Below are 57,671 nucleotides of genomic sequence, written 5' to 3' on the forward strand. Positions count from 1 at the left end.
CGAGCAAGGTGCGCGCGCTCGTGCAGTTTCTCGAAGCCCGGCTTCAGATGGCGCTGGAAGGTTGAGCGCCGACGCAGCAATCAACGGTACTTTTCCGGCGTTCCTATACGAAGATTCAGTGCGTTTTCTACAGGCTGCATCACAACCGCATCGGTAGAATGGGCCTCTATTTAACCGGCACGCACGCCGGTTTCTGAATCCTTTATCTCGAACCATCCACATGCATCCACTACCTGAATCGCGCTCCATGGGGCATTCGTTGCGCTGGGCCGCAGTAGTGGTTCTGATCGGAATAGCCGGCGGCGTGGCCGGGCTGGGTCTCGCCGCGCTGTTGCATACGGTTCAGCATGTCGCCTACGGCTACAGCGTCGAAACGATCTTCAGCAAGGAGAGCTTTCAACAGGGCGTGACGGCTGCGAGCCGCTCACGGCGAGTGGAAATGCTCGCGCTCTGCGGGCTGGTCGCGGGTGTCGGCTGGTGGGCGGTCTATCGCTGGTGCAAACCGTTGGTGAGCATCGCGCGAGCGGTGAGGAGCGACGATCCGCGCATGCCCGTTTTTGCGACTGTCTGTCACGCATTGCTGCAGATTGTCACCGTCGCGCTGGGCTCGCCGTTGGGGCGGGAAGTCGCGCCTCGCGAAATCGGCGCGATGCTGGCGGGCAGATTGACGTCGTTCGCCGGACTCACGGTGGCCGAATCCAGAATCATGGTCGCGTGTGGCGCCGGCGCGGGCCTGGCCGCCGTCTACAACGTGCCGGTCGCGGGTGCGGTTTATGTGCTGGAAGGCTTGCTTTTCACTATCGGCTGGCGAGCCGTTGTGCCGGCTGTCGTCACTTCAGCGATCGCGGGGCTCATTGCGCGAGCCGGTCTCGGCGACTTTCCTCAATACGACGTGCCGCATTATGCGTGCACCGCTTCGTTGATCGTGTGGTCGGCGCTGGCGGGACCGCTTATTGGCCTCGCGGCCTGGCAGTTCACGAAGCTCACCGACCATGCTCGCGCCCGCGCGCCGCGCGATAGCAGACTGGTGCTGCTGTGCGCGGTCAACTTTCTCTGCATCGGGTTGCTCGCCATCAAGTTCCCGCTGTTGCTGGGTAACGGCAAGGGACCGGCGCAGGTAGGGTTCGACGGCTCGCTCACGCTGCAGTTCGCCGCTGTTCTGCTCGTGCTTCGCGTGCTGATAACGTGGACGAGTCTGCGCGCCGGCGCGGCAGGCGGACTGCTGACGCCCGGCTTGTGCAACGGCGCATTGTTCGCCATCGTGCTGGGCAGTGTCTGGTCGGCGTGGTGGCCTGGTGCGCCATTGGGCGCGTTCGCTGTGATCGGCGCGGCGGCGTTTCTCGCGACGTCGATGCGCGTTCCGTTGACGGCAATCGCATTGATCTTCGAGTTCACCCGGCCGTCGCCCGAGTTCATGATTCCAGTATTGATCGCAGTTGCCGGATCGGTCGCCATGTCGAGCTACGTTCGCCAGTTCTTTGACCCGGCGCGCCGCCCGGACTTGTCCGCGAAAGCAGAGCGCGCGAACGTGTAGGCCGCTTCCTGTTGAAGTCTGGATTCCGCCTCGCCTTCGATACGTCCGCTTCGATACCTCCGCTTCGATACGTCCGCTTCGATACTTCAGGCGCAGGTTGTCGGCATCACGCCGACTTACTGCAACGCGGCGTATTCTTGCCCGCTAACGGTCTGTACCGGCCGCCCTGACTGCAAGCGTGCAACCTGCACATCCAGTTTCTGTCGCAACGAGGTGGTGAGAAATTCAACGAACGTTTTGACCTTCGCATCGACGTACTGGCGCGACGGATAAATAGCGAACACATTCACGTTTTCCAGTGGGTAATCGGGGAAGAGCTGAACGAGCTTGCCTTCCTTGATGTCGTCCGCGACCGAATAGGTCGGCACAGCGCCTACGCCCGCGCCTTCGAGCAATGCGATCCGAAGCGCCTGCATATTGTTGACGATGAAATGCCCGGCCAGCTCCGTGCCGACTGCATTGCCGGCCGTGTCCGCTGACCACTCCGGCGGCGCGTCGAATGAGGAGCTGACTTGCATGAGCGTGTGATTCGCGAGGTCTTTCTCTGCGGCGATGGGATGCCGCGCGAGATATTCGGGCGCGGCCACGAGAATGCGTTCGCACTGGCCGATCAGCTTGCTGATATTGCGAGAGTCCGGCAACGTCGACGCCGATACGATCGACACGTCGAAATCGTCTTCGATCAGATTGGCCATGCGCGGCAGCAGTTTCAGGTCCACGGAGACAGCCGGGAATGCCTCGCGATATTCGACGATCGTCGACGTCAGCTGTTTCAGCCCGATATCCGGAACGGCGTGAACGCGCAATCTGCCGCGTGGCAGGGTGTGCGCATTGCTCGCTTCCGCCTCGGCCGCGTCGAGATCCGCCAGAATCTTCTTGCAACGGTGGTAGTAGCGTTCGCCGCATTCCGTCAGCGACACGCTGCGTGTCGTTCTTTGCAGGAGCCGCGTGTGCAGATGTTCTTCGAGCGATACCACCGCGCGCGAAATGTTGCCGGCGCTGCAGTCCATGTGTTTTGCCACTGCGCTGAAGTTGCCGGTCTCCGCGACTCGCGAGAACACGCGCATGCTGAAGATTCTGTCCATAACCGCTTCGCCTCCCGATCAGATTGAGCCGGGCATTCAATGTCGCCCGTTGAGAGAACAATACGTTTGGCAGGAGGCGCGCACCATCACCTCAAACGGGTGCCAGGATCATCAATGCATTCAGCCATCTAATCCGGAGGTATAGGTGGGGCCTCGTGCCGCCGGGCGGCAGACACAATTCTGTCCGGGTAATTAAGTAGTTTTTAGATGCGTTTCAGGACATCTGGCCGTAACTCACATAATGTTGGACAGGTCTGAAAGCATTTGCCTCCGCATGCGGGGGCGCATTCGCGTCGGTCCGGACACGCGTTCGAGTTCGGCGCCCAGTCGATCTTCATCTTGCGAGAAAGGAGTCAAACATGGCTAGCAACACGATCGCCTCATATCTTGCGGGCAGTCTCGCCGCGGCAGGCGTCGAGCGGATTTGGGGCGTGACCGGCGACAGTCTGAATGGGCTGGCCTACAGCCTCGACCAGATTGGCTCGATCCGCTGGATGCACACACGTCACGAGGAAGCGGCCGCCTTCGCGGCCGGCGCGGACGCGGCTTCGACCGGGCGTCTCGCCGTATGCGCGGGCAGTTGCGGGCCGGGCAATCTGCACCTGATCAACGGTTTGTTCGATTGCCATCGCAATCATCAGCCGGTGCTCGCCATTGCGGCGCACATTCCGTCGACGGAAATCGGCACAGGCTACTTTCAGGAGACGCATCCGCAGGAATTGTTCAAGGAATGCAGCCATTACGTCGAGCTGGTCTCGTCCGCGTCCCAGTTTCCGCGTGTGCTGGCGCGTGCAATGCGTACCGCTATCGAAGAGCGCGGCGTGGCCATCATCGTCCTGCCCGGCGATGTCGCGCTGAGCGAAGGGCCGGCGGAAACACCTGCGTGGGTCGACAGTGCACCGGCGCGCATCCTCCCGGCCGAGGCGGATCTGGACCGGCTAGCGCAAATGCTCAATGATTCCGACGCGGTGACGATCATGTGCGGAAGCGGCGTGCAAGGTGCGCACGACGAAGTCGTCGCACTCGCCGACACGCTCGGCGCCCCGGTGGTCCACGCGCTGCGCGGCAAGCAGTTCATCGAATACGACAATCCGTACGATGTCGGCATGACGGGGCTGATCGGCTTCAGTTCGGGCTATCACGCGATGATGTCGTGCGACACGCTATTGTTGCTGGGCTGCGACTTTCCCTATCGTCCGTTCTATCCGGCTGACGCGAACGTCATCCAGATCGACTGGAAGGGCTCGCAACTCGGACACCGGGCGCCGCTTGCACTCGGACTCGTTGGTACCGTGAAGGAAACCGTAGCCGCCACGCTACCCAGGCTGCAACGCAAAGCGGACCGTGGCTTCCTGGAAAACGCCCGCAAGCACTATGCGTCGGCACGCAAGGGTCTCGACGATCTGGCGACGCCTTCCGGCGCTGGTCGCCCGATCCATCCACAGTACCTGGCGAAGATGATCGACGAGACCGCGAGCGACGACGCCATCTTCACAGCCGACGTCGGCACGCCCACCGTCTGGTCCGCCCGCTACCTGACCATGAACGGCAAGCGCCAGCTGCACGGCTCGTTCAACCACGGGTCCATGGCGAACGCCATGCCGCAGGCGCTGGGCGCGCAAGGCGCGAACCCTGGGCGGCAGGTGGTCTCGCTCTCGGGCGACGGCGGTTTGTCGATGATGCTGGGCGATCTGCTCACCGCCCGCCAGCTCGATCTGCCGATCAAGGTCGTGGTGTTCAACAATAGCCTGCTTGGATTCGTCTCGATGGAACTCAAGGCGAGCGGTTATCTCGACACGAACGTCGATCTGAGCAAGACCGATTTCGCTGCGATCGCGAAGGGCGCCGGCATTTTCAGCATTCGCGTCGAGGAATCGGAGGACGTAGCGGGCGCGTTGCGGCAGGCGTTTGCGCATCCTGGGCCGGCGTTGGTCGACGTCGTCGTATCTAAACACGAACTCGCCATGCCGCCAACAATCGAGCTCGCGCAGGCAAAGGGCTTCAGTCTGTACATGATGCGCGCGATCCTGAACGGCCGGGGCGACGAGATCGTCGAGCTGGCACGGACCAATCTGCGCTAGCCGTACCCGTGACAGGCGTCACATGAAAGCGGCCGCTACCGGCCGCTTTCTCTTGAACGTCGCATAGACAAAAAGAGTGCATTTGCGCAAATCGCGGCGGTCCGTCTATCGCAAGCTAGACGCGTGAGATGGCCCGCGTACATCTCGACCGGATTTCTGCGGATATCAAGCTTGCGATGGGCATGACCTGCACCGTGACGCTGCAGCCACGAAGCGTGGATTGATCGCGAGAAGGGGCGCCCGCAGGGGCGGTTGAGCGACTATGCAGCCGACGCCGTGCGAATTCGAAAACAGGCCGGCCGAAATGACGCCAAACTCCGGGACAGCGCAATGCATTCGAGCCGTCACGCGGCTGCGAGCGTGCGAATGGGTAGGCAGCGAGCGGGCATTTTCAACCGGTTGGTCTTTTGGAGAAACAATATGAAGCTCAAGTGGGCACTGGTATTCGTGGCGGCATCGACCTTCGGTGCTATGTGTCAATCCGCGAGCGCACAGGTGGCGGGCGCGCAACCCATCGGCATCAGCGTCGAGCAGGCTCAATTGATCATTGAAGGCTGGAGCGCCAAGAAGAGTTTGCTGGGCAAGAGCATCTACAACGACAACGGCGAGAAAGTGGGCGCGCTGCACGACATCATCATCGCGCCTGATAACGCCGCGTCGTTCGCAATCGTCGCGGCACATCAGTTCCTTGGCGTGTCGGTGCACGATGTCGCGATTCCCATGTCGCAACTGGACTACGTGAACGGTAAGCTGGTGTGGGCGGGCGCGACCCGCGACGCCGTCAAGGCGATGCCTGTCTTCCAGTACACAAAGGTCCGTACTGTGCCGATCGCGCGCAAGGACTTCGGCCACCATTGAGGCGTCCTCCCGCCTTGGCATGATGCCCGCAAACCGCCGTGGAATATGGCTTCCACGGCGGTTTGCGGTTCTACGACGGCAACTCGTCGTGCAACGTTTAAGGAAAAATAAGTAGCACCTTTGACGCGGGCTCGCGCATGATGCCATCAGATTTGAAAGGTATTGGTTCCGGTAGATCTGAGTGTCATGTGCCCGGACAGCCGCGCCGGCTGACCGGTGACGGACAGGCTGCCGGTATTCGTTCACGAACGCCCGTTCCAAAAAGTCCTATGTCCATGGTTGTCAGCCTCGTCACGCCTGGTTTTCGCCTGGTAGCGCGTTGATCCGCCGCCATGAAAACTTACCCAAGCGTTCTACTCGCCGCGAACCGCGACACCAGCATCCCCATGGCGCTCGCCGCGCTCATAGCGCTGGTCGTGTTCCTGATCGACGCGCTCACGCCGCTCGATATCGCCATCGCCGTCCTTTACGTGGTGGTGGTGCTGCTCGTCGCGTCGACCAACAATCGCGCGGTCACTGTCGCGACCACCTGGGGCTGCGTGGCGCTCACGCTGCTCGGATTCGTGATGTCGCATGAAGGCGGCTATCTGAACGGTGCGGCCGCGCGCTGCCTCGTGAGCCTGGTCGCGATCGGCACCACGTCGGTCCTCAGTCTGAGGAACCAGGCCGCCGCAACGACGCTGCAGGAGCAGATCCAGCTGCTCAACCTCGCTCATGACGCGATCGTCGTTCACGACATGAACGACCGCATCACGTTCTGGAACCACGGCGCGGAAGCCTTGTATGGCTGGACTGCGCAACAGGCGCTCGGCCAGTCGATTCATCAACTGACACAGACCTCTTTTCCGGTTTCGCCCGAAGACATCAAGGACGAACTGCTGCGTACGAATCGCTGGCATGGCGAGCTTCAGCGCGTTCGACGCGACGGCCGCGTGGTCGCCGTTTCGACCCGCGCGGCGCTCTGGCGCGACGCGACCGGCACACCTCGTGCAGTGCTCGCCACGAACAACGACATAACCCGCCGCAAGGAAATGGAGGCTCGGGTTCAGCGTCAGCAGGAAGAGCTGCGCGCCACCATCGACGCGATTCCCGGCATGGTCTGGAGTTCATCCGGCGACGGCACGCTCACGTTCATCAACCGGCGCTGGACCGACATGGGCGTGACGCTGGAAGAGGGCGGGAGCGGCGCGGACGTCTGGTCGGCGATCGTGCATCCGGCCGATTTGCCGCAGATGCAGCGCGCCTGGCGCTCGGCAATCGCAACCGGAGCGTCGTTCGAGAACGTGTCCCGGATCCGCACCGGCACCGGCGCCTATCGGTGGATGCACCTCGGTGCGGAGCCGCTGCGCGACGAAGCCGGTGCGATCTTGCGCTGGTATGGCGTCAATACCGACATCGAGGACCGCAAGCAGGCCGAGCAGGCACTGGAGCGCAGCGAGGCATTCCTCGCCGACACCCAGCGTTTGAGTCGCACAGGCAGTATTGCCACGCATTTTCCCGACGCGTCGATGTGGTGGTCGGACGAGTCCTACCGGATCTTCGAATACAGCCGGGAGGTCGTCCCGTCCTTCGACGCGATCCTCGCACGGACTCATCCCGCCGACGTCGCGACAGTTCGTGGCGCTTTTGAACAGGCGAAAGTCGGCGCGGCACTAGTCGATGTCAAGTACCGCCTTGCAATGCCCGACGGCTCCGTCAAATATGTGCACTACGTTGCCCATTTGACCAGGCCGCAATCCGGCGGCACGGAATATGTCGGTGCACTGATGGATATCACCGAAACCACGCTCGCTCAGGAAGCACTCGCGCGCTCGAGCGCCGAACTTGCCCACGTGACCCGGATCACCATGCTCGGCGAACTCGCGGCGTCGATTGCACACGAAGTCACGCAGCCGATTGCGGCCGTCGTGGCATGCGGCGGCGCAGCGTTGCGGTGGCTGAACAGACCGACGCCCGAACTGGACGAAGCCACGCGATCCGTCACGCAGATTGTCCGGGACGCAAAACGTGCCGGTGAAATCATCCAGCGAATCCGGGCAATGGCCAAAAAGCGCGACAGTGTTCCTGCACCGGTCGCTCTGAACGCCATCGTCACGGAATCCGCGGAATTGATGCGGCGCGAGTTCGAGTGGCATGCAGTCGAAGTGCAATGGGACCTGGACGAGCCGTCACCGGAAGCGTGTTGCGACCGCGTGGAATTGCAGCAGGTGTTGATCAACCTGCTAATGAACAGCGTGCAGGCAATGGCCGACGTGAGCGGCCCGCGAAAGCTTCGTATCGCCACAGGTATGTTCGACCCCGGCCATGCGCTCGTGAGCGTGCAGGATTCGGGTACAGGCATCAGCGAGGACAATGCGGACCGCATGTTCAGCACGTTCTTTACGACGAAGTCCGAAGGCATGGGCATGGGACTGTCGATTTGCCGCTCGATAGTCGAGGCTCACGGCGGCCGTATCTGGGCGGAGTCGCCGGCGACAGGCGGCGCGCTGCTGCAGTTCATCCTGCCGATCGACGATGGGAGATGTCATGAGCAGTAGCAATACGAGCCGGGATCAGCCCGACGGTGCCGCCGCAACGATGGTCTACGTCGTGGACGACGACGAGTCGATGCGCGGCGCTGTCAGCATGTTGCTGCGTTCGGTGGGGCTAGCTGTGCAAACCTTCGCCAGCGCGCAGGAATTCCTTGCCTTCGAGATGCCCGACGTGCCCAGTTGCCTGATTCTCGATGTTCGCCTCAAAGGCCAAAGCGGACTCGCGGTCCAGGAGCAGATCGCGGCGAGCAAACTGGGCTTGCCGATCGTTTTCATGACGGCGCACGGCGACATTGCAATGACCGTGAAAGCCATGAAGGCTGGCGCAATGGATTTCCTGGCGAAGCCGTTTCGCGACCAGGACATGCTCGATGCGGTCACGCACGCGCTCGCGCGCGATCAGGAGCGGCGCGAAGCCAACCGGGTCGTCGACGATCTGCGCCGTTCTTATGAATCGCTGACCGCGCGAGAGCGCGAAGTGATGGCGTTCGTCGCGGCCGGGCTGATGAACAAGCAAATAGCGGGCGAGATGAACCTGAGCGAGATCACTGTGAAGATCCATCGCGGGCAAGCCATGCGCAAAATGGGTGCACGTTCGCTTGCGGAGTTCGTCTTGAAGGCCGAAGCACTCGGCGTAAAAGCGCCGCAAAGTACCGCTAGTCCGGCGGCGCGCGGCTCGCGTAACTGAACAGGCAGCGCTTTCGACTTTATTCGTCACGGAGCACTGATTCGCCCCGAAGACGATCCGCGTTATACGCGCGTATAGGTCATATATCCGCTTCGCTTTAGAAAAAAGCGCGGCAATGCTTTCTTTCCTGACACGCCAGAACCCCGGTGCACGCGACGCACGGCCCAGGGCCGCGCCCGCACGCCCGTTGCGCAATTAAACCTGCAGATGAGTCGACCGAACCATTGGTCATCTGACTCAACCTTATGTAGGGCTAGTGGGCGTATTTGCGGTGCGTTACCTTGTCGTCACTGCAGCATTCATTCCAATTCGCACTATCACATCACTTATTCTGGATGACCGATCATGACCAGTTCGATGTCTTTGTCCGCCGTGGATGTCATCCATAAAAGAAGGGTGAGTTCGATCGGCAGCGAGCGTCAATGGCGCTGTCCCGGCGATGAATGCGACGACAACGTGCCGCAGAAAAACGCTATTGTCGTATCGCGGTGGATACGTAACGACAGCGAGCGGATCGAGGTAGTCAATCACGGCAATACCGCGCATCATTGTATTGCGATGAATCTGAAATGCACGTCGCTGACTTTCTCTCACGCGGGGCAAATCTTGGTTCGCGGACGCGTCACTGCTGGGGCCATTCAGATTACCGCTCCCGACGTGCCATGCGGCGCGGTGTTCGACTCTGCCGCCGACGTGCTGCATCTATTCGTCTCCCAGCAGGTTCTGAGCGAGTGTTTCGAGGACACGTTCGGCCGTCCGCACAAAGGCGAACTACGCATCGACGATCCGAAGCTGGTGCGCGATCCCGCTCTTGAACGCCTCGCGCAGGCGCTAGCCGTATCGCAGTCGGACGACGCAACGCTCGGCAAGCTTTTTACCGACAGCGTCAGTCTCGCGATTGTTTCCCGTGTCATTGCGCGTCACTTCACTGTGGTGGAACGCAAATCGCGGGAAGCAAGCGCACTGCCGCCGTGGCGGCTGAGTCGCGCGATCGAATACGTCGACGCCCATTTGTCGGAGCCCATTGGACTCGCCGACATTGCCAACAGCACGGGTCTCACCCGCATGCATTTCGCCTCGCAATTCCGCCGTGCGACCGGCATGCGACCTCACGAATATTTGTTGCGCCGGCGGATCGAGCACGCACAGCAGCTTCTTCTCAACTCGCGCCACAACGTTCTCGACGTGGCGCTCAGCTGTGGTTTCCGCTCGCAAGCTCACTTTACGACCGTATTCAAACGGCTGGTTGGAGAGACCCCGTATTGCTGGAGGATGAAAAAGAATGTCGATCGCTAAGCAGATCCATGCGTTTCTGGAAGTCAGTGAAGCCTTCTTGCGGCAGTCAGGCACGCCCATGCATTTCTTCGCGATGCCTCACAACCAACAAGCTCTTGAGGCATTTGACGCTGACGGCAATGAGGTTGCGTGCAGCGGCGGAAATAGGGCGTACGCGCATAACGACATGAAGATTTTAAATGACGTGCTGGCGGGTTCGGGCGCTGCGATATCGAACGACGAACGGTGCCCGATGATCGGCTGATTCACCTGATAGAGGAGTGTCATCATGCTGGACAAAGCGAACTACACGGACCCGTGGCTGCGCACACTCGGCTTGCTGTCCGCGCTGTCGGGCGACACGGATTTGGACGACCACGAGTTCGTGGCGGCTCTTACGCACAACGCACAGTGGGATCGCCGCGCGTCGGTCCGGCGACACCATCGCGAGGTCCAGGTCCGCGTGATCGACCGGCCTTCGCCGTCCACCGCGACGCTGGCGTGGCGCGACTCGACACACTGCTCCTATGGCGACCAGGTCTGGCACATGAGCCATGCACGCGTTGCCGGCGTGTGTGCGATGAGCGGACGGCCGATCAAGCGCGGCGATGCAATTTACAAGCCGCGTCCGTGCCGGCCCGCGCCGCTCAATGCCGGCGCAATGATTCTGTGTACCGTCCTGAACACTGCCCTTGAGGCGTGATCGCATGCAACAAAGCCGGCGCGAAGCCGGCTCAGTTTCCTCGCATCGGCGAGGTATCAGGCGAAGCACGTTGCGCTAGTCGCCCGCATGTGATCCGGTCACGACCTTGCCCCGGAAAATGTAGTACTGGTAGAGGTTATAGCCAATCATCACCGGGAAAAGAAAGCCAATCCCGATCAGCATGAATACGAGCGTCGACGTGTCCGAGGCGCTTTCCACGATGCCGAGCTTTCCCGGCACGAAGTCGGGAAAGAGGCTGATTGCGAGGCCGGCGAATGACAGTACGAACAGCACGACAGCGCCGCGGAACGGTCCGCGCGAACTGCCCAGATACAGCGCGGCCACGATGAACGCGAAGGCAACGGCGGCGGCAAGCCCCAGCATGACGAGTACGTGGAACACGCCTGGTTGACTCCAGCGGACGTGCCCCACGTCGCTGACGAACCACGTAGCAACGGTCAGAATCACGGCGGCTGCCACAGTGACGAACGCGCTGAGCAATGCAAGCCGGCGCGACCATTGTTCGATCGTGCCGACCGTCTTGTTGACCAGATAGGTCGAGCCGAGCAACGAATAGCCGGCCACCACGCCGACTGCCGACACCACGACGAACACGTCGCTCAAACCGCCGGGCGTGAGACCCGTAATGACTTTGCCAAGCACGATGCCCTGCGCGATAGCGGCAACGAGGCTGCCGACTCCGAATACCTTGTCCCAGAGCGGACCGTGGCTCACGCTGTGCCTGAATTCAATTGCCGCGCCGCGCATGATCAGGCCCGCGATCAGCAGCATGATGGGCAAATAGAGATCTTGCAGAAGCAGCGCATAGGCCTCGGGAAAAGCGCCAAAAAGTGCGCCGCCCAGCACGACGAGCCAGGTCTCGTTGGCGTCCCACACAGAGCCGATTGTCTGCACCATCACATCGTGATCTTCGCGCCGCTTACGCAGCAGGCTGAGTATTCCAATGCCGAGGTCGAAGCCGTCGGCGATGACATAGAACACGAGCATGAGACCGATCACGCCGAACCATGTGATCGCGAGCATCGTGTGAGTCGTGCTGTCCATTGGAGGGCCTCGTAATGAAGTGGTTTAGTACTCGGTGACTGCCGTGTCGCGCTCCGCCAGCGTGGCGGACTGCGGATTCACGCTGAGGTCGGGGCCGGTTCGCAGCCAGTTGCGCGCCAGTACGAAGAAAGTCAGCAGCAGAACCACGTAGAAGGCGAAGAACATAACCATGCTCAACGTTACCGACGAAGCCGACACGGTGGAAACGGCATCTTTCGTGCGCAGCAGACCGTAGACGACCCAAGGCTGGCGTCCCACTTCGCGCACGATCCAGCCGGCCTCGACGGCCACGTAAGGCAGCGGGATACAGAGCACCCATGCAAGCAGCAGTTTGCGTCGCGCGAGCAACTGTTCGAGATTGCCGCGCGTCTTGCGCAGAACGTATGCGGTCCAGAATGCCAGCACCATGAAGAGGAAACCGATGCCGGCCATCACACGGAACGCGTAGTAAAGCAGCGGAAGCATCGGCGGCTGGTCGTCGGGCGCGAAGTCCTTGAGCCCCTTCACCTGGCCGTGCAGCGAATGGGTGCCGAGAATGCTCAACATGCCCGGAATTTCAATCGACCAGTCATTGCGCTGCGCCGCCTTGTTCGGCCACGCGAGCAGCGACCACGACGCGCCGGTGCCGGGCGCATTGGTGACCCAATGTCCTTCGATTGCCGCGCCCTTGGCCGGTTGAGTCTTGAACACGCTGCCGCCACTCGAATCGCCTAGCCAGATCTGGATTGGCGCTGCGAATACGAGCACGAGCAATGCGATCTTGAACGATTGCGCGAAGAATTCCGGATGGCGGCGCTTGAACAGATTCCATGCGGAAATGCCCGCGATCACGAACATGCCGGTTTCTATCGCCGCGACCCACATGTGGGTGACGCCCCAAACCATATCCGGATTGAAGATCGCGGCGGCATAGTCGGTGACGATGATCTTGCCGTTCTCGACCGTTACGCCCGCGGGTGTCTGCATCCACGAATTGGCAACCATGATCCAGAACGCCGAGATACTCGAACCGAGCGCGACCATCGAGGTAGCGAACAGATGCACGCCGCGCGGCACGCGTCCCCATCCGAGCACCATCACGCCGATGAAGCCCGCTTCGAGCATGAAGGCCATCGCGCCCTCGAAGCCGAGAATGTTGCCGAAGAACTGTCCGCTATAGCGCGAAAAGCCCGCCCAGTTCGTGCCGAACTGAAACTCCATCGGAATGCCGCTGACCACGCCGACCGCAAAGTTGAGCACCAGCAGCTTGCTCCAGAAGCGCGCCTGGCGGTAATACGAGAATTTGCCGGTGCGCAGCCACAGTGCCTCGATCAGGACCAGAAATGCGGATAGGCTGATGGTGAGAATCGGCCACAGGATGTGAAAGATAGCTGTCATCGCGAACTGCGCACGCGACAGATCGAGCACGTCACTCAGATGCATGATGAACCCTCGCAGTATCGAGAACGGCCGCATGGTGGGAAGAGTCGGCGCCAACGGCCGCGGCGCGCGAGATCTTCACCGGCACGGACTTGTAGGACGGCGTATGGCTTTGCGGGTCGAATGCGTACAGTGGAACGAGAGGGTTCGCCTCCGGATAAGCGAGTCGGGAAGGTGGTGTGCCGGATCTTCGTCGAGCAGCACAGGACCCTTGCCGACGCCGATCGACTGAGGCAACCCGACGCTCGTTGCTTCGTGGCACATGTTCGTCCCAGGCGCTCAGCTCCGAAACGCTATGCGCTGCGAAGAACGCCGGTGTGCAGCGATTGACGGTGGCTTCCCACGCCACTGCTTTCGCGCCGTTTTCACAGAACTCGAACGACGATGTGTGCTTGGGATCGGGCCACGCGCAGCCGGGGCAGTCGAAGCCTTCGGGCTGATTCATTCGCAGCAACGTCTTCGCGCCCGATATCGCGACGCCCTGTAATGCCAAAGCCTCGCCGGTTGCTTTGAGCGCACCCCAGCCGCCGGCGGGTTCGCTGTAGATACGGATCTGCTTCTTCTTTGCCATCACCAGTTCCCGCCATTTTGTAGAGGGCATGGGCGCAGCATGGCACGCCGCCTGACGCGGCAATTGTGCAAACGCCCGTCCGTTTCAGATTCGCACGCCAGTCTCCCGCTTGCCTGCGTCGCACGCGACTGGCAGGCGGCTCGAAGCGGCCAACGATCCCGATGTTGCAAAAGGGGAGTGCGCCTGCATCACCGACGCTCGCTGCGGTGTGTCCGATCCGGCGGCTTCGAGCGCAATGCGTTCGAGCGGCAGCCGGGTGTCGCGGTCCGTCTGTTCGAGCGCTTTGCGCAAGTCCGGTGCGCAGTGGCTAGTCGTGACACACCACGCCGAAATCAGAAGGCCCGCCGCAACGGCTGCAAGGCGATAGCCGGGACGAAATTGCATTGCTCTGCGCGCGGCCATGTCGTTTCTCCCCAAAAGGAAGCCGCAACAGGCCGTGTGGCCAGAGCAGCAAGTCGGATGATGGTGGCCAGTATGTCGACCGTCGCACATGCGGGCTTTCGTTCCTGCACGGCCAATTGTTTATTTGCACGTGGGCGGCCGATGCGTGGCGCCGGCTTTCTGTTTCGCGCGGCCACGACTCGCGTCGAGCATCCGCAAGCATGACGGTCTCATACGAAGGTGTGAGTAAGCGCGCGTAAACCATGACGAGCCACGTGAAAGAGCCCGTGGCGCGCAGTCGGGCAGCGGGAAGGATGCGGCAGCCTGCCGAAGCGGTGACTGCCGTATCCCTATGGATAGTGGTTTCGGCTGACGCCTCCCATTACCATGACTTAACCGGCGCTGGCCTCGTCACGGCCTCGTGGGCAAGGTTGCGAAAGCTATGAAAGCTATGGCTTCGCCGTCCCGCTAATCAACCAGACGTGAATCCCGCATGATCAAAATCGGTCGAATAACAGTGTCGCTGGAAATGCGCGAGGTCTATCTCGGTGCAGACTTGGTACCGCTGGGAGCGCGCGCGTTCGGCATTCTCGAACTGCTGATCCGGGCCCGCGGCGCAACCGTTACGAAAGACGAGATCTTCGAGCACGTGTGGTCGAAGTCGGTGGTTGGAGAAAATAACATCCATGTGCAACTGTCCGCCTTGCGCAAGATTTTCGGCGAAGACAGGCAGGCTATCCGCACGATTCCCGGAAGAGGTTATCGCCTGACCCTCGCGGTCGAGACAGACGAATCTGTGGAAGTACCCGCGTCTGCGCCGACGCCTCGCGTTGAGGCCGGTCGTCTCAACAGTTTGCCGGCGATGCACGGGCCTTTGATTGGCCGCGACAGCGCGACCGCGGAACTCGCGCGGGCGCTCACTACGGGGCCTATCGTCACGCTGGTGGGCCCGGGCGGCATCGGCAAGACCCAACTGGGTATCGCAGTCGCGCGGTCAATCGCGGATGCGGCCGGGATGGAAGTGTGTTTCGTGCCTTTGGCATCGGTCGCAAGGGCGCAGAGCATCGTCAGCAGGGTGGCAGAAGCGTTGGGTATAGAAGCCGGCAATGGCGACGCTCCTGAGCTGAAAGATCTGGCTGCGGCCGTCCAGGGCCGCAAGCTGCTCGTTCTGCTTGATAACTGCGAGCATGTCATTGAGTCAGCAGCGACCGTTTGTGACGTACTGGTGCAGGCAAGCGCCGATGTGCGGCTTCTTGCGACCAGTCGCGAGCCGCTCCGAACGAGGGGCGAAATTACGCACTGGGTCGATCCAATGGAGACGCCCGCAGTGGGCGCGGGGCTGCATGCCATCCTCGCATGCAGTTCGGTGAAGCTCTTCCTTGCGCAATTGAGCGCGTTCAATGCCGCCGCAATCAGCGACCGTTGCAGTCTCGAGATGATCGCTACGATCTGCCGTCGGCTCGACGGCGTACCGCTCGCTATCGAACTGGCGGCGGCGCGCGCAGCAGTGTTCGGCATCGGCAGGCTCATATTCGAACTCGACGACCGGTTCCACTTTCTGACTGGTGGGCGCCGTACCGCGCCGCGCCGTCAGCAGACCCTGGAGGCATCGCTCGATTGGGGTCATGAATTGCTGAGTGACTTCGAGAAACTCGTGTTGCAACGGCTTGGTGTATTTCCAGCGCGTTTTTCTCTGGAAGCGGCATGCGCTGTCGCCGCCTTCGGTCAACTGTCGTGCAACGAGGTCACGGAAGCGATCGTCGGCCTCGCGTCGAAGAGCTTCGTGAGTACCACTGGCGGCAGCAACACGAAGGAATATTTTTTGCTCGAAAGTACCCGGGAATACGCGCTGCGCAAGCTGTACGCATCCCGAGAGGCGAACGAGGCGTTGTCGCGCAAGGCGGCGTTTCTTGCGAAATCGGAAACCGTGCCCGAGCGCGGTTTGGGTGTGGTCGCACGACGCGGTCTGACTGTGGTTGAAGCCGTGGCCTCCTGGTAACGGCATTGGAGTGGTGGCAGCTATGAGTTTTGTGTGCATCGTTGACGATGACGCCTCCATACGGAGCGGCGTCGGCAATCTTCTTAAAGCCGTGGGTTACAGCACGTTGGCTTTCTCTTCCGGCGAGGAGTTTCTCGCGTCGCCGCTGATTGACGATGCACTTTGCGTATTGCTGGACGTCAGGATGCGCGGCATGCCGGGACTGGAAGTCCAACGTCGATTGAATGCGGACCACCGCTCAATACCCGTGGTATTCATGTCGGCGCATGGCGACGGGCAGACGGTCGAACGGGCCATGCGCGACGGTGCGGTGGGATTTCTTCGAAAGCCTTTCGCTGAGGAAGTGCTGCTCGATTCGATCGAGCTTGCCATTGCGCGGAAGAATGACGAGGCTTGATTCCATCATCGATCGCTGCGAGCTTTTCGTAAAGGCTCGCAGCGATCGCATATCAACCGGTTTGCCGACTGCTAGTTTACCGTGACGTTACGTCACAACCCGCGATTAGGCGTCGGACTGGCTCTGCTTGCCGACTCGATAGCCGCCGCGACTCCCTGACCGTATGCCGGATCGGCTTTCGTGCAGTGCTCGATGTGCAGCTTTTGAATCGGGTCTGACACGCCCGCCATTGCGCGTGCAGTGTTGTCGAAGAGCGCCTGCTTCTGCTCCGGCGACATCAGACGGAAAAGCGCACCTGGCTGCGAGAAGTAGTCTTCGTCGACCCGATGGTTCCAGTGATCCGCAGCTCCTTCGAGCGAAAGCGGCGGCTCGCTGAAATCGGGCTGATCGAGCCATTCGCCACGCGTATTCGGGTTGTACGGCGTCGTGCCACCCATGTTGTTGTCCACGCGCATCGATCCATCGCGATGGTAGCTGTGTGTCGGACACCTCGGCGCATTGACAGGAATCAGGCTGTGATTCACGCCGAGCCGATAGCGCTGCGCGTCGCCGTACGAGAACAGGCGGCCTTGCAGCATCTTGTCGGGAGAAAAGCTGATGCCCGGAACGACGTTCGCGGGGTTGAACGCGGACTGTTCGACTTCGGCGAAATGATTGTCCGCATTGCGGTTCAATTCCATCACGCCCACTTCGATCAGCGGATACTCTTTTTTCGACCAGACCTTGGTGAGATCGAACGGGTTGAATGACGTCTTTGCGGCGTCCTGCTCGGGCATGACCTGCACGAACATTGTCCACTTCGGGTGTTCATTGCGCTCTATTGCTTCGTACAGGTCGCGATGCGAGCTTTCCCGATCCACGCCCACAAGGGCGGTCGCTTCGGCGTCGGTCAGGTTCTGGATGCCCTGTTGTGTGTACAGATGAAACTTGACCCAGAAGCGTTCCTTGTCCGCGTTAATGAAGCTGAACGTGTGGCTGCCGAAGCCGTGCATATGTCGGAAAGACTTGGGAATGCCGCGATCGCTCATCACGATCGTGATCTGATGCAGCGCTTCGGGCAATTGCGTCCAGAAGTCCCAATTGCTTTCGGCGCTGCGCAGGCCCGAACGCGGATCGCGTTTGATCGCGTGATTCAGGTCTGGGAACTTGAGCGGATCGCGCAAGAAGAAGACCGGCGTGTTGTTGCCGACCAGATCCCAGTTGCCTTCGTCGGTATAGAACTTCACTGCAAAGCCGCGAATATCGCGTTCGGCGTCGGCGGCACCGCGCTCGCCGGCAACCGTTGAAAAACGCGCGAACAGGTCGGTCTTCTTGCCGATCTGCGAGAAGATCTTCGCGCGTGTATATCTGGTGATGTCATGCGTAACAGTGAAGGTGCCATATGCGCCCGACCCCTTGGCGTGCATACGCCGCTCGGGAATCACTTCGCGGTCGAAATGCGCGAGCTTTTCGAGGAACCACACGTCTTGAAGCAATGCGGGGCCGCGCGGCCCGGCTGTTTGAACATTCTGATTGTCTACAACAGGTGCGCCAAAAGCAGTCGTTAGCTTCTTCACTTACTACCTCCAATGATGGAAGAAAAACTCCTGAATGCGGGGCCATGACGTACCGCGGCGTTATGCGGAACGGCTGCCGCCGGTTCGAACGGCTTGACAAGCCCACGCGAAAGGTCCGCTGCGCGGGTACTACGGCTGCAATCTTAGCGCTCGCCTGATAGCGCGGCGTGCACACCCGTGCTGTTTTTGGGGCGAGGCATGAATCATGTGCAAGACGGTCGGTATTGAAGGATACCAATATGAATCGCTTTCAACATGTTCGTTAGGTCCGATCCGATTTTCCGGGAGACACCGACGAGCGGTATTGCTCGGCGCGACACCTGAGGCGATAGTTTTATTCCATTGCATGACAACAAGTTTATAGATCGTCCGTTTGAGGAATTTCAGCGTGTTGTGGAATAGTCGTGCTGCGTCGACTGTTATGAAAGGACGGTCATGATCGGCAAGTTGGAGCGACCGTTCCGCTTTATTTGACCGGAGCATCCGGCTCTGCGAGTGTTCAGCGCGAGTGAGCCGGATTCACCTTGCATTTGCCGCGGTGCGAGCGTCCTGGCGTTTGTTCGAGGAAGATCCATGTTCAGAAAAGTTCTGCAATGGGGCGGCGTGACATTTGTGGGTGTGCTGACACTGGCCGCCTGCGCGTCGACGCCTGCAAGCCGTTCGTCGTCTTCCATCGATCCCCCAGCCGGCGAGCGTCTCATGGCGTTGACTGCATCGGGAGTGCAGACGTACACGTGCGAGTTCGACGCGCAGCATCGTCTGCAATGGGTATTCAAAAGCCCGCTGGCGACGCTATACGACACCAGTGGCCACGCCGTAGTCAATCACGCAGCGGGGCCTTCATGGCAAGCGAGCGACGGTAGCCGCATCGTTGGGCATGCAATCGCACAGTTGCCGAGCGATACGAAAGCGAGCGTGCCGCAACTCCTGCTGGAAACGCATAGCACGGCGGGGAGCGGAATGCTGTCCACGGTGCGGTACGTGCAGCGCGTCAAGACCGTGGGTGGCGTGGCGCCTGCCGCGCCGTGTTCGGCGGCGGGTGAGGCTGGTAGCTCGCCTTATCTAGCCGAGTATGTGTTCTATAAGTAGCGCGTGGCGAGGCTCTGCAACGTAGCTAATGGTGCGGTACCGCGTAACGGGAACACGGCGCGAGGTGCATTGCGCCTGTGAGCGAACGTCTGGCCTACGCTGTACAATCCGCGAACTTTCGTCTGCCGGCAATAAGCGCGCAGTTTGCGGTTCGCGCGCCGTCCGGCGGGCCTCAGCTTTTCGCCAGTCAATCATGTCAACAGCAGATGTCGAGGGTTTGCCCGTTTCACTACCGGGCATGATGCCGCGGCTTCGGGCACTCTCCGATGCCAATGAACGATGATCGCTTGCGCGAGTGGCGGCACCGCCACCGGCATGTCCTGTATGCATTGCGCTGGTTCGCCGTACTCGCCATACCGGCGACGCTCGCTGTGCTGTTCGTCTGGTGCGCCGGATGGTTTTCACCGCGGCTCGGCCCGGCGCGCATCGTCGATGCATTCCAGGCGACAACCACGCCGCATCCCGGTTTCCGGCGGAACCACGCGAAGGGCGTTTGCGTGACGGGGCATTTCGTGAGCGACGGGGCAGGGACACAGCTGTCGCGCGCGAGCGTGTTCGCGCACGACCAGTATCCAGTTGTCGGTCGGCTATCGATACCTGGCAGCGATCCCGGGCAAAGCGATGGCGCCGCCCAGGTGCGCAGTTTCGCGCTGCGCGTCCTGCTACCGCACGGCGAAGAATGGCGTCTTGCGATGAATTCAGTCCCTGTATTCGCCGTACGCACGCCTCAGGCTTTGTTCGAGCAGCTTGAGGCGGATGCGCGCGATCCGGGGACGGGCCGCGCTGACCCTGCGAAGATGCAGGCGTTTCTCGATAGCCATCCGGAGGCCCGCGCGTTCGGCCGGTATCTCGATCGGCATCCGCCCTCATCAGGCTACGACAACGCGACGTACTACGGCATTAGCGCGTTCCAGGCTGTAAATGGAGAGGGCGTGCACCGCTTCGTGCGTTGGGAAGTGGTGCCGGAAAATCTATATCGCCCCGCGGATGCGGGCCGTCTGCGCGATCCCGACTTCCTCGCGTACGATCTGATGAAGCATCTGCGCAGCGGTCCGTTGCGCTGGCACCTGATGCTGAACGTCGCTTTGCCGGGTGACACGACCGACGACTCCACACGGCAATGGGCGCAGTCGCCGGATCGAATGCGGATCGACGTGGGCACTCTCGTGATCGATCGAGCGCAAGCGCAGATAGACGGCCCGTGCCGCGATATCATTTTCGACCCGACGATCCTGCCCAACGGCATCGCGCCGTCGTCGGATCCGCTGCTTGCAGCGCGCTCGGCTACGTATGCAGAGTCGTTTGGCCGCCGCATGAAGGAAGAATCGGCTGCGCACGCAGGCACGCATTGATTTTGCATGAGTGGTATCTATGCCTAAACGGTCGAGACCAATGGTCCTTCCTGCTGCGGTTATCATAGACGTCCGCTTGGAAAAGTAAGTTTCGTGAGCCCGAGCCTGCTCAATCCTCATTTCCTCCCTTTGCGTACCGTCCAATGAAGCTTGACGACAGCCTACTGATCGCATATGCCGACGGCGAACTGAGCGCTGCCGATGCTGCATCGGTCGAGCAGGCGCTGGCCGAATCGGTCGATCTGAGACGCACCGTGGAATTGCTGCGTGCGTCGCGGCTTCCTTATCGGGAGGCATTCGCGAGGCAGAAGCTGCCACCGGTGCCGGATGGACTTCGGCGACGCGTCGAGGCAATGGCCAGTGCCGCACAAGAAAGAACCGGTTTCGCGGCGAGACAGCCGGCACGACGCTCTCCAAGCCTTTTGTGGCTTGCCGCGGCTTTCGTTGCTGGAGCGTTCTGCGTGGGCCTCGTACAACAATTGAACGCGCGCCTGCCGGGCGCGTTCAGCAACGGCGCGGCGACGACTGCGAGCGTCGACAGGCGGTCGTGGGTCAGCGTCGCCGCGGATTATCAACGGATGTACACGCGTGAGACCGTTGAGAGTGTCGCGCCGGATCGAACGGCGGCGGTCGACAAGATCGACGCAATCCGCAACGTCGACGGCATTCGCTTGCGCGTTCCGGATCTGCGGCCGGCAGGATTGGCGTTCAAGTCGGTTGAGCGCTTGCGTTATGACGGCAAGCCGCTTGTGCAGATTGTGTACCTGCCCGAGCGCGGCGTGCCGGTCGCCCTTTGCGTAATCAAGGATTCGCGGCCCGACGAGTCGATCGCGCAGAAGAAGGTAGACGGCATGACCGTTGTGTCCTGGCGGCAGAACGAACTTGCGTATGCGTTAATCGGCACGCCTGACTCGGGCGACTTGCCGACCATCGCTCGGCAGATCGCAAACGCCAACGTCGACGAAATATTTTCCGCATTCGCAGCTGACCGTGCGGCGCGCGGCTGACGCTGCCGCGTTCGCGCAGCCTGCGTTTTGGGGAGCCGTCGCGGCATGACGCGCGACCGGCGCCGCGTCGTCAAAAATGCTGCAACCACTCTAAAAGGCATGCGAATTGCTCACGTCTTGAGACCGTTGCGACGGTCGCGATTGCAGGCGGGCCACGTCGGCGTCGCGCAACATGACGGAGCAATTCAATATGACGGAAAAGAAAATCGCACAAACGGAAGATGAATCGACGTTGAACGCCGGGTCTGGCGACGACAATCCGAAGGTGCATCCCACGTCCAATGCCGAGAAAGATCCGGACGACTGGGTCACGGGCGAAGAACCGATGACGGGCGCTCAAGCCTCGTACTTGAAGACGCTGTGCGAAGAAGCAAAAGAGCCGTTCGACGGCTCGCTGACGAAGGCAGAAGCGTCTCGACGCATTGACGAACTTCAGGGCAAGACCGGCCGCGGAAAGGCCTGATCGGGCATTCTTCGCCATTCATACGGTGCGGCGCGCGCGTGGAGTAAGCACAGTGCAGTGAGACCGTTCGCTGCAGCGCCGTCCGCGTGACCGGCATATTTGCCAATGCGCCTGCAGTTAGCACCTATTCCGGAAGCGTTAAATCCCACGCAGTTCCGGGAGCGGGTTGCGAGCGGTGGTGAAGTTGCCCGCCGATGCTCGACAGTATCCTGCGACTCGTACGCAGGCCGATGTGTTCAAGAGCGCTCGGGAGCAAGCCGCGTCCATTATCGGCTACGCAGATTGTGTATCCGCCCGACGGGTTTCGCGTCAAACTTATTGTCAGCTGCCCTGAAGTCCCGGCGAAAGCATGTTCTACCGCGTTCGCAACGAGTTCGTTCACCACCGTCCCGATTGCGGTACACGTGTCCAGAGTCACGGAAATGCCCGATACGAGATTGATCTCAAGCGTGATACCGCTCTCGCGCAAGCCGTAAAAGTCGTGGAAGCTGTCGGCCATCGACGCAAGGTATCGCCCGAGATCGACCAGTTCGCCATGATCGCCTAGCCCCAGCAGATGGTTGTACAGCGAAGCCATGGCGAAGACGCGGCGCTCGACTTGCTTGAAGCTATCGCGCACATGCGGATCTTTGGCTAGCGCGCCATTGCGTTGAAGCATTGCAACGATGAGCTGAAAGTTGTTACGTATGCGGTGCTGCTGCTCCCTTAACAGATCTACCTTGGCATCGCGATCGGCGGTGAGCATGGAGCGCGTCCGGTACTTCTCGATACTCTCCGAAAGTGCACTCGCCACCGACGCGAGAAACGACATCTCCAATGCCCCGATGTGCGTCGGCTCGCGAAAGTCCACCTCGAGAATCCCGTAGGCGCCACTGCGATTGATAAGAGGAAGGTTGACGGACGTAACGACCTGGTGCTCGATGAGAATGGCCGGGACCTTATCCTGGGGACGTAGACGAACGTCTGGCTCGACCACCGGCTTCGCATTGGTGAGTGCCTCGCCGGCTGGATTCCACGCTTGAACGGCCCCCGCAGAGCGGCCAATCACGTCTGCGCCCATGCCGTATTGTCCCCTGACGACCAGCGTGTCGCCGTCTCCTTCGACTTCGAGCACCTTTGACATCGGCGCATTGCAGCCGAGGGCGGCGCATTTGGCCGCCTCGTCGAGGATGGTTGCGAGAGGGGCATTGTCTTGCAATGCCTCTGTCATTCTCGCAAAGGCTCGCCAATGGCGCAAAACGTCGGTGAGCGCAGCTGTCTCGCCAGGTGCGGGCCGAAGCTCGTCGATGGATGCCGCCAACGTTGCTTTGCGTGCGTAATGCGCCATATGCGTACCGTCGTTTGTAAGCCCGATAATGCATCCTAGCACTTTGCACAGGCGGACCCGATTGACGTTGTCGTGAATGCGGGCAAACGCGGCATGCGGATCATGCTGTGATGCAAAGGCAAACGGGATCGGCGCTGCGCAGTAGGCAGCGCGCGCACCATGGCGTGAGCGGACAATGTCGGCGCACATATCCGATCTGTCGGGGTTTAGGAGAAGCTTTTCCGATGCACGAAAAACAGTGAGAGGCGTCGGTTCTGATTTCTATCGGTAATCCGAAATAAAATCTAGGCGTCGCCGACCTGAGGCTAGTGCGGTCCCCTCGATCAATCAGCGCGCGCAGCTCCGCAACACGGCGGAGCGCGCACATTCGTTCTCGTGACTTTCAGCCAGCCTTATTTGCTAATCTGCTGCGGCTCCACCGATATGGCAACGGCTTCGTTGTAGACGACTTCTACCTGATCCCCTTTCTTGACGCGCTTGAACTGTTCAGGATCTTCTACCACGATATCGACCGAATTGCCCTGCGGACCCTTCAGCGTCACCGTTCTGGTCTGCGGGTTCAGGGCGACCACATTGGCCATCACCGTGATTGCACGGGCGGCCGAGCCTCCGGGTTTTGCGCCTTCTGGTGCGCGGTTGAGCGTTTCACTCTGGCTGACCGTCGCGGGTCCGGTGCTCTTCTTCAGGCTCAAGGTGAGTGCTTGCGTGTACTCGGCTGCGACCGTATCGCCGAGCTTCAACTGGTCGAAGTTCTTCGCTTCTTCGCCAACTGTGACTTGCACGATCTTCCCTTTGGAGTCTTTTAGCCAGACAGTCCGGGTATCGGCTTCAATGCCGACGATGGTCGATTTTGTCTTGACTGTTCCAGTCACGGAAACCTTGCCCGGCTCTCTCGTCACGTCGTACTTCGGCGTCGTATCGGCGAGTACTCCATGTGAAAAGGCCGCAGCCAGCGCGACGATTACGAGCTTTGTGGTGTTCATTGCTGATCTCCTCGAGTGTCCGACCGGGGGCCGCCGCGCGAATCGCGCGGCGACGGCGTCACGCACTGGCATGTGCGCAGCGCGATCACCAGGCGCGATTCATTTGATGGTGTAGCCTCGCCCTTCCATACATGCGGCATACGCGCGGTTGAATGTATCCATGGCGCCTTGAGATTGCGCCTCGCCGGAAGCCTGCGCTGCACGCCTGTTCTGCCGCGCTCTGGCACCGCCGACCATGGTGCCCGCCGCTGCGCCGACGGCCGCGCCTTTCCCGGCATCTCCGCCAATCGCACCGATCACTGCACCACCGGCGGCGCCCCGCGCGGCACCCTGAACGCGCTCGCCACCGCCCACTGCGGGGCCCGATGGCGGCGGCGGAGCGTTGGCGACCGCAGCGGGGTCGACGCCCGTGTTGTTCTTCGCCCAGGAATAGCAGGCACCGTCGTCCTGCTGCTGCTTCTGGGCGCTTTGTCCTTTGGCTGGATAGGCGATCGGTTTGGCCTGCGGCGCGCCGGAGCCTAGTAGTATGCAAACGGCGAAACCGTACACGGAGCACTTCCTTAGTGTGTTCACAGCACCTCCTCTGTCGGGCTATGTGCCGGTAGCGGCGCGTCTCCTGATGATTGCGTTCAGATGCCGGCGCACACAATGAGACCATGGTCCTATTCGGCCAGGTTTCGACGCCACATCGGCACGCCATCAGCCTCTGGTCATGCATTCGCCGTGATGCTGCATTTACGCCCCATTTGCACGCGGCCACCGTGACCGCAATGTCAGGTAGCAGAACCCGCAATTCGCTTAGGACCAAAGTCCGATTCCAGGTCTTTGATCAGCGGCTTACGCTTGATTGTGAGTACGGTCATGCGCGCTGCCAGTAGCGCCAACGCAGCCGTCCCAGTTGCCCGGGACGTGCTGCTCGCCGGCTCTCGCACTGGAGGAAAACGTTCGTGACCAATAAAGTGCGCGCCGCTGGCCGGGCGACGGATGCGGCCGCGCCCAGCGGTTGGCGCTCGGTCTTTCCGCCTGCACAATGGCTCGCTTCCTATCAGCCAAAGTGGCTCAAGAAGGACGCGATTGCCGGCGTCACGTTAGCCGCGTATGGCATTCCTGTGTCATTGGCTTATGCGTCGCTTGCCGGCTTGCCGCCGCAATACGGCATCTATTGCTATCTCGTGGGCGGCGTGTGCTACGCGCTTTTCGGGTCGTCGCGGCAACTCGCCATCGGCCCGACGTCGGCTATTTCGATGCTGGTCGGTCTCACCATTGCAGGCATGGCGGATGGCGATCCCGCTCGCTGGGCGTCGATTGCCGCGCTGACTGCCTTATTGATTGCAGGCATGTGCTGCATTGCGTGGTTGCTGCGTCTGAGTTCGCTTGTCAACTTCATTAGCGAAACAATACTTGTGGGCTTCAAGGCGGGCGCTGCGCTCACGATCGCGTTGACCCAGCTTCCGAAACTTTTGGGCACGAAAGGAGGGGGTGAGTCATTTTTCGAACGTCTCATTGTTCTCGGTGGGCAGATCCCTACTACTTCGCTGACGGTGCTGATTTTCGGTCTCGTCTGCATCGCCGTTCTAGTGTTGGGCGAAAAATACCTGCCGGGCAGGCCGGTCGCCCTCGCGGTCGTTATCGTGTCGACCATTATTGTTTCCGTTACTTCATTGGCGGCGCACGGCTTCTCTGTTGTCGGTGCCTTGCCGCGAGGGCTACCCGAATTCCATCTGCCGACGCTGCGCGTGCGAGACGTCGACGGCATCGTTTCGCTCGCATTTGCCTGTCTGCTGCTGTCTTACGTCGAGAGCGTCTCTGCTGCGCGTGCGCTCGCACAAGCCCATGGTTATGAGATCGACGCCCGTCAGGAATTGCTGGGCCTCGGTGCGGCGAATCTGGCCGCCGGGCTGTTTCAGGGCTATCCGGTCGCCGGTGGACTGTCCCAGTCTTCCGTGAACGACAAGGCCGGTGCACGAACACCGCTGGCGCTCGTATTTGCATCGTTGACGATCGCCTTGTGTCTGATGTTTCTGACCGAACTGCTCAGGAACTTGCCGACCGTGGTTCTCGCGGCAATTGTGATGGTCGCGGTCAAAGGACTGGTCGACGTGAAAGAGATTCGTCATCTCTGGCGCGTGAGTCGCTATGAGTTTGCCGTCTCGTTTGTCGCATTCGCGGCGGTTCTGATGCTCGGCATTCTGAAGGGCGTGATCGTCGCCGTGCTCGTATCGATGCTGCTGATTATCAGGCGGGCCGCACGCCCGCATGTTGCGTTTCTTGGCCGCATTCGCGGAACCCGGCGCTTTTCGGATATCCAGCGTCATGCCGACAACGAATCTATTGCGCATGTGCTTGTGTTTCGGGTCGCGGCGTCGCTGCTGTACTTCAATATCGAGCACGTGCGTCAGACCGTATGGGCAAAAGTCCACGAAGTCAGCGAGCCGATCAAGCTCGTGATATGCGATCTGTCGACGTCGCCCGTGGTCGATCTTTCAGGAGCGCGCATGCTGGCCGCGCTGCATGGCGCACTACAGGCTAAAGGGATAGACCTGCGGATAGTCGGCGCGCACGCTGAGGCGCGCGACATACTCCGCGCCGAGAATCTGGAGGCACGTGTTGGTCCGATTGGACGCCGGTATTCGGTGGCAGACGTTGTAGACGAATTCGAATCAGGCCGTGCGGCAGACTCGAAAGATCCCCACCGCGACACGGAACAAGCGGTGAAGACGGTCGTGAGTAAACCGGACTGAAGCGGCGAGGTTCGTAACGGGAAAGGCGCCAAAACGCACTCGAGCGACGCAGGCTATTGGCGCTGCATATTCTGGTGTGCCGCGATATCGCCGCTTCCGCAGGTCAGTACATGATACCCACTCAACGCAGTTTGGCGGTAACGAGGAGAACGAGATGAACAGACAGATGAACGGTGACTCGCGGGTTCGTGCGATTGCCGCGGATCCGGTTCCGGCTGCGGTTGCCTGTTTCTTTCAGCCGGTGCGTTTCGAGCCGTCTCCTTCAATAACCGGGCGCCCCGCACTTGCCCAGATGCGACCGCCGCGTTCGCTTGCTCACCTGTTCGTACGTTGCCTGACTGGAGTTGTGCTGCTTGCCGTGAGCGCGGGCAGCGTCGCTTCGAATTTGAACTTCCTGAAAAACACGCCGATCAGCTTCATGAGAGAAGCTGATCGCAAGGCGCTCAACGACGCCGCGCAAAAGGCGCTGGAAAAGAAAGACGGCGAGGTTGTTCCGTGGAGTAACGCAGGAACCGGTAACCCGGTTGTGATCAATGGCACCATTACGCCGCACGACACGTCGACGAAAGGGGACCGGACGTGCCGCACCACGACGCTCGTCGCAAATGCGAAAGGGCAGACACAAAGTTGGACACCAACTGTCTGCAAGACTGGCAGCGGACCGTGGAAAATACTCAGGAAATAGCGGATCGAACGCAGCAGGGCGTGCAGATAAGCAGGTATATGCGCGCCGTGTCCGGCGGGCCGTTCATTTCACTGACCGCGCCACGCTCTGCTGCGCAAGGAGAGCAATGCAATCGGCGTGGTCAGAATCGTTCGGCCACGTATTTGAACGGATAGTCGGGCTCCTTGTATCCGTTCGGCTTTTGCCGGGCCGGTAGGGTGACCTTTTCGCGCGCAATCGTCTTATAGGGAATCTTTTGTAGCAGATCGCTAATAATATTGAGTCGCGCACGCCGTTTGTCGTTGGATACCGCGACAAACCATGGGGCGAAATCGGTGTCCGACGCTTCGAACATTGCGTCGCGCGCACGCGAATAGTCGTACCACCGGCTATAAGACTTCAAATCCATGCCGGAGAGTTTCCAGACTTTACGCCCGTCGGTGATGCGAGCTTGCAGACGGCGAGTCTGTTCTTCTTCACTGACTTCGAGCCAGTATTTGAGCAGAATAATCCCCGAATGAACGATTGCACGTTCCACGAGCGGCACCGCCTTTAGAAAGCTCACGGCTTCGTTTTCGGTGCAAAAACCCATTACCCGCTCAACGCCTGCACGGTTGTACCAGCTGCGATCGAAGATCACGATTTCTCCGGCTGCGGGCAAGTGAGGCAGGTAGCGTTGCACGTACATCTGGCTTTTCTCGCGGTCCGTGGGTGCGGGCAATGCGACCACACGGAATACACGCGGACTCACTCTTTCGGTGATTGCCTTGATCGTGCCGCCCTTGCCGGCGCCGTCGCGCCCCTCAAAAACGATGCAGATCTTTTGCCCCGTTTGTACGACCCATTCCTGCAGCTTCACCAGTTCGACCTGCATTGGCGTGAGTTCGCGCAGATATTCCTTGTTGGATAACGTCTCACGCTTAACCGGGTCGTCCTGTTTGCATTGGTGCTTCGTCATTGCAATCTCTCCGCGCGCGCCGCCACAGCCTCGGTTGATGATTCACTAGAATATGCGGCGGCACCGCGGCAAACAATGAGCCTTTGGTCCAATAGCGCGGCTGGTCGTCCTGTTCTATCCTCGGGACGTCCCGACGGGTGCGAGGATAGAGCAAGACGCGCCGCGAACACCGGGCATGCCAGATGGTTCGTGAAGCTAACGAACCGGAATCGCGATGAGACAATCCAAAACCAGAATAGCGTTTGCACTAGTGGGCGTATTTGTCATTGCGCTGAATCCGCTTGCGAATCGTGGTTCACGAAAATGACAGACGCTATCTACTGGGCAACTACTGGGCAACCTGCCATCGCAACACCGGATGCGTCGCGCCCGCAGGCATCGCCCACGCGCCAGTGGAGCTGAAGTCGTAGGTGGGACCGAAGCTCGACGGCATGCTCATCTGTGCCGTGGTCAACCCCTTCGCTGCCGACGTGCCCGTCCCGCTATAAACATCGCGGGTTGCCAGGGTGGTCTGAGTGTCCCAGTAAACGTCGCCCGCAATGGTGCCGTTGTTGGTGCTTGCAACGCCGAGCGGAGGCGGGCCGAGCGTCGGATTTATGTTCTGTACGACTTTGCCGGTGGCGAACGACTGCTCGATCGTGCCGTCGTTTCTTTGAACCAGCGCGGCACTGCCGTCCGAACACTGCGAGCCGTTTCCGCCGCCGCAATAGTTCGGCTGGAACGACACCTGTCCGGTCGCGTATGACTGCGAGATGAGTCCCGAGTTGCTGCCGACCAGTCCTCCGCCTCCTCCAGTATGCGCCTGCGCGGCCACTGCGCCCGTTGCATACGACTGCCGGATCGTCCCCGCGTTGATTCCGACCAGTCCGCCGAGCGTGCCCTCGGCGGAGACATCCACGTTGCTGCCCGAGCGCGTGATCGTGCCATAGTTGTACCCGACCAGCCCGCCGGTGCTGGAGGTGTAGCTGTAGCCTCCAAACGCGGAAGCGGATCCGCTAGTGCGTACGTAAGTGACGAGTCCGTAGTTGAACCCGGCCAGCATGCCGTACGAACCGTAGCCCTGCTGATTATTGATCTTCCCATTCACGTCCACATGACGCACGACACCCGCCGCGCCGATCACACCGAACAGGCCGGCTGCGCGCTGATCGGGACCGCCGGTCATAGAGCCTGGTGTGACGAGCACCGTGCTCGACAGTGAGAGTCCATTGATTGCATGCCCCATGCCGTCGAACTGACCGGAGAACGGCGTCGCGCCGTCGCCGATCGGTGTAAACGGGAACGGAGGCGGGAAGCCCGAGGTCGCGCTTGCGTCGATGTCTTTGCCGAGCGCGTAGTTGCCGGCGAGATCCGTCGAGATCTGCTGCAGGTCGCTCAGCGAATTGATCAGTTTATAGGCTGTCGCCTGGGTCAATAGACCGCTGTATGGCGCGGCCGTCCACGCGCTGTTGGTAAGTACTGTGCCGGGGCTGTAACTGCCGTTCATGTCGTACAGCGCGCTGACGATGCCGGTACTCGCAGACCAGTCGAGCGTGCCTTGATTGACGACGCTGCCGCTGTTGTCGATGCCCGACGCGTCCGCGCGCAACGTCAGATTGCCGGAGCCCGAGTTCTTGAGGGTGACGCCGGGAGAAATCGACACATCGTGGTAGGCCGCGAGCGATAGGGCGGCAGGGCCCTGCCAACTGATGCCCGAAGCGACGCTTAGATCGCCGGATGCGCCGTTCGCGCCCGTGGTCGTTACGTTCACCGATGTCCCCGCGTCGAGGCTGCGCCGAACTGCTCCGGCGGCCGACTGGTCGATCGTAAAAGCGGGAGCCGTTACGTTCCATTGCGACGCGAGCACTTGTGCGCCGGGGACGAACGAGAGCACACGTGCCTGTGCATCGACAATGCCGCCGCTGCCATTCGCATTGAAGGCGGAGATCGTGCCGCCCTGCGTGACCCCGCCCGCATCGGCGACCAGCCAGACGTGGCCGTCGCGTGTTGCGGTGCCGATTGCGCGTGTGCGTGTGCCGCCGCCCGCAAGCGCGTAAATGTTGCCATCCGCGGCTTGCAGGTTGATCTGCGCGGCCTGCAAAGGCCCCACGTTCGCAATCGTGCCGTTGCTGCCGGTTTGCACGAAAAGCTGCTTGCTGCTCGACGAATCCTGCAGCAACAGTTTTGCGCCTACACCGAATTCCGCTGTCCCGTTCGGTGCTTCGACGGTGCCTGCGTTGACGACAGCTTGCCGGGCGATCAGAAATACGTCGCCGCCAGTCGAACTGATTTTGCCCAGATTGACGACGCTCGCATTCGAGTCGCCGGAGAACGTCAGCGAGCCGCCGTTCATGAACGCGCAGTTGCAGACATCCAGCGTCGATGCGAGAAAGCGTCCACCCGTGCTCACGACGCCGGACGGCCCAACGACGATTCCTTGCGGGTTGATCAGATAGAGGTCGCCTGTCGCGCTGAGCTTTCCAAGGATCACGGAGAGCGAGCCGCCCGTCACGCGATTGAGCGTTGCGCCCGAGCCGTTCTGGAACGTGACGGCATTGTCTTTGCCGATTGAAAAGCTGCGCCAGTCGATCACGCCGCGCGTCGAGCCGGGCTGCGTCACGACCAGGTTATTGCCGCTTGCGTTAATGGAGCCTTGCCCGCTGACGAATTGACCACCTTGCGGTAATACGCCGCCCGCGAGGGCGACGGTAGCCGAAGAGACTCCCACAAGTGCGAGTGCGATGGCGATCGCGATCGAGCGATGCGATGTGCCAATGACTCGGCAAGTCGAATTTTCAACCGGTGATAGTGGTAACCGAAACGACATGGATGCCTCCTCGGTATCAGTCCGATATTCGTCTGCGGCGGTAAACAGTTGCGGCTGGCTAACGACGCATCGTCTGACGTAACTGGCTGAAATCAGCTTAGCAGCGCGCTTGGCTGACACCCCGTAATAATCACATCAATTTGCGCCTGACGATGCCGCTTTTGGCGGATGTGTCGGCAGGTGGCAAATGCCTGCCGCTTTGGCATGCCTCTCACGCTCAACGTTTTTTTCATACGCACCCTACGCAAGCGGCTATTTATTGCCGACATCCAGACATGAGTTGCATCGCCTGAAGCAGGCGACGGGAAGAAATTACCGAGCCCCATTTCTCGTGGCGTTCCCTTATTGGCGCGAACGCCGTAGATAAGGATGTCGAAGGAAATCGGCGCTCCTCCCGGACACGCATCCCACATCCCCTGATCGCGGATTTTTTTGGGCGCGCCCCGGCGCTGGATTGCCTTGCCATGGTTAAACGACGTGAGTTTCTCGGCTTGCTGACGGCTGTCGGCAGCAGTTATATGTTGAGCGCCTGCGGCGGTGGCTCGGGCGGAAGTGCCGGGGGCACAGCCAATGCCGGCGTGACCAGCAGCGCGACGCCCGGTTCGAGCGGCACAGGCAGCAACGGAGCGCCGGCGACAACAGGGAGCCCGAGCACGCAAACGAGCGCGACGTCGACGGGCTCGAAGGGCGGGTCGTCGGGGTCGAACAGCAACGGCGGGGCGTCGAACCACGGCACGCCTGCATCGGCGGACGGCACGTTGGTCCCACCCGCCGTGTCGATCACCGACAACCAGGCGGCGGTCTGGACGCTGGTCGGCGGATCGGTCTTCCGGAATAGCGTACGCGCCGGCAATACGTACAACGTGTCTTTGCTGCTCTGGTACGGCGGCGGCATCTATCACGAGGGAACCGGCGGCCAGTTCTACGGCTGGAACGGTTCCAACTGGTTCGCGTGCAACGATCCGCGCCTTGGCGGCACCTCGGCCGACGGTACGACGATTCCCGGCGCGTCGTACATCATCGACAAAGTAGGCGCGGTCTGGAGCGTCGCAAATGGTGTCGTGCTGCGCAACAACGCACCGGTCGGCGTGACATCGAATGTCTCGCTGTTGCTGTGGTACGGCGGCAAGCTGTGGTACAGGGCAACGGGCGGCCAGTTCTACGTGTGCAACGACATTGAGCAATGGCTGCCTTGTACCGATCCGCGCATTTCCGTGGCGGCTACTAGCGGCACGTTCCATGGCATCAACGGGCATTACGATTATCGCTACACGCCCGCGCAAGTCGTGTCGATCATGACGAACATGGGATGTTCGACCTATCGCGTCGGCGCCACCGACGACCCGACGCAGCTCGGCGCGGTGGTCAGTCTCGCGCAGGCTTTTCAGGCAGCAGGCTTGACGCTTTTCGTACTGATCGACATCGGTGTGCGGGACTGGAGCAACGTGCTCTTTGCAAGCGAGTCAGTGGCGTACGCCCGGGGACATTCGTGCGGCGCGACGGTCGCTGCCGCGCTCGCGCCGTATGGCGTGGTTATGTACGAGTGCGGCAACGAGTTGACCCGAGATCCCGCGATCATTCTCGACTCGACCAATGCAGGGACGAAGGCCGTCGACTTCAACAACGGCAACTGGCCGATCATGCGCGGTGTCATGCGCGGCATGATAGACGGCGTGAAATCGGCGCAGGCCACGGCGAAGTGTGGAATCAACTTCTGCGTCGCCGACGTCGGCGCAGCCGATGCGTTGTGGGACGGCACGCAGCCGGACGGCACAAGCGGTTATCCGACGGTACGCTGGGACCTCACGACGTGGCACAACTACGAGGTGTACGGCGACATCTTCGATATCGGCTCGGACGGCTCCGGCCCCGGCTTCGATCTGCCCGCGTACTGTAAAGCGCGGTACGGTGCGCCGTTTCTGCTCACGGAGTGGAACACCGGACCGGAGAAGACTCAGGCCTATCGCGCGGATTACATCAGTTCGCGCTATGCGACCTACTATCAGGCGAGAAAAACGAAGAACGTCCAGTCGGTGATGTACTACGTGCTCGATAGCGGCAACGCGACATATGGCCTGATGATAGATGGCGTGACACTCAATCTGCCGTACAACGCGTTTGTCAGTTTTGTTGCGAGCCATCCAGACAACTAAGCCTCGGGCTGGACGAGTGGCTCGTTCTGTCGACAGCGATTAAAGCCCGGTCCGGCGCCGCGACACTAAAAGAAAAAGAGCGGCGAGGGCAGGGCAACGAGCGGACAGCTTCAGGTCAGCCGCGACTGCTTACGCAGGCTTCAACAGTGTCCGCCATTCCGGCAGGCTGCCTTTCTTGTCGATTGCATCGACGAGCGGCGCGGCGCGCGCGGCGAGTTGCTCCTGCACATCAGCCACGGCGGTTGCGAGCGCGCTCGACATGCCGAGACCGTCCAGCATCAGCGCGGCTTCACGCATTTCCTCCGAGCGCCGCTGACCGTGCTCGACCACTCGTCCGATCAAATACGCTTCGTAGCCGTTGTCCCAGCCCACACCCGGAAAAGTGGCCGCGAGCGAAGCCAGCACGCGCCCGTCCACGTCGAATTGATGCGCGGCGAGCATCGACTGAACGCACAGCGCTTCCATGCCCTTGATCATGATGCTGCGGCACAGCTTGATTGCCGACGCGAGCCCGACTTCCTCTGCCACTGCTTCGGAGCGCATGCCGAGTCCGTTGAGAAGCTCGGCTGTTTGCGCGGCGACGCGTCCGCCGAGCAGCACCGGCACCCGGATGCCTTGCGGCGGCACGGGCGCCATGACCGCGGCTTCCACGTAATCGGTGCCGCTTTGCTGAATCGCTACGCTATTGCGCTGCTTGACCGCGGGCGACACCGAATTGAGATCGATGAACACCTGGCCCGCCTTGAGATGCGCGGCGGCGGCGCTGGCGACGGCTTCGGCCTGGCTCGCGGTGACTGCGGAGAACACGAGCTGCGCATCGCGCAGTGCGGACGCAAGATCGTCAGCGATTTGGGCGCCGCTTTTCTCACCGCGCTCGATGATTGCGCCGCGCGTGGCCGCGTCTTGCAGCTTGACGTCGAACGCGCAAACCGTATGGCCCGCTTCGGTGAATGCGCGCGCAAAGATGGGGCCGACTTCGCCGAAGCCGATAATCGCGATGTGGCCGGTGAATTGTTCGAATGACTGAGGCATACAGGAACTCCGGAAAAAGCCTCGCGAATTTCACGAGCGCGAAGCCGGTCAGCAATGACATGAGCAGCACAGGCAGGCTGTCATCGTCGACTGCGGAAAACAGCCTGTGCGAAGTGAGCCGTGAAAATACGTGGGAGCGAGAATTGACCGCTCGCTCGCCGCGTTGGGCCAGCAAAAGCCCAACGTCATACTCAGTCGACGTAGCGCAAACCCAACTGTTTCAACGGCTCGCGCATCTGATACATGTCGAGGCCGAGCACGCCCGAGGCAAGCTTTTCACGCTTCTGCCCTTCGTTTGCCTCGCGTGCGGTGGCTTTATCGAGCGTGTCTTGTGCCTTCGCCGACGGCACCACGACCACGCCGTCCTGATCCGCGACGACCACGTCGCCCGGTGTGACGAGCGCGCCCGCGCAAATCACCGGCACGTTGACCGAGCCAAGGGTCGCCTTGATGGTGCCCTTCGCCGAGATCGCCTTGCTCCACACGGGAAAGCCCATTTCAGTGAGCACGCTCACGTCGCGCACGCCCGCATCGATGATGAGCGCCCGTGCGCCGCGTGCCTTGAAGCTCGTTGCAAGAAGGTCGCCAAAATAGCCGTCGGTGCAGTCGGCCGTGACGGCTGCCACGACGATGTCGCCGGGTTGAATCTGCTCGGCTGCAACGTGCATCATCCAGTTGTCGCCGGGATGCAGCAGCACCGTGACGGCGGTGCCGCTCACCGGCGCGCCTGCATAGATCGGACGCATGTACGGCTTCATCAGACCCACGCGTCCCATGGCTTCGTGAACGGTGGCGCTGCCGAGAGCGCCGAGGCCATCCGCGACGCTGCTGTCCGCACGCGCGATGTTGCGATAAACCACTCCGAGTTCGTACATGTTCAACGTCCTTGTGCTTTGAGTGCGGCATCGAGGCGCGGATAGACGCGCCGCGCGTTGCCTTCGTAGATCTGGTGGCGCTGTTCCGGATTCATGGCCGCTGCCTCGACGTAGCGCTTCGTGTCGTCGAAGTAGTGGCCCGTTTGCGGGTCGATGCCGCGCACCGCGCCGATCATCTCGCTCGCGAACAGAATGTTGTCGACGGGAATTACGTTTGTAAGCAGGTCGATGCCCGGCTGGTGATACACGCAGGTGTCGAAGAAGATGTTCTTGAGCAGATGCTTTTCGAGCAGCGGCTTCTTCATTTCCTGCGCGAGGCCGCGAAAGCGTCCCCAGTGATACGGCACTGCGCCGCCGCCGTGGGGAATCACGAAACGCAACGTCGGGAAATCGCGGAACAGGTCCGATGTGAGGCACTGCATGAAAGCCGTGGTGTCCGCGTTCAGGTAGTGTGCGCCCGTGGTGTGAAAGCACGCGTTGCAGCTCGTGCTCACGTGGACCATTGCCGGGATGTCATATTCGACCATCTTCTCGTAGATCGGATACCAGTAGCGATCGGAGAGCGGCGGGCTCGTCCAGTGGCCGCCCGACGGATCGGGATTCAGATTGATCGCGACATTGCCGTACTGTTCGACGCACTTCACGAGTTCGGGAATGCAGGTGGCCACGTCCACGCCGGGGCTCTGCGGCAGCATCGCGGCGGGAATGAAATGCTCGGGGAACAACTGGCTCACTCGATAGCACAGTTCGTTGCAGATCGCGGCCCACGTGCTCGACACGTCGAAGTTGCCGATGTGATGCGCCATGAAACTGGCGCGCGGGCTGAACACTGTGAGGTCGAGCCTGCGTTCGCGCATCAGGCGCAACTGGTTCGTCTCAATCGACTCGCGCAACTCGTCGTCGCTAATCTGCAACTCGGACGGCTTGGGCGCGTCGGTGGGGTTGCCCAGCGCGGCGATCTGGCGGTTACGCCACGCCTCCAGCGCTTTGGGCGCGGTCGTGTAATGACCGTGAATGTCGATGATCATCTATGTACTCCGAAATAAAATGCGGTATGACGGGATTTTTCGCGTGACTACCTAGGCCTTCTCGTTCGCCTGAGTCTGTTCCGAGGCGCCGGAACGCCCGTCGTCCAATGACTGATGCTCAAGTGGCGCGTGTGCAGGGGCCGCGTCAAGTGAAGCCGCTTCGAACAAAGGCTCGGGGTCGCCGCCTAGCGCCTTCGTCACGCGCGCCGCGAATTCCAGCAGGCGCGGGCGGTAGCGCTCCATTTGCTTCATGCCCATGCGCGCGGACGGCCCGACAATGCCGAGCGCGCCGACCAGTTCCTGACCAAGGCGGAACACAGGGGCCGAGATGCCCGACGTTTCGCGATCGCGTTCGCCCATCGACAGATAGACGTAGCGGGAGCGGACCGTTTCGTACGGCTCGCCCGGTTCGCCTGCGAACGCGAGCAGCACGCGCCCGCCCGCGCCGCGTTCGAGCGGCTGAGTGTCGCCTTGCTGCACTTCCGCGCGAATCGAATGACGCGATGCGATGCGGTAGAGGCACACGCGGTGATCGCGCTCGCGCACATGAAACGAGACGGCCTCGCCGGTTTCCGCGCTCAGTTCCTTCATCGCGGGCAGCAGGACATCGCGCAGATCGAAGCCGGCCTCGTAGACGGCGCTTAGATGTATTGCCGCGGATCCGATCCAGAAGCGGCCGTCGTCGCGGCGAATCAGAAGCTGGTGATGGCAAAGCGCTTGCGCAAGCCGCGAGAGGGTGCTCTTGTAGAGTCCCGTGCGCTCGGACAGCTGGGTTAGCGTGAGCGGTTCGTCGTCGCGGCGAAAGGCGAAGAGAATCGACGCCGCACGATCCAGAACATCGATTCCACTGGCCGTGACGCCTTGCGGGGCGCGCACGGTTTCGCTATTGCGAGGCATATGTCCGTCTCCGTTGTGTTCTATCAGATAGAACTGATACTCGTCAGATGGAACAATGCTATTCCGATCGCTTTTCGCCGTCAATCACTTAGCCGTGCGTCGTGTCGGTGATATCCCTGAGCGACAGGCGACGATGGTACCGCTACCATCGCATTCATCCCGAAAAGCTCCACCCGTCGGCAGTGCGTGCGGCGTGATGGTAGCGTTACCATGGAGACATCAGTGGCGAACCGCAAAACCTCGGAACAGCTGCGCAGTTATCGCTGGTATGGCGTCAACGACCTTCGCTCGTTCGGCCATCGGTCGCGCACTGCGCAAATGGGCTATCACGCGTCCGATTACATGGGCAAGCCGGTGATCGCCGTCGTCAACACGTGGAGCGAGATCAACTCGTGTCACACGCATTTCAAGCAACGCGTGGAGGAGGTCAAGCGGGGCATCTGGCAGGCCGGCGGCTTCCCGGTCGAGATGCCGGTCATGACGCTCGCCGAGCCGTTCCAGAAACCCACCACGATGCTGTATCGCAACTTCCTCGCGATGGAGACCGAGGAAATCCTGAAGTCGTATCCGTTCGACGGCTGCGTGCTGATGGGCGGCTGCGACAAGACCACGCCCGGTCTGTTGATGGGCGCAATCAGCATGAACCTGCCGTCGATCTTTCTGCCCGCCGGCCCGATGCTGCGCGGCAACTGGAACGGCCGCACGCTCGGCAGCGGGTCGGACACGTGGAAGTACTGGGCCGAATTGCGCGCGGGCAAGATCACGGAAGACGAGTGGAAGGGCATTGAGAGCGGCATCGCGCGCTCGCCTGGGCACTGCATGACGATGGGCACCGCGTCGACCATGACGAGCGCTGCCGAAGCACTCGGCCTCACGTTGCCCGGCTTTTCGTCGATTCCCGCGGTCGATTCGCGGCATGCGCAGTTCGCGTCGCTAACGGGCCAGCGCATCGTCGAAATGGTGTGGACCGATGTAAAGCCGTCGGACATTCTCACCGCGAAATCATTCGATAACGCCGTGACCACCGTGCTGGCCATGTCGGGTTCGACCAACGCGATCGTGCATCTGGTGGCGGTCGCGCGCCGCGCCGGTATCGACCTGACGACGGCAAGGTTCGACGAGCTTTCGCGCATCACGCCGGTGATCGGCAATCTGCGCCCGTCGGGTCAGTATCTGATGGAAGACTTTTTCTATGCCGGCGGCCTGCGCGCGTTGCTGCTGGAACTCGGCGATCTGATCGACGGCTCGCAGATGACCGTCAACGGTTCGACCCTCGGCGAGAACATCGCGGGCGCTGAAATTTTCAATGACGACGTGATCCGCAAGCGCGGCAATCCTGTGGTGGCGAGCGACGGCCTCGCGGTATTGACCGGCAATCTCGCGCCGGACGGCGCCGTCATCAAGCCCGCGGCGATGGAGGCACATCTGCTGAATCATCGCGGCCGCGCCGTGGTGTTCAAGGACTACGCGGATATGGCGGCGCGCATCGACATGGAGGACCTCGACATCACCGCCGATTCGGTGATCGTGCTCCAGCATGCGGGGCCTGTGGGTGCGCCCGGCATGCCCGAATGGGGCCAACTGCCAATCCCGCAGAAGCTGTTGAAGCAGGGCGTGCGCGACATGGTGCGTATTTCCGACGCGCGCATGAGCGGCACCAGTTATGGCGCGTGTGTGTTGCATGTGGCGCCGGAGTCGTTTGTCGGCGGCCCGCTTGCTCTCGTGAAGGACGGCGACATGATCCAACTCGACGTGGCCGCGCGGCGTCTGCATCTGGAAGTGAGCGACGAAGAACTGAGTGCGCGCAAGGCCGCATGGCAGCCGCCGAAGCTTCCCTTCGAACGCGGCTTCGGCGTGATGCATCAACTGCATGTATTGCAGGCGAACAAGGGTTGCGATTTCGATTTCCTCGAAGAGCCGGTGAAAACAGCGGCCGTGCCAAGCGCGCCGACCACACACGATGCGCCGGGTGCGAAGAGCAGCGAACCCGAAATTCACTAATCAAACCGGAGCCCTGAGATGACCGCATCCGAAATCGTCGTGAGCGAAGCGACGCTCGAACAACTGAGGCACGTGAGCACGGCCACGTTGACCACGCAACTTTTCAAGCGCGGCTTGCGCAACGTGTTTTTGCAAGGCGTCGCACCACTCGCCAAACCGGCACCGGGCACGCCGAATCTGGTGGGGCCCGCGTTCACGTTGCGCAATATCCCGGCGCGCGAAGACCTCGATCACGTCGGCGTGTTTCAGGACCCGGACCATCCGCAACGCAAGGCGGTCGAGACCGCGCCTGTCGGCAGTGTGCTCGTGCAGGACTGCCGCGGCGAGCGCTCGGTGGCGTCGGTGGGCTCGATTCTCGCGCTGCGCCTCGCTAAGCGCGGGGTCGCGGGCATGGTGTCCGACGGTCCGGTGCGCGATAGCGGAACCATCGCCGCATTGGGCTTGCCGATCTGGTGCGCGGGCGCGAGCGCGCCGCTGAATCTCGCGAAACATCATGCGGTCGATATGAATGTGCCGATTGCCTGTGGCGGCGTGCCGGTTTATCCGGGCGATATCGTCGTCGCGGATGTGGACGGTGTCGTTATCGTGCCGCGCGAGATGGCAGCCGATGTCGCGCGCGATGCGGCCGAGCAGGAACAGCTCGAGGCGTTCATCGCTCAACGGATCGACGAAGGCCGGCCGTTGCGCGGCACGTATCCGCCCAATGAAGAGACCATGGCCGCTTATGCGCAATGGCGAGCACAACGCCAATGAGCCGCTGCGACGCCTGAGTACACGTCATTCACGCGCGATCTATCGCAGGACACAGGTCCGCGCATCGAACGCGGCCGGAGGAGACGCTGTGAGCACCACGACACCGGCAATCGCCGAATCGCGCCTGATCAACCGCCTTGCGCTGCGCCTGATGCCGCTGCTGGGGCTGCTCTATCTGGTCGCTTATATCGACCGCTCCAATATCAGCTTTGCCAAGCTGCAAATGCTCGGAAGCCTCGGACTTTCCGAGGTTGCTTATGGGCTCGGCGCGTCGCTGTTCTTTATCGGCTACCTCATTTTCGAAGTGCCGAGCAACGTAATGCTGCACAAGTACGGCGCGCCGCGCTGGATGGCGCGCATCATGTTCACATGGGGCGTCGTGACGATACTGCTCGCTTTCACGCAGAACGCCACGATGTTCTACGTGCTGCGCTTTCTGCTCGGCGCATCGGAAGCCGGTTTGTATCCTGGTGTGATCTATTACCTCACGCTGTGGTTTCCGGCGCGGCACCGTGTGCGCATGCTCGGCTATTTCACGGTGGGCAGCAGTCTCGGGAATATGGTCGGCGCGCCGATCTGCGGCTGGCTGCTCGACAAGGGCGGGATTGCAGGGCTGCATGGCTGGCAACTGGTGTTCATCGTCACGGGGCTGCCGTCGGTTCTATTGACGGTCGTCGTGCTGTTCCTGCTGCCGTCGTCGCCGAAACAAGCGAAGTTTCTTTCCGCCGACGAGAAAGAGTGGCTCACGCACACGCTCGACGCCGAACGCGCGCAGATCAAGTCGGGCGTGGCGACGCACGGCTCGCTGCTCAGCGTGCTGACCGAGCCGCGCGTGATCGGTATGGCGCTCTACTACATGATGCTGTCGATCTCCGTCTACGGCGTGAGTTACTGGTTGCCGACGCTGGTCAAAGGCTTCGGCGTAAGTAATACGACGAACGGGCTGCTGAACATCATTCCATGGCTGATGGCGACCATCGTGCTCGCGTGGCTGCCTTCCAGGTTGCGCGGTGCCGGCAATCGCGCAATCGTCGCGATGCTGGTTTCGGCTCTGCTGGGTGTCGTGTGCTTCCTGAGCGCGGTGTTTCTGCCGACCAACACGCTGCGATTCATCGCGTTGTGCTTTGGCGCGCCGTGCATGTATCTGCTGATTCCGTGCTTCTGGACCTTGCCGCCCAAATTTCTGTTCGGCGCGCGTGCTGCAGCCGGCATCGCTGCGATCAATTCGCTCGGCAATATCGGCGGCTTTATCGCGCAGAATCTCGTGCCTTGGGTTCGGCAGACAACGGGCAGCGTGAAGGCGCCGATGCTGATTCCCGCGACCTGTCTGCTCGTGTTCGCTGTCATTACGCTGTTGATCTTGCGCCGCGAAAGAGGCGCACGCGGGGCGCAACATGCTGTCCCCGTGATCGAGTAGGCTGTGCGACCACGCTTTGCCATGCGGCGCGTCTGACCGAGCTGCGTGCGGGTTGCCGCGATTTAGCGAAAGTCAGCGTGATTCAGCCAGTTTAGAATACGGCGCGCGATCCATTAACTTCCGTCAGCACTCATGCCGAACCAGAAACCGCCCGCTGCCGCCGACGCCGATCTGCCCGACGCGGCGGCGCCCGCCAGACGCATGCGCGGCGGCCCGAAAGGCCTGCGCATCACCGACGTCGCGGCGCAGGCGGGTGTCTCCCCGATCACGGTATCGCGCGTGTTCAACAGTCCTGCGACGGTCGCGCCCGAAACACTCGAACGCGTGCGCCAGGTCGTGCAAAAGCTCGGCTATGTGCCGAACCGGCTTGCGGGTGGCTTGTCGTCGTCGCGCTCGCGGCTGATTGCCGCGATCGTGCCGACCATCGCCCACTCGCTGTTCTCGGAGACGATCCAGGTCTTCAGCGAGACGATGTCGCGCGCGGGCTACCAGGTGCTGCTCGCCTTGAGCGGCTACGACGATTCGAGTGAAGAGGCGTTGCTCGACGCAGTGCTGAGCCGGCGGCCCGAAGGCGTGCTGCTGACCGGCGTCGCGCACACCGACTCCTTGCGCGAGCGGCTTGCGAACGTCGGCATTCCGATCGTCGAAACGTGGGACATGACGGATCAGCCTATCGACATGCTGGTCGGTTTCTCGCATTACCGGATCGGCGCGGCGGTGGCCGAGCACTTCCTGCAAAGGAATGTGCGCAAGCCCGGGCTCGTGTCGGCAAACGACCAACGGGCGCTCGCGCGTCGCCGTGGCTTTTGTGAGCGGCTCGCGCAGGCGGGCATTCACGACATCGCAGAAGTACTCGTCGCGCCGCCTAGTTCGGTTGCACTCGGCAAGGTGGCATTGCCTCGGCTCGTCGAGCAGTCCCCCGATATCGACGCGGTTTTTTGCGGGTCGGACCTGCTCGCCATTGGAACGTTGAGCGCGGCCAGACAATTGGGACTGAGCGTACCGTCGCAACTGGCGATCTGCGGTTTCGGCGATCTGGAGTTCGCGACCGAGACGACGCCCGAGCTTACCTCTGTGCACGTCGACGGCACACGGATCGGGCTGACCGCGGCGCGCTGCCTGCTGGACCGGCTGGCCGGCACCGAGCAGAACAAAGTAACCGACGTGGGCTTCCAGATCGTGGAGCGCGCAACGACCTGATCCGGCTTCGGCAATATCTCCATCACGCCGTTGAACATGCGGCGCCTGTCAGGCCGTCATGGCCTCTTTCCCCTGGTGTCTTTGCGATTGACGAGGCGGCGAATCGAGCCGCCGCGAGCGCGCAATACTTGACGCAGATCAGAAATACATTCACCCGCGACTATTGCGCATGTGCATGCGCACGTGCATTGAATGCCGATGCGGACATTGTTTGATGTAGCTTGTCCGAGATCATGTTCCAGGCCGGTGGGCGCTCTTAAAATCCGACCGCGCATGAAGTAATTGGTCTGGTCTTCATGGCGAGAACATTGTGTAGCGTTCCAGATCGGTCCATGGATATCAGGCAGATATGGTGAATAAGAAAACCATTGAACGGGTGTTGGTACCCGTGGGGGCTGGACTCGTCGCGTGTCTTGCGGGGTGCAGCAATCTCGACGTGCTCGATCCAAAGGGCAGCGTGGGTGTGGCCGAAAAGTCGCTGATCAGTACGGCGACGATGGCCATGCTGATCGTCGTCGTGCCGGTGATCATCATGATCCTGGTGTTTGCCTGGCGTTACCGCGCAAGCAATCGTAGCGCGACCTATGCACCAAAGTGGGCGCATTCCACCGCGATCGAAACGGTGGTGTGGACCGTTCCCACTCTGATTATTCTGTTCCTCGGAATTCTGACGTGGAATACCACGCACGAACTCGACCCATACCGACCCATCGAATCGGCGGTCAAGCCGATCAAGGTCGAGGTCGTGGCGCTCGACTGGAAGTGGCTTTTCATCTACCCGGAACTCGGCGTTGCTTCGGTCAACCAGCTTGCGTTCCCCGTGGGTACACCGGTTGATTTCAAGGTCACATCCGATTCCGTGATGAATTCGTTTTTCATCCCGCAACTGGGAAGCCAGATCTACGCGATGGCGGGCATGCAGACGCAACTTCATCTGATAGCCGACCATGCCGGCGATTACGCCGGTATCTCCGCCAACTTCAGCGGCAAAGGTTTTTCCGACATGAAGTTCCGCGCGCTCGCCGTCACGCCCGCTCAGTTCGATGCGTGGGTCGAAAAAGTGAAGGGCTCGCCGCGCCGGCTCGATATGAACGAGTACAACTCGGTGGCGCAACCGAGCGAGAAGGAGCCGGTTGGCTATTTCTCGACGGTGGACCCGAAGGTCTTCACGAACATCATTGCAAAGTACAACAACGGCAATGTTCTCGATTTGCAGAACAGCAACTGCCGCACAAGGGGTTAGCATATGCTCGGAAATCTGACACTCTCCGCGATCCCGTTCGATCAGCCCATCATCATGGGGGCGGGCGCTCTCATGATCGTCATGGTGCTCGCCGTGGTCGCGACACTGACCCGGCTTCACAAATGGAAATGGCTATGGCACGAGTGGTTGACTAGCGTCGATCACAAGAAGATCGGCGTCATGTATATCGTGGTCGCGGTGCTGATGCTCGTGCGCGGCTTCGTGGACGCGGTCATGATGCGTCTTCAGCTCGCTCTGGCGTATCACTCTCCAGGCTATCTTCCGCCGCACCATTACGATCAGATCTTTACGGCTCACGGCGTCATCATGATCTTTTTCATGGCAATGGCGCTGATGGTCGGCCTGTTCAATCTGGTGGTGCCGCTGCAGATCGGAGCGCGCGACGTCGCGTTTCCCTTCCTCAATTCGCTCAGTTTCTGGATGACCGCGATTAGCGCGATCCTGATGAATCTGTCGCTCGTGATCGGCGAATTCGCGCAGGTCGGCTGGCTCGCGTATCCGCCATTGTCGGAGTTGAAATTCAGTCCGGGCGTCGGGGTGGACTACTACATATGGAGTTTGCAACTGTCAGGTGTGGGCACACTGATTACGGCCATCAACTTCTTCGTGACTATCGTGCGGATGCGCGCACCCGGCATGACGCTGATGAAAATGCCGGTGTTCACGTGGACGGCGCTCTGTTCGAACGTGCTGATCATGGCCACGTTCCCGATTCTCACGGTGGCCTTGGCGCTGCTCGGGCTCGACCGCTACATGGGCATGCACTTTTTCACGAACGAAGCAGGCGGCAACGCAATGCTGTACCTGAATCTGATCTGGGCATGGGGCCACCCCGAGGTCTACATTCTGGTGTTGCCGGCATTCGGCATTTATTCGGAAGTCATTGCGACCTTTTCGAAGAAGCCGTTGTTCGGCTACCGGACGATGGTCTATGCAACGTGCGCAATCATGGTCCTCGCGTTTCTCGTCTGGCTGCACCACTTCTTCACGATGGGCTCGGGTGCGGACGTCAATGCATTCTTCGGCATTATGACAATGGTCATTGCCATTCCAACCGGTGTGAAGATCTTCAACTGGCTGTTCACGATCTACCGCGGGCGACTCGAGTTTTCCGCGCCTGTGTTGTGGACGATCGGTTTCATGATCACGTTCACTATCGGCGGCATGACCGGCGTGATGATGGCGATTCCCGGTGCGGACTTCGTGCTGCATAACAGCCTCTTTCTGATTGCACACTTTCACAACGCGATCATTGGCGGCGTGGTTTTCGGCTACCTCGCAGGGTTCCACTACTGGTTCCCGAAAGCATTCGGTTTCAAGCTGAACGAGAAGCTCGGCAAGTGCGCGTTCTGGTGCTGGTTCGTGGGCTTCTATGCTTCGTTCATGCCGCTCTACGTGCTGGGCTTCATGGGTGTGACTCGACGTCTGAACCACTACGACAACCCGGCGTGGCATCCGTGGATGATTGCGGCTGCATGCGGAGTAGCTCTGATCGCGGTCGGCGTGGTTTTCCAGGTGGCGCAAGTATGGGTCAGCGTGGCGAACCGCAATAAACCCGAGTACCGCGACGTAACGGGCGACCCCTGGAACGGCCGTACTCTCGAATGGGCGACCGCGTCGCCGCCCCCGGTCTATAACTTCGCCATCATTCCGACGGTGCACGAGCTCGACGCATACGCTCACATGAAGGAGACGACAAGCGGACTCGCGAAAGCGCCGGCCAATCAGGCATATCAGGACATTCACATGCCGTCCAATACCAGTGCAGGGTTGCTCATCGGTTTGTTCAGTCTTGTGCTTGGCTTTGCCGGCGTCTGGCACATCACCTGGCTCGCTGTCGCGGCACTGCTGGCTATCGTGGCCACGCTGATTGCACGCAGCTTTGGCGACAACGACGGCTATTACATCTCCGCCGACACCGTGCGGGAAATCGAAAGTAAGCGTGGCCCGGCGGCCGCTGCGGTGCAGAGCCGCGAATTCGAAGCTGTGGAGGCCTGATCGATGTCGCAGAAAACAATCTCCGTGACGCACCACGGCGCACACGATGACCACGGTTCGTCGGATACGGTGTTCGGCTTCTGGCTGTATCTGATGACCGACTGCGTGCTGTTCGCATCGCTATTCGCCGTGTCTGCGGTTATGTCGCATCAGTTCGCGGGCGGCCCGTCGGGCAAGGATCTGTTCGACATCGGCGGCGTCGCGGTGGAGACTGCCGCGCTGCTGTTGAGCAGCATCAGCTACGGCTTCGCGATGCTAGGCGCCCGGCGCGGTAAGTCCGCTGCCGTCCTGGGCTGGCTTGCGGTGACCTTCGTGCTCGGCCTTGCGTTTCTCTTGCTGGAAATGCGCGAGTTCTCGCACCTGATCGCCGAAGGCGCAGGACCTTCCCGCAGTGCGTTTCTGTCGTCGTTCTTCACGCTGGTGGGCACGCACGGACTGCACGTTACGGTGGGCCTCGTATGGATGGCGGTGCTGGCCGTGCAGATCGCGCGGAGTCCGAAAATGTCGGAACGCCAGATCACGCGTCTCACGTGCCTAAGTCTTTTCTGGCATTTCCTCGACATCGTGTGGATCTGCGTCTTTTCCTTTGTCTACCTCGGGAGCGTGCTGTAAATGGCTCATATGCAATCAGTTCCGGCGCAGCAGGGCAACGGCAGCATGCGCGGCTATGTTGGCGGATTCCTGCTGTCCGTGGTGTTGACCGCCGCTGCCTTCGGGCTCGTAATGCGCGGCACTTTCCCGGCGCAGACGGCGATGATCGCGTTATCGATTCTTGCCTTCGTGCAGATCGTCGTGCATCTGGTGTTTTTCCTGCACATCGACATGTCGGCCGGACAACGCTGGAACGTCATGGCGCTCGGTTATACGGCATTAGCCGCCTTGTTCCTGATCGGCGGCACGATGTGGGTCATGCATAACGTCAGTATGAACATGATGTCGCGGTAGTCCGTTGGGATTGCGCATCCATGTATGAAGCGGCCCGGCTTCGCTGACTGCTTCGTACAAGCCCTCAAAATCGCGCGCCGATACCGCCCTCGATCAGATCCGTATCGCGGTTGTAACGAGTCACTATGCGGTTCCAGCTGACACGAGCGAGCCAGCGAGATCCGAAGCGATAACTCGCCGACACGGCGAAAAGCGCCGATACGCGACCGTCGCCCGTGCGGTCTTGCGGAACATTGTCTGTCTGCTTGATCGCGACGTATGGACCAACGCCGGCCGACAGTGCGAGGCGGTCGCCAAAGAATGCGCGGGTAGCCCACAGTTGCGCCGCGACACCGTCGCGGCGCGATTGAATATGCCCGCCTTCGTGGATGTATGACGCGCTCACGTCGACATAGCGCCACAATCCCCGCCGATATTCAAGACTTCCTGCGCTGCTCGATTCCGACTCGTTGCTGTTGAGGATCGTTTTGCCAAACAGGATGGTGAGTTCATTACCGGTGACATTCGACGTCCGCGACACCGGCCGTTGACGTGGCCCCGGCTCACCCGACGCCTCGAGTTGATAACCGACGCCGAACATCAACGCGGTGGTGTCCGGGCCGCCGAACGCATGCACGTAGTTCAATTGCGCCTGGGCGATCCAGCGTCGGTCGAAGTAGTAGGCGGCGCGCAGACTCCCCAATACGCCCCAGCCGTGAGTGTTGGAATAGTCGCCTCCGGCGCTCGCCGCGGTCGTGTCGAAGTACCGGTATGGCCCGGCGCCCGCCGACAGCTCGAGCCGATCGTTCCATAACGGCAGGCGTCCCCACGCCTGGAGTGCCTGTCCGTCGCGATGATGGTTGGGCAGATGGCCTTCGTTGAGCCATGAAAAACTCCATGCCGCGTATCGTCCCAAGCCCTCGCGATAATTGGCGTTCCATGAATAGGTATTCGTGCCCGCACTAAAGAGCGGTCCGGCCAGCAGCGAGAATTCCTGTGCGTGCGCGTGCGGCGACGGGGCCGCCAGGGCGCTGAACAGAATCGCCGACAACGGAGCAAGGTGATGCTTGCGGTATCGATTCGCGGACACTATCCGATAGTCAGCGGAGTACTTACAAGGAAGGTAGTTTGTGATCTGCCGCGGTGCAAGGAGAAATGGTCGCGGCGATCGAGGTGTGCGGCCTGATCCGTTCCGGACGCTCAACCTACCGGTGCGTGATGGCCCTCTACGTGTGCGGGCGCACTCATAGATAGGCATCGTGTAGTGCTCGTCTGCCATTCATTGCAAAAGCTTTAGCCGCGTGCTGTCGGCTGTGTCGCAAGGCTTCGCGCTGCATCGTCCTGGCTTGCGAAATGTTCTCCGAGATTTGTCTCGGCGGGCAAGTTGGCTTTTGTTGGCTTTTGTTGGCTTGTAGCCGAGTAGTTGCTGCGTCTGACGGCTGGTTGCGCGCACATTCAATTTCGCGAACTTGGAGAACCGGCTAACGTGTCTTGTCTGGCGACTCTTTCTGGGTCGTGCTCTCGACCAGCATGTTCACGCGCCAGCCTGTGCGCTCTGCAATGTCGTTGAACGGCGGGCCAGCGGACGAGCCCGGCCTTTATATGCAGCGTGCTTTCTCCTGCGCAAAGTTCGCAAGGCGCGGTACAGCGCCTGGGCTGACATCGCCGTGGTGTCTACACGCTGTTTACACGTGACGATGCGCTAAAGATCAGCGCGATTTCGAAAAGGTCAGGGCAGGGATCGCCATGATTTGATTTCGCGTGGATCAGTGGTCGAGATTAAAACTAGACGCTTGATGAATTAATCTGGATTACTACTGCGTTGAATCTAAATCGCGGCGCGGTGACTGGACATCGAGGATATTTTGGCTGCGTTAGATCCTTCGTAAAGTGGGTCGCCACACCTCGCGGTTAAGCATTGCCTTGGGCCGCCGTTTCGTCGCGAGCGCCGCGAAATCGAAGCGGAATAGCGTAAACCACGAGAAAGGAAATTTCTTACGAAGATTGAAAGAGGAAATTTCCATCCGTGTGCAAACCGAACCATGATGTTCTTCAGGCTGCAATCGTCTGATTTAAGAAGAAATTTCCCACCTCTCTCGCGTCGCCCGGTTGATTGGGAAACAATTACTGCAAGGAACATGGAAAACGAAACTTCTTACCGGGGTCAGCTTGCCCGACGTGCTATCCATCTAATCTTCCGATCATCATCAGAAAGCAGAAATTTTTGCGAAATGCGAAGTTCACGGAAAGGATCGTGCTTTTTGGCCGAAAACGACTATTTTCCATGTGACCTACCCGACATAAGCGGGTACGATTTACCCCTGTCGCGGCATGGAAGCGAACAACTTTCCGAGCAGTGCTGTCAATTGCGTTCTCTTGGTTAAACGTTTGCGCGGCAATGCGACGTGTTCCAGCGGCGAATGTGCCGCAGCGGTCGTTCCAGATGGTTCATTAAGTATCGCGGCGTCGAGCGCATCGCGATAGGCGCAGCTTTGTCTGTTTGCCCGGGCATGTTAGTCCACGTTGTCTTTGGCAATGTGATTGCAATTACAGCGGTTGCTGGCGATATGACACGTCATTCTGGATCATTAAGCACAACGAATTAATAAGAGCTGTTTAAAAACAACTCTGCTGAACTTCAAAAACTCATCTTCGGCTTTTTTATCGAGACTTTCTCGACAGTGGGAAAAACAAACATGGTAAAACGACGACAATTTCTTGGAGGCCTGACGGCCCTTGCCGGTAGCTATCTTTTGAGCGCCTGTGGTGGCGGCGGTGAAGACGGCGGCGCGAGTCTGGCAGCCAAGGCTTCCGCAAGCCCAACGGCGAAAGCTGCCGCTGCATCCGCGAACGGAACGGTCATCCCTTCGGCCTCTTCTATCACCGACAGCTCCGGCGACGTATGGACGCTCGCCAACGGTGTGATCTACAGAAACGGCTCTACCGTTGGCAATACGTACAACGTGTCGCTTGTGCTCTGGTATGGCGGCAAGATCTGGCATTGCGGCACCGCCGGTCAGTTCTTCGTGAACGCGGATGTCGCAGAGCAATGGCTTCCTTGCAGCGATCCGCGCATCGACGTGGCTCCTGTTCCAGGAAGCTTCTACGGCATGAATGGCCACTACGACTATACGTACACGCCTGAGAAGGTCGTGTCGATGCTGAAGGCCATGAATTGCACGAGCTACCGCGTTGGCGTATCCGACGATCCGAGGCAATTGAATGCTGTAGTCAAGCTCGCGCAGGCTTTCCAGTCGGCAGGACTCACGCTGCTCGTGTTGATCGACGAGGGTGTATATGACGCAAGCGGCGCTGTGATCGGAAGTGAGTCGACCGCGTATAGCCGCGGTTACTCCGTCGGCTCGACTGTCGCGAACGCGTTGAAGCCCTACGGCGTGACGATCTACGAATGCGGTAACGAGTTGACGCGCCAAGACGCGACCGTGATGGACTTCACCTACGCCGGCTCAAAGGCGAGCGACTTCAACAATGCGAACTGGCCTGTCATGCGCGGCGTCATGCGCGGAATGATCGACGGTGTGAAGTCGGTACAGTCGTCCGCGAAGTGCGGCATCAATTTCTGCGTTGCAGACGTCGGTGCAGCCGACGCGCTATGGGACGGCAGGCAACCCGACGGCAGCGGTGGTCATCCGCAGGTACGTTGGGACATTACGACCTGGCACAATTACGAAGTCTATGGCGACCTGTTCAACATCGGGACCGACGGCGCAGGTCCGGGCTTCGACCTTGCAACGTACTGCAAGGCCCGCTATGGCGTGCCGCTTATCGTCACTGAATGGAACGCAGGTCCGGAGCGCTCGGAGAGCTACCGCGGAAATTACATCTCGGACAGGCTTGCCGCATTCTACGGCGCACGGAAGACGCACAACATTCAGTCGGTCATGTACTACGTGCTGGATAGTGGGAACAACACCTACGGCATCATGATCAACGGCACACCGATAGACGCGCCGTACAACGCATTCACCAGCTTTACGTCGAGCCACGCCGACACCTGAGCGCGCTTTGCCGCTTATCGGTTAATGAACCTGGTTCCCGCCTGCTTGCAGGATGGGGCCGGGTTCATTTTGCATTTGATGGCTACTAAGTGGTCCGTGCCCGGACAGAAGCTACTGTCCGATATCAGCGGCAGAACGTGTCCGGAACCAATCTTCCCCAGTCGTAATCGGTGCTATCCGGCGTGAAGGGCAGAACGCCTGCTCCCGGCGTGAAAGTTAGTTCACCGAAGTACACGTGGTTATCCGGCGCGTACAGATCCACGCGAACATAGTCGAAGTCTTCGCAGAGCTTCGTGGCCGCTTGCAGAATGGCATCGAGGTTCTCGGGGCGGGGTGCCGGCACCGGACTGCGTTTGTAATAACCGATTGCTATGTCGAGATGGTTCCAATCGACGTCGTACACATCGCCTCTTGTGTTCCCGCCAAATCGGTCTGAAATCACCAGGATGTAGATGATCGGTCGCCCGCTACGCCCGCCGAAGCAATGCAGTTTGTAGTCGGCGGGAATGTTGCCGCTACTGTCGAGTAACAGCTGCTCGAAGAAGATGCGTGGCTTGATCTTGCGGTAGTGCCTTTCACGAGCAATCTTGTAGAAGTCGAGCGACAGCCAGTAGTTTGCAAGGTCCCGCAACCGTTCGAATGAAGTTGCCGACTTGTTTTTGACAACCTCCACATAGCTGCTGCCGTGATTTGCCTTCATGACGAACGCATTCGGCAGAGCATCGAATACTTCTTGCGTGAAAGCGTCGGGGACGGAAAGCAACGGTATAACGTGCTTTTCGCCCAGCTTTTTCGCGACATACTCACGGACCGTGAGCTTGTCGGTCAACTCGACGAACCATGGATCCGGCCGCAAGTTCTTCTGCAGGATCTTTTCGTTGAAGGTGGTGGGCCGGCGCAGGTTCGGGTAGCGGCCAATCTCCTTGTGATGCAGCAGACTAAGAAACAAGGGCGCCGGCAGCATCGATTTGGCCGCTTCCTTGAGTCTTCTAACGCTCGATTGCCTACGCGGTTGCGCTGGCTTTCCGGCGTCGTGCGAGAGCAGCCAGTCGTCGGGTACGTCGTCTTCCGACATGTCGGCTTTCCTGCCCCGCAGGGTAGATGTACCGGCTTCGTTAGAGAACCGCGCAGATTTGGTGGTTGTCATTTTCTGTTCCATATCTGATAGCTTGGCGACGCTCGATTCGCGCGCAAAGCCGGGCGGCGCGGTCTCTCAACCGCGCGCCGCCTCGCTGTGTTGATGCCGGACCGTCAGTCGTCGATCGCCACGCATCGCTCTGCCACTTCCAGGCGCTGTTGCGCGCGGAATTGAGTGGGAGACATGCCGTAGCGTTCCTTGAATAGGCGGCCCAGGCGATTGCCGTCGCCCATTCCGCACCGCCGGGCAATCTTGTCTACCGGCAGATCGGTGTTGCGCAGCATCGCACGAACAACTTCAAAACGCGTGCGCAGCAGGTATTCGAGCGGAGTCATGCCGAACTCGAATTTGAAACGGCGCTGATAGTTTCGTTTGCTCATGGCCGCGCACTCCGCAGCCTTTGCCACGGAGATCGGATTGCTGTAGTTCTCCTTGATCCAACGCGCGGATTCGCGAATCTTCTCTGTCGTGGTGGTAATGCTCGCATCGTCCAGTTCGAATTTGTCTGACTCGACGTAGGTTGTTTGCAGCATGTCGGCAATCTTTCGGGCGATCTCGGTACTGAGGTCGCGTTCGATCTGTGCAAGGGCGAGGTCTGTCGGCGTGGCACTGCTGGTCCGCGTCGTCGTCGGAGCGTCGTCGAATACGAAGATCGGCACTGTGGAATGCATCGGATCCTTGCAAATGACGACCATGTTGGCGCCTTGCTGGATATCGAACGATGCAATAGAGCCTTGACGGGCTATCCATGAAAGCAGACGGTCGTTGGATTCCAACGCCCTCGCCGCGTCGCGACAGGCGACGAACAACGCGTGGAATTCGCCGAGCCGATGGCGCTCGATACTTTGGGTCCAGATCGATATGCCAGACGAACTGGTTACGAGCCCGCCGCTTTCAGAAAGTACTGAAAGCGAATAGGGAGACCCGGGTGCTGTGTCTTCTGACAATTCGTTTGCCAGACGGAATGCGTCGCCGATAGATCCAGCAGTCGCCATGGAGCATTCCTGGGACACTAAGAGCCCAATGTGTTTCGCTGCTTTCCGTGTTGCAGCCTTTGGACTGGTCCGGTGCGCATCAATGTACGACCTGAGAAAATCGGTGGAAGTCGTCACGCTTAGTTCTCCAAACAGGGTGAATCACTGCCTACGTGTCGAGATTAGCGTACTCAAATGACCCTGGCGATGGTGGCCGGTAATCGATGGTGTTTTGGCGCAATTCGGAGGATTGGAGAAATACTTACCTTGTGCGCCTGAATAAAGGCATACGAAAGCCTGTCCGAGTCAGCAACAATTGCTGGAACGAACGAATGCGCGTTTGCAGGGCAAAAGAGCGGTCTTTGCCTTCAAAGCCCCGTGGGAGAAGGCTTACGAGGTATTTCACGCCGGCAGCGCCGGATCGGCCCCGTGAGAAGAGACACAAATGGCGCATAACGCTGAATGCGCAGAGCGGTATCACTCTGTTACATCCATTGCAGATAGCTACAACACTTTCTAAATTGTGTGTTGCGTGGTGATCTCTTCCACGGAATCGGCCATTAGCACCCGAATTTACGCCCCGGGTGATGCACTCATTCGAACCGACGCTATGCTTCACTGCAGCATCTGTAGAAAAGTAGCGGTTGCCCCGGTAGGCGCTATCGAATGCCAGCAATGCGCAATTTCTTCACCTTTCTCACGTAAAGAAGTTGATTGAGGTGTAGTAATTGCCGTGTCTTTAAGTGCTTTGCACTGACGACGTACGACGAGGCATCGCTCACATGAGTCCGGGGCCGGACCGCGCTTTGCGAAGTCGACCGTAGGTCGGTCTCTGGTGTAATAAAAAGCTAACGATTTGTAGTACGGAATTAAACGCGGAGCGCGGTGTCAAGCGTATCGCTTCGTGATCTGGGGGATTGAAAGTCTGGAGACGGGGGCGAGCCGTGTTGCCAACGGCGCAGCCTTTGATCAATTCAAGCAGGTGGACAGCCACTTGGCTTGGCAAACCATGACGTAGTCCCCGATCAAACGTCGGGCCTACGCCATATGCGTTCCTGTCAGAGACGGCAGGAGCCGCGGACCGTTGGTTGAGCCAGGCGGTGTCGACTCATTACTGTGCCCATCAAACATGGAAGGATCAAACCGGTGGACTACTATCCTCTGAATTCGCTCCCGGCGACTGCCAGTACAGAGCGCGGCCAATTAAGCCCCAGTGCCATGTTGCGTCTGATGCGCGACCATATCTGGGAGATCGTACTTACCACGGTCGTCGTGGTCAGCCTCGCCGCTGCTTATCTGCTCATCGCGTCCCCGATCTATTCCGCGGATGTACTCATTCGCGTAGATCCGCCCGAACCGAATGCGCTCGGTCTTGCGCTTCAGAATCAGGAGAACCTGCCTCCGCCCGCACCGTCTACCGTGACGGAAATGGGAGTCATGCGCAGCCGCTCCGTGCTCGAGCCAGTGATCCAACGTTTCCGGTTCGACGTCTCCGTGACGCCGCACAAGCTACCGCTGCTCGGCGACATTGCAGAGAAGTTTGCGACGCCTGGTGAGCCATCCCGGCCATGGCTTGGACTCAAGTCGTACGCATGGGGAGGCGAGCAGGTAAAGATCGGCACGCTTGACGTTCCCAAAGATCTGGAAGAAGAAAAAATGACGCTGGTTGCTGGAGAGGACAATACCTACGAATTGCGCGGGCCGCAAGATCAGGTATTCCTCCATGGCGTTATCGGCAAACAGGTGTCAAGTAATGGCATTTCAATGCGCGTGGATGAACTTGTCGCACGCCCGGGCACCGAATTCACGGTAGTGCGGTGGAATGCGGTGGACGCGATAAAGCGTTTCGACGCAACCATCAAGGTTAGCGACAAGGTCAAAGACTCCGGTCTTCTTCAGATCGAGTACACCGACAAAAGCGCGGCGAAGGCTGCTGAAGTCGCGAACGCGTTGGGCCAGCAATACCTGGCGACGGCGATTGCCAGCCGGCAACTCAACGACACCACCACGCTCGCGTTCATCAACGGAGAACTTCCTCGCCTGCTCGCAGACCTGAGGAAAGCCGAAGAAGCGCTAAAGGCATTCCGGGCCAATTCCCAGTCGATGCAGCCGACAGCAGAGGCGCAGGCCTACCTGCAAGGCGGCCTCGACATTGACCGGCAAATCGCAACGCTCCAGCTGCAACGCACGCAATTGCTCGAGCGCTATACGCCGCAGAGCCGTTGGGTACAAAGCGTCGACACGCAGCTTGCGCAACTGAAGAACGCAAAGGCGAGCTTCGACGGACATTTCAACGGCATGCCCGCGTCCGAACGTTCGAGCGTCGATTTGATTCGCGCGCAGAAGGTGGCGGAAACGATCTACCTGGGGATGGTGCAGAAGGCCGAGCAATTGCAGGTGCGGCGTGCAAGTACCACTGGCGGAGCGCACGTGGTCGACGAAGCGATTACGCCGCATCGTCCGGTTAAACCGAAGCCGATTCTGGTGCTTCCTGGCGGTCTCGTACTCGGCCTCGTATCCGGCGTTGTGCTCGTCTTCATGCGCCGACATGTGCTGACGGGCGTAACGGATCCGCGTTATGTCGAACGCAGAATGAGCGTGCCGGTATTCGGCGAGATCCTGTTCAGCCAGCAGCAGTTGTTGCTCGATCGAACGAATGCCGGCGCCAAATCGCTGCCTGGTGCGGCCGCGCGAGCAGGACTGCCTCAGCCGGCCACGGGCGGCGTGCCAGAAATCCAGGTGGCAGGCGGCGGCACCAAGGTGCTTGCTGAACGCTTCCCGAACGATACTTCTGTGGAGGCGCTACGAGCAGTGCGCACTTCGCTGGCACGCGATCTCGCGCATTCACGCAACAACATTCTGATGGTGATCGGGCCGACTCCATCGGCGGGGAAGAGCTTTGTCGCGGCCAACATTGCGACGCTGCAGGCCGAGATCGGCGCGCGAGTTCTTCTGATCGATGCCGATATGCGTCGCGGCCATCTCGCATCGCTCTTCAATCAGAACAATCGCGGCGGTCTTTCCGAAGTTCTCTCGGACCGTATGCCACTGCGCAATGCGCTGCGTCATACGGGTATCGACGGTCTCTCGTTCATGTCGTGCGGTTCGCGCCCGGACAATCCAGCCGCCTTGCTCGCAAGGCCGCGTTTCAAGGAAGTGCTGGAACGCCTGAGCGGGCAGTTCGATCTGGTGATCTTCGATACGCCGCCGTTCCTTGCGGTCACCGACGCGTCGATCATTGCGAGCGAAGCGGGTGCATCGCTACTCGTGTTGCGCTCGGGCATGCAATCGGAGGAAGAGATCGAGGACACCGTGAAGAAGATGGAGCGCGCGGACGGCCGCATCGCCGGTGCGGTGTTCAACGGTATTCCGCTTCGACGCAGTACTCGCACCTACGGTTATGCAACCAACTATGCGAGCGACTATGGCGATGCCGACGCAACCAGTGGATCCCTGCGAACGTGAGCGAGTTGCTACGTCGTTCGATGAACTCGCAAAACGGAGAAGCAGATGGCGTTTGCAATCAACGGTAAATTCACTTCGCAGCCGGTCACGGGTGTGCAGAGAGTCGCGTATGAGTTGACGAGAGCGATGCAAATGCGGGTTCCGCCGGGCGAGAAGCTCGAGGTATTCGTGCCGCGCGATGCAAAGGAGCCGGGCGCGCTGCTGAAATGGCAGCGACGCTTCCCATGGCTTCGCGGCACGCTGTGGGAACAGATCACACTGCCCATTGCCGCGAGAGGCGTCAGGCTCGTCAACCTCTGCAACATGAACCCGGTGTTGAAACGCCGGCAGGTGGTGATGCTCCACGACATGGCGGTGTATGACGTGCCGGGGGGGTTCTCCAAAAAATTCGTACTGTGGTACCGCCTCTGTTTCTTCATACTGCCACGAATGCAGCCGATGATTCTGACGGTGTCGAAGTTCTCCCGATCGCGGATTTGCCACCACCTAAAGATCGACGAATCGCGAGTCGCAGTAGTGAGTCCCGCTGCGGACCACCTCGACCGCGTTACCTCGGACCCCGCGGTGATCGAGCGGCTCAATCTCGTCAAGGACGCCTATTGCGTCGTGGTCGGCAGTCTCGATCCGCGCAAGAACCTGCAACGCGTGCTGGAAGCGATAGAGAAGCTCGGGCACCTAGACCACGTCAAGTTCGTAGTGGTCGGCGGCAAGAATGCGCGCATCTTCAATAGCGAACTCGCCGAAGAGAAGCCGCAATCGGAAAGAGTGGTGTGGGCCGGTTTCGTCACTGACGGCGAGCTGAAAGCACTCTATGAAAACGCCGGGTGTCTTATCTTTCCGTCGCTGTACGAGGGCTTCGGCCTGCCTCCGCTCGAGGCCATGTATTGCGGCTGTCCGGTAGTCGCATCGTCGCTGACCTCTATACCGGAGGTTTGCGCAGATGCGGCGATGTATTGCGACTCAACATCGGCGGACGACATTGCCGCGAAGATCTCTCTAA

Annotated in this window: 46 protein-coding genes and 1 pseudogene (2 of these 47 cut by a window edge); 29 read left to right on the forward strand and 18 right to left on the reverse strand. The window is 60.3% G+C overall.

Features of this window, described 5'->3' with window-relative positions:
- Both H281_RS0117475 and H281_RS34720 read left to right on the forward strand, forming a co-directional pair.
- Positions 1–65: the 3' portion of a LysR family transcriptional regulator gene (locus tag H281_RS0117475; RefSeq protein ID WP_020068436.1), read on the forward strand. It extends 868 nt beyond the left edge of the window; only the last 65 of its 933 coding nucleotides appear in the window; its start codon lies beyond the left edge, outside the window; it ends in the stop codon at positions 63–65.
- A gap of 155 nt (positions 66–220) precedes the next feature.
- Entirely contained in the window at positions 221–1,534 is a 1,314-nt protein-coding gene (locus H281_RS34720; protein ID WP_123282683.1) for a chloride channel protein, read from the forward strand.
- Between the two features lie 116 nt (positions 1,535–1,650).
- On the opposite strand, the gene H281_RS0117485 is transcribed toward H281_RS34720, so the two are convergent.
- Positions 1,651–2,619 (reverse strand): LysR family transcriptional regulator, encoded by a 969-nt coding sequence (locus H281_RS0117485; protein WP_020068438.1) that lies wholly within the window; start codon positions 2,617–2,619, stop codon positions 1,651–1,653.
- 359 nt (positions 2,620–2,978) lie between these two features.
- On the opposite strand from H281_RS0117485, the gene poxB reads away from it, so the two are divergent.
- The 7 genes from poxB to H281_RS0117520 all read left to right on the forward strand — a co-directional run bounded on the left by poxB (position 2,979) and on the right by H281_RS0117520 (position 10,755).
- Positions 2,979–4,700: a ubiquinone-dependent pyruvate dehydrogenase gene (poxB, locus tag H281_RS0117490; protein WP_020068439.1), complete on the forward strand. Its 1,722-nt coding sequence runs from the start codon at positions 2,979–2,981 to the stop codon at positions 4,698–4,700.
- A gap of 420 nt (positions 4,701–5,120) precedes the next feature.
- Entirely contained in the window at positions 5,121–5,558 is a 438-nt protein-coding gene (locus H281_RS0117495) for a PRC-barrel domain-containing protein (protein WP_020068440.1), read from the forward strand.
- Between the two features lie 332 nt (positions 5,559–5,890).
- Entirely contained in the window at positions 5,891–8,095 is a 2,205-nt protein-coding gene (locus tag H281_RS0117500) for a PAS domain-containing sensor histidine kinase (protein WP_123282684.1), read from the forward strand.
- Positions 8,085–8,777, forward strand: a complete 693-nt coding sequence (locus H281_RS0117505) for a response regulator transcription factor (RefSeq protein ID WP_020068442.1) — start codon at positions 8,085–8,087, stop codon at positions 8,775–8,777. Before H281_RS0117500 ends, H281_RS0117505 begins: the two co-directional genes overlap by 11 nt.
- Positions 8,778–9,122: 345 nt before the next feature.
- Positions 9,123–10,073 (forward strand): helix-turn-helix domain-containing protein, encoded by a 951-nt coding sequence (locus H281_RS0117510; RefSeq protein WP_027804703.1) that lies wholly within the window; start codon positions 9,123–9,125, stop codon positions 10,071–10,073.
- On the forward strand, positions 10,060–10,317 hold the full coding sequence (locus H281_RS0117515; RefSeq protein WP_020068444.1) for a hypothetical protein: 258 nt from the start codon (positions 10,060–10,062) through the stop codon (positions 10,315–10,317). The genes H281_RS0117510 and H281_RS0117515 overlap by 14 nt, the downstream gene beginning before the upstream one ends.
- 24 nt (positions 10,318–10,341) lie before the next feature.
- Positions 10,342–10,755, forward strand: coding sequence for a DUF3331 domain-containing protein (locus H281_RS0117520; protein WP_020068445.1), 414 nt, complete (start codon positions 10,342–10,344; stop codon positions 10,753–10,755).
- Between the two features lie 75 nt (positions 10,756–10,830).
- Here H281_RS0117520 and H281_RS0117525 read toward each other — a convergent pair whose 3' ends face one another.
- The 4 genes and pseudogenes from H281_RS0117525 to H281_RS0117540 form a co-directional block, all read right to left on the reverse strand.
- Positions 10,831–11,820 (reverse strand): cytochrome d ubiquinol oxidase subunit II, encoded by a 990-nt coding sequence (locus H281_RS0117525; RefSeq protein ID WP_020068446.1) that lies wholly within the window; start codon positions 11,818–11,820, stop codon positions 10,831–10,833.
- Positions 11,821–11,844: 24 nt separating this feature from the next.
- Positions 11,845–13,242: a cytochrome ubiquinol oxidase subunit I gene (locus H281_RS0117530; protein WP_020068447.1), complete on the reverse strand. Its 1,398-nt coding sequence runs from the start codon at positions 13,240–13,242 to the stop codon at positions 11,845–11,847.
- 186 nt (positions 13,243–13,428) lie between these two features.
- Positions 13,429–13,810, reverse strand: a pseudogene (locus H281_RS0117535) (hypothetical protein); the annotation flags it as partial.
- 84 nt (positions 13,811–13,894) lie between these two features.
- Positions 13,895–14,194, reverse strand: a complete 300-nt coding sequence (locus tag H281_RS0117540) for a hypothetical protein (protein WP_164701904.1) — start codon at positions 14,192–14,194, stop codon at positions 13,895–13,897.
- Positions 14,195–14,684: 490 nt separating this feature from the next.
- On the opposite strand from H281_RS0117540, the gene H281_RS34725 reads away from it, so the two are divergent.
- Together H281_RS34725 and H281_RS0117550 are read left to right on the forward strand one after the other, a co-directional pair.
- A complete protein-coding gene (locus tag H281_RS34725) occupies positions 14,685–16,190 on the forward strand; it encodes an ATP-binding protein (protein ID WP_020068449.1) in 1,506 nt (501 codons plus the stop codon).
- A gap of 22 nt (positions 16,191–16,212) precedes the next feature.
- The gene (locus H281_RS0117550) at positions 16,213–16,587 is read left to right on the forward strand and encodes a response regulator transcription factor (RefSeq protein WP_020068450.1); all 375 of its coding nucleotides are present in this window, start codon (positions 16,213–16,215) and stop codon (positions 16,585–16,587) included.
- Positions 16,588–16,679: 92 nt separating this feature from the next.
- Here H281_RS0117550 and H281_RS0117555 read toward each other — a convergent pair whose 3' ends face one another.
- Positions 16,680–18,143 carry a catalase gene (locus H281_RS0117555; RefSeq protein ID WP_020068451.1) on the reverse strand — a complete coding sequence of 488 codons (1,464 nt, stop codon included), beginning with the start codon at positions 18,141–18,143 and terminating at the stop codon, positions 16,680–16,682.
- Between the two features lie 573 nt (positions 18,144–18,716).
- On the opposite strand from H281_RS0117555, the gene H281_RS0117560 reads away from it, so the two are divergent.
- The 4 genes from H281_RS0117560 to H281_RS0117575 all read left to right on the forward strand — a co-directional run bounded on the left by H281_RS0117560 (position 18,717) and on the right by H281_RS0117575 (position 22,054).
- On the forward strand, positions 18,717–19,232 hold the full coding sequence (locus H281_RS0117560) for a DUF3455 domain-containing protein (protein WP_020068452.1): 516 nt from the start codon (positions 18,717–18,719) through the stop codon (positions 19,230–19,232).
- Positions 19,233–19,504: 272 nt separating this feature from the next.
- A complete protein-coding gene (locus tag H281_RS0117565) occupies positions 19,505–20,584 on the forward strand; it encodes a catalase family peroxidase (protein ID WP_123282685.1) in 1,080 nt (359 codons plus the stop codon).
- A 143-nt stretch (positions 20,585–20,727) separates the two neighbouring features.
- Positions 20,728–21,591: an anti-sigma factor family protein gene (locus tag H281_RS0117570; protein ID WP_020068454.1), complete on the forward strand. Its 864-nt coding sequence runs from the start codon at positions 20,728–20,730 to the stop codon at positions 21,589–21,591.
- 190 nt (positions 21,592–21,781) lie between these two features.
- A complete protein-coding gene (locus H281_RS0117575) occupies positions 21,782–22,054 on the forward strand; it encodes a DUF3072 domain-containing protein (protein WP_084690132.1) in 273 nt (90 codons plus the stop codon).
- A gap of 124 nt (positions 22,055–22,178) precedes the next feature.
- Here H281_RS0117575 and H281_RS0117580 read toward each other — a convergent pair whose 3' ends face one another.
- The 3 genes from H281_RS0117580 to H281_RS0117590 form a co-directional block, all read right to left on the reverse strand.
- Positions 22,179–23,252: a sensor histidine kinase gene (locus tag H281_RS0117580; RefSeq protein ID WP_164701906.1), complete on the reverse strand. Its 1,074-nt coding sequence runs from the start codon at positions 23,250–23,252 to the stop codon at positions 22,179–22,181.
- A gap of 521 nt (positions 23,253–23,773) precedes the next feature.
- A complete protein-coding gene (locus tag H281_RS0117585; protein ID WP_020068457.1) occupies positions 23,774–24,364 on the reverse strand; it encodes a hypothetical protein in 591 nt (196 codons plus the stop codon).
- A 99-nt stretch (positions 24,365–24,463) separates the two neighbouring features.
- The gene (locus H281_RS0117590) at positions 24,464–24,913 is read right to left on the reverse strand and encodes a glycine zipper family protein (protein WP_020068458.1); all 450 of its coding nucleotides are present in this window, start codon (positions 24,911–24,913) and stop codon (positions 24,464–24,466) included.
- A 398-nt stretch (positions 24,914–25,311) separates the two neighbouring features.
- On the opposite strand from H281_RS0117590, the gene H281_RS0117595 reads away from it, so the two are divergent.
- A complete protein-coding gene (locus H281_RS0117595; protein ID WP_020068459.1) occupies positions 25,312–27,105 on the forward strand; it encodes a SulP family inorganic anion transporter in 1,794 nt (597 codons plus the stop codon).
- A 76-nt stretch (positions 27,106–27,181) separates the two neighbouring features.
- On the forward strand, positions 27,182–27,790 hold the full coding sequence (locus tag H281_RS37565; protein ID WP_338117949.1) for an RT0821/Lpp0805 family surface protein: 609 nt from the start codon (positions 27,182–27,184) through the stop codon (positions 27,788–27,790).
- Between the two features lie 121 nt (positions 27,791–27,911).
- On the opposite strand, the gene ppk2 is transcribed toward H281_RS37565, so the two are convergent.
- Positions 27,912–28,727 carry a polyphosphate kinase 2 gene (ppk2, locus tag H281_RS0117605; protein WP_020068461.1) on the reverse strand — a complete coding sequence of 272 codons (816 nt, stop codon included), beginning with the start codon at positions 28,725–28,727 and terminating at the stop codon, positions 27,912–27,914.
- Between the two features lie 328 nt (positions 28,728–29,055).
- On the reverse strand, positions 29,056–31,533 hold the full coding sequence (locus H281_RS0117610; protein WP_020068462.1) for a two-partner secretion domain-containing protein: 2,478 nt from the start codon (positions 31,531–31,533) through the stop codon (positions 29,056–29,058).
- Between the two features lie 464 nt (positions 31,534–31,997).
- Here H281_RS0117610 and H281_RS0117615 point away from each other — a divergent pair, with 464 nt between their 5' ends.
- Positions 31,998–33,686, forward strand: a complete 1,689-nt coding sequence (locus H281_RS0117615; RefSeq protein ID WP_027804707.1) for a hypothetical protein — start codon at positions 31,998–32,000, stop codon at positions 33,684–33,686.
- Between the two features lie 129 nt (positions 33,687–33,815).
- Here the strand turns inward: H281_RS0117615 and H281_RS0117620 are convergent, their stop codons facing one another.
- The 4 genes from H281_RS0117620 to H281_RS0117635 form a co-directional block, all read right to left on the reverse strand.
- On the reverse strand, positions 33,816–34,718 hold the full coding sequence (locus H281_RS0117620) for an NAD(P)-dependent oxidoreductase (protein WP_020068465.1): 903 nt from the start codon (positions 34,716–34,718) through the stop codon (positions 33,816–33,818).
- 191 nt (positions 34,719–34,909) lie between these two features.
- On the reverse strand, positions 34,910–35,593 hold the full coding sequence (gene ligK / locus H281_RS0117625) for a 4-carboxy-4-hydroxy-2-oxoadipate aldolase/oxaloacetate decarboxylase (RefSeq protein ID WP_020068466.1): 684 nt from the start codon (positions 35,591–35,593) through the stop codon (positions 34,910–34,912).
- Positions 35,594–35,595: 2 nt separating this feature from the next.
- Entirely contained in the window at positions 35,596–36,621 is a 1,026-nt protein-coding gene (locus H281_RS0117630; RefSeq protein WP_020068467.1) for an amidohydrolase family protein, read from the reverse strand.
- Positions 36,622–36,672: 51 nt separating this feature from the next.
- Positions 36,673–37,518, reverse strand: coding sequence for an IclR family transcriptional regulator (locus H281_RS0117635; RefSeq protein ID WP_020068468.1), 846 nt, complete (start codon positions 37,516–37,518; stop codon positions 36,673–36,675).
- 210 nt (positions 37,519–37,728) lie between these two features.
- On the opposite strand from H281_RS0117635, the gene araD reads away from it, so the two are divergent.
- From araD to cyoD, 8 genes are all read left to right on the forward strand, one after another.
- Positions 37,729–39,519, forward strand: a complete 1,791-nt coding sequence (araD, locus tag H281_RS0117640) for an L-arabinonate dehydratase (protein WP_033379589.1) — start codon at positions 37,729–37,731, stop codon at positions 39,517–39,519.
- Positions 39,520–39,537: 18 nt separating this feature from the next.
- Positions 39,538–40,272 (forward strand): ribonuclease activity regulator RraA, encoded by a 735-nt coding sequence (locus H281_RS0117645; RefSeq protein WP_020068470.1) that lies wholly within the window; start codon positions 39,538–39,540, stop codon positions 40,270–40,272.
- Positions 40,273–40,360: 88 nt separating this feature from the next.
- Entirely contained in the window at positions 40,361–41,689 is a 1,329-nt protein-coding gene (locus H281_RS0117650; protein WP_020068471.1) for an MFS transporter, read from the forward strand.
- 132 nt (positions 41,690–41,821) lie between these two features.
- Positions 41,822–42,889, forward strand: coding sequence for a LacI family DNA-binding transcriptional regulator (locus H281_RS0117655; RefSeq protein ID WP_020068472.1), 1,068 nt, complete (start codon positions 41,822–41,824; stop codon positions 42,887–42,889).
- Between the two features lie 349 nt (positions 42,890–43,238).
- Positions 43,239–44,132 carry a ubiquinol oxidase subunit II gene (gene cyoA / locus H281_RS0117660; RefSeq protein WP_020068473.1) on the forward strand — a complete coding sequence of 298 codons (894 nt, stop codon included), beginning with the start codon at positions 43,239–43,241 and terminating at the stop codon, positions 44,130–44,132.
- A gap of 3 nt (positions 44,133–44,135) precedes the next feature.
- Complete coding sequence (gene cyoB, locus H281_RS0117665; protein ID WP_020068474.1) at positions 44,136–46,151, forward strand: cytochrome o ubiquinol oxidase subunit I; 2,016 nt, start codon at positions 44,136–44,138, stop codon at positions 46,149–46,151.
- A 3-nt stretch (positions 46,152–46,154) separates the two neighbouring features.
- Positions 46,155–46,763 (forward strand): cytochrome o ubiquinol oxidase subunit III, encoded by a 609-nt coding sequence (gene cyoC / locus H281_RS0117670; protein WP_020068475.1) that lies wholly within the window; start codon positions 46,155–46,157, stop codon positions 46,761–46,763.
- On the forward strand, positions 46,764–47,096 hold the full coding sequence (gene cyoD, locus H281_RS0117675; protein ID WP_020068476.1) for a cytochrome o ubiquinol oxidase subunit IV: 333 nt from the start codon (positions 46,764–46,766) through the stop codon (positions 47,094–47,096).
- A 64-nt stretch (positions 47,097–47,160) separates the two neighbouring features.
- Here the strand turns inward: cyoD and H281_RS0117680 are convergent, their stop codons facing one another.
- Positions 47,161–48,165 carry a hypothetical protein gene (locus H281_RS0117680; RefSeq protein WP_027804708.1) on the reverse strand — a complete coding sequence of 335 codons (1,005 nt, stop codon included), beginning with the start codon at positions 48,163–48,165 and terminating at the stop codon, positions 47,161–47,163.
- Between the two features lie 1,606 nt (positions 48,166–49,771).
- Between H281_RS0117680 and H281_RS0117685 the strand changes: the two genes are divergently transcribed.
- A complete protein-coding gene (locus H281_RS0117685) occupies positions 49,772–51,094 on the forward strand; it encodes a hypothetical protein (RefSeq protein WP_027804709.1) in 1,323 nt (440 codons plus the stop codon).
- A gap of 124 nt (positions 51,095–51,218) precedes the next feature.
- On the opposite strand, the gene H281_RS0117690 is transcribed toward H281_RS0117685, so the two are convergent.
- Positions 51,219–52,241, reverse strand: a complete 1,023-nt coding sequence (locus H281_RS0117690; protein WP_027804710.1) for an ATP-grasp fold amidoligase family protein — start codon at positions 52,239–52,241, stop codon at positions 51,219–51,221.
- Positions 52,242–52,345: 104 nt separating this feature from the next.
- A complete protein-coding gene (locus H281_RS0117695) occupies positions 52,346–53,227 on the reverse strand; it encodes a GlxA family transcriptional regulator (protein WP_020068480.1) in 882 nt (293 codons plus the stop codon).
- Between the two features lie 1,125 nt (positions 53,228–54,352).
- Between H281_RS0117695 and H281_RS0117700 the strand changes: the two genes are divergently transcribed.
- Both H281_RS0117700 and H281_RS0117705 read left to right on the forward strand, forming a co-directional pair.
- Positions 54,353–56,671, forward strand: coding sequence for a polysaccharide biosynthesis tyrosine autokinase (locus tag H281_RS0117700; protein WP_027804711.1), 2,319 nt, complete (start codon positions 54,353–54,355; stop codon positions 56,669–56,671).
- 45 nt (positions 56,672–56,716) lie between these two features.
- Positions 56,717–57,671 carry the 5' portion of a glycosyltransferase family 4 protein gene (locus H281_RS0117705; RefSeq protein WP_020068482.1) on the forward strand. The gene runs 161 nt beyond the window's last position, so 955 of the gene's 1,116 nt are visible here — the first part of the coding sequence; the start codon lies at positions 56,717–56,719; the stop codon falls past the right edge of the window.

The sequence above is a fragment of the Paraburkholderia caledonica genome (assembly GCF_000383275.1).
Taxonomy (GTDB): domain Bacteria; phylum Pseudomonadota; class Gammaproteobacteria; order Burkholderiales; family Burkholderiaceae; genus Paraburkholderia; species Paraburkholderia caledonica.

Excerpts from the sequence above, each read along its gene's own strand:
- H281_RS34720 (WP_123282683.1), top strand. The coding sequence starts at position 221 with ATGCATCCACTACCTGAATCGCGCTCCATGGGGCATTCGTTGCGCTGG.
- H281_RS0117485 (WP_020068438.1), bottom strand. The coding sequence starts at position 2,619 with ATGGACAGAATCTTCAGCATGCGCGTGTTCTCGCGAGTCGCGGAGACC.
- poxB (WP_020068439.1), top strand. The coding sequence starts at position 2,979 with ATGGCTAGCAACACGATCGCCTCATATCTTGCGGGCAGTCTCGCCGCG.
- H281_RS0117495 (WP_020068440.1), top strand. The coding sequence starts at position 5,121 with ATGAAGCTCAAGTGGGCACTGGTATTCGTGGCGGCATCGACCTTCGGT.
- H281_RS0117500 (WP_123282684.1), top strand. The coding sequence starts at position 5,891 with ATGAAAACTTACCCAAGCGTTCTACTCGCCGCGAACCGCGACACCAGC.
- H281_RS0117505 (WP_020068442.1), top strand. The coding sequence starts at position 8,085 with ATGAGCAGTAGCAATACGAGCCGGGATCAGCCCGACGGTGCCGCCGCA.
- H281_RS0117510 (WP_027804703.1), top strand. The coding sequence starts at position 9,123 with ATGACCAGTTCGATGTCTTTGTCCGCCGTGGATGTCATCCATAAAAGA.
- H281_RS0117515 (WP_020068444.1), top strand. The coding sequence starts at position 10,060 with ATGTCGATCGCTAAGCAGATCCATGCGTTTCTGGAAGTCAGTGAAGCC.
- H281_RS0117520 (WP_020068445.1), top strand. The coding sequence starts at position 10,342 with ATGCTGGACAAAGCGAACTACACGGACCCGTGGCTGCGCACACTCGGC.
- H281_RS0117525 (WP_020068446.1), bottom strand. The coding sequence starts at position 11,820 with ATGGACAGCACGACTCACACGATGCTCGCGATCACATGGTTCGGCGTG.
- H281_RS0117530 (WP_020068447.1), bottom strand. The coding sequence starts at position 13,242 with ATGCATCTGAGTGACGTGCTCGATCTGTCGCGTGCGCAGTTCGCGATG.
- H281_RS0117540 (WP_164701904.1), bottom strand. The coding sequence starts at position 14,194 with ATGCAATTTCGTCCCGGCTATCGCCTTGCAGCCGTTGCGGCGGGCCTT.
- H281_RS34725 (WP_020068449.1), top strand. The coding sequence starts at position 14,685 with ATGATCAAAATCGGTCGAATAACAGTGTCGCTGGAAATGCGCGAGGTC.
- H281_RS0117550 (WP_020068450.1), top strand. The coding sequence starts at position 16,213 with ATGAGTTTTGTGTGCATCGTTGACGATGACGCCTCCATACGGAGCGGC.
- H281_RS0117560 (WP_020068452.1), top strand. The coding sequence starts at position 18,717 with ATGTTCAGAAAAGTTCTGCAATGGGGCGGCGTGACATTTGTGGGTGTG.
- H281_RS0117565 (WP_123282685.1), top strand. The coding sequence starts at position 19,505 with ATGAACGATGATCGCTTGCGCGAGTGGCGGCACCGCCACCGGCATGTC.
- H281_RS0117570 (WP_020068454.1), top strand. The coding sequence starts at position 20,728 with ATGAAGCTTGACGACAGCCTACTGATCGCATATGCCGACGGCGAACTG.
- H281_RS0117575 (WP_084690132.1), top strand. The coding sequence starts at position 21,782 with ATGACGGAAAAGAAAATCGCACAAACGGAAGATGAATCGACGTTGAAC.
- H281_RS0117585 (WP_020068457.1), bottom strand. The coding sequence starts at position 24,364 with ATGAACACCACAAAGCTCGTAATCGTCGCGCTGGCTGCGGCCTTTTCA.
- ppk2 (WP_020068461.1), bottom strand. The coding sequence starts at position 28,727 with ATGACGAAGCACCAATGCAAACAGGACGACCCGGTTAAGCGTGAGACG.
- H281_RS0117610 (WP_020068462.1), bottom strand. The coding sequence starts at position 31,533 with ATGTCGTTTCGGTTACCACTATCACCGGTTGAAAATTCGACTTGCCGA.
- H281_RS0117615 (WP_027804707.1), top strand. The coding sequence starts at position 31,998 with ATGGTTAAACGACGTGAGTTTCTCGGCTTGCTGACGGCTGTCGGCAGC.
- H281_RS0117620 (WP_020068465.1), bottom strand. The coding sequence starts at position 34,718 with ATGCCTCAGTCATTCGAACAATTCACCGGCCACATCGCGATTATCGGC.
- ligK (WP_020068466.1), bottom strand. The coding sequence starts at position 35,593 with ATGTACGAACTCGGAGTGGTTTATCGCAACATCGCGCGTGCGGACAGC.
- H281_RS0117630 (WP_020068467.1), bottom strand. The coding sequence starts at position 36,621 with ATGATCATCGACATTCACGGTCATTACACGACCGCGCCCAAAGCGCTG.
- H281_RS0117635 (WP_020068468.1), bottom strand. The coding sequence starts at position 37,518 with ATGCCTCGCAATAGCGAAACCGTGCGCGCCCCGCAAGGCGTCACGGCC.
- araD (WP_033379589.1), top strand. The coding sequence starts at position 37,729 with ATGGAGACATCAGTGGCGAACCGCAAAACCTCGGAACAGCTGCGCAGT.
- H281_RS0117645 (WP_020068470.1), top strand. The coding sequence starts at position 39,538 with ATGACCGCATCCGAAATCGTCGTGAGCGAAGCGACGCTCGAACAACTG.
- H281_RS0117655 (WP_020068472.1), top strand. The coding sequence starts at position 41,822 with ATGCCGAACCAGAAACCGCCCGCTGCCGCCGACGCCGATCTGCCCGAC.
- cyoA (WP_020068473.1), top strand. The coding sequence starts at position 43,239 with ATGGTGAATAAGAAAACCATTGAACGGGTGTTGGTACCCGTGGGGGCT.
- cyoB (WP_020068474.1), top strand. The coding sequence starts at position 44,136 with ATGCTCGGAAATCTGACACTCTCCGCGATCCCGTTCGATCAGCCCATC.
- cyoC (WP_020068475.1), top strand. The coding sequence starts at position 46,155 with ATGTCGCAGAAAACAATCTCCGTGACGCACCACGGCGCACACGATGAC.
- cyoD (WP_020068476.1), top strand. The coding sequence starts at position 46,764 with ATGGCTCATATGCAATCAGTTCCGGCGCAGCAGGGCAACGGCAGCATG.
- H281_RS0117685 (WP_027804709.1), top strand. The coding sequence starts at position 49,772 with ATGGTAAAACGACGACAATTTCTTGGAGGCCTGACGGCCCTTGCCGGT.
- H281_RS0117690 (WP_027804710.1), bottom strand. The coding sequence starts at position 52,241 with ATGACAACCACCAAATCTGCGCGGTTCTCTAACGAAGCCGGTACATCT.
- H281_RS0117695 (WP_020068480.1), bottom strand. The coding sequence starts at position 53,227 with ATGGCGACTGCTGGATCTATCGGCGACGCATTCCGTCTGGCAAACGAA.